The sequence below is a fragment of the Pseudomonas sp. NFACC24-1 genome (genome assembly GCF_900115235.1).
GTDB lineage: Bacteria > Pseudomonadota > Gammaproteobacteria > Pseudomonadales > Pseudomonadaceae > Aquipseudomonas > Aquipseudomonas fluorescens_AA.
The window spans coordinates 1-56,456 of the sequence record NZ_FOVS01000032.1 but is presented as its reverse complement, the minus strand read 5'-3'; the positions used below and the strand labels follow the sequence as shown (position 1 = coordinate 56,456).

Here is a 56,456-nt window from a genome sequence, read left to right as displayed (position 1 = left end):
CGCACTGCGGGTCAGCGATCATCCCACCGTGCGCGATTTGTGCTCGTTGGTCGGGCCGCTGGTGTCCACCTCGGCCAACCCCCAAGGGCGCCCGGCGGCGCGCACGCGGATTCGCGTCGAGCAATATTTCCGTGGGCAGATCGACCTGGTGCTCGGCGGCAACCTGGGCGGGCGCAAGAACCCCAGCGTGATTCGTGACCTGGCTACTGGCAAGGTCGTGCGCCCGGACTGAGCCCGGATACAAACTCTGCATGATCGTTCCCACGCTCTGCGTGGGAATGCCGCCAGGGACGCTCCGCGTTCCGCTTCTGGAAGGTGACGCGGAGCGTCACGGGATGCATTCCCACGCAGAGCGTGGGAACGATCAATTACAAACACCCTGTAATTCAAGGCAGGAGAATGGTCGACCCCGTCGTCCGCCGCGCCGACAGCTCGGTCTGGGCCTTGGCCGCTTCCGCCAGTGGATAACGCTGGTTGATGTCCACCGTGAGCTTGCCGCTACTGATCATCCCGAACAGTTCATCGGCCATGCGCTGCAGGTTTTCGGCATTGTTGGCGTACGTCGCCAGGGTCGGGCGGGTGACGTACAGCGAGCCCTTGGCCGCGAGAATCCCCAGGTTCACACCGTCCACCGCCCCCGAGGCATTGCCGAAGCTCACCACCAGGCCACGGGGGGCGACGCTGTCCAGGGAGGTCAACCAAGTGTCCTTGCCAACCCCGTCGTACACCACGGGCACCTTCTTGCCGTCAGTCAATTCCAGCACGCGCTGTGCGACGTTTTCCTTGCTGTAGTCGATGGTTTCCCAGGCGCCGTGGGATTTGGCGATGGCGGCTTTTTCCGGCGAGCTGACGGTACCGATCAGCTTCACGCCCAAGGCCTTGGCCCACTGGCAGGCCAAGGAGCCCACGCCACCGGCGGCGGCGTGGAACAGGATGGTTTCGCCCCCCTTGAGTTCGTAGGTCTGGCGCAACAGGTATTGCACGGTCAGGCCCTTGAGCATCACGCCGGCGGCCTGTTCGAAACTGATGGATTCGGGCAGATGCACCAGGTTGGCTTCGGGCAACACATGTACATCGCTGTAGGCCCCCAGCGGTCCGCTGCCGTACGCCACCCGGTCGCCGACCTTGAACCGCGTGACGCCTGGACCAATGGCCTCGACCACACCCGCGCCCTCGGCGCCCAGGCCCGAAGGCAGCGCCGGTGGCGGATAAAGACCGCTGCGGTAGTAGGTGTCGATGAAATTCAGGCCGATCGCCTTGTTGCTGACGCGTACCTGCTGCGGGCCCGGCTCGGCCGGCTGATAGTCGACATACTGGAGTACTTCGGGACCGCCGTGGGAACTGAACTGGATACGTTTGGCCATCTTCACTTTCTCCTTGTCGCAGACTTTTTACCAAGCCTGCTATCGGACTCCTAAGCTTGACCGTCGTCAACTGTGGCGTGGGCAAGTGCGGTGGTATCCTGTGCGCCCATTTGCCACCGGCCCGCTATACGCCGCGTAGCGTAGCCCTGATCAAGGTGACGTCATGTCCACTCGTACCGAGGCCGTGAAAGCCTATCTGCTCGACCTGCAAGACCGCATCTGCGCCGCCCTGGAAGCCGAGGACGGCGGCACGCGCTTCGTCGAAGATGCCTGGACCCGGCCGGCCGGGGGTGGCGGTCGCACGCGGGTGATCGAAAACGGCACGGTGATCGAAAAGGGCGGCGTCAACTTTTCCCACGTCTTCGGCAGCGGCCTGCCACCCTCGGCCAGCGCCCATCGGCCGGAACTGGCCGGACGCGGCTTCGAAGCCTTGGGCGTGTCGCTGGTGATCCACCCGCACAACCCACACGTGCCGACCTCCCACGCCAACGTGCGTTTCTTCATCGCCGAAAAGGAAGGCGAAGAGCCCGTCTGGTGGTTTGGCGGTGGCTTCGACCTGACCCCTTACTACGGCGTAGAAGAGGATTGCGTGCATTGGCACCGCGTCGCCGAGCAAGCCTGCGCGCCGTTCGGCCCCGAGGTGTACCCGCGCTACAAGGCCTGGTGCGACAGCTACTTCCACCTCAAGCATCGCAACGAGCCCCGGGGCATCGGCGGCCTGTTTTTCGACGACCTGAACGAGTGGGGTTTCGACACCTGCTTCGCCTTCATTCGCGCCATCGGCGACGCCTACATCGATGCCTACCTGCCCATCGTGCGTCGCCGCAAGCATGACGCGTTCACCGCCAAGCAACGGGAGTTCCAGGAGTTTCGCCGTGGACGCTACGTGGAATTCAACCTGGTCTACGACCGCGGCACCCTGTTCGGGCTGCAATCGGGCGGGCGTACCGAATCGATCCTGATGTCCCTGCCGCCGCAAGTGCGCTGGGGCTACGACTGGAAAGCCGAGCCGGGCAGCGAAGAGGCGCGGCTGACCGAGTACTTCCTGCAGGATCGCGATTGGCTGGCAACGGCCTGAACGGGGATATTCCATGGATCGCTACGTTGTAATGGGTAACCCGATCGGCCACAGCAAATCGCCGTTGATCCATCGCCTGTTTGCCGAGCAGACCGGGCAGGTGCTGGACTACACCACGCTGTTGGCGCCGTTGGAGGATTTCGCCGGTTGCGCCCGGGCATTTTTCCGCGAGGGCCGTGGGGCGAACGTCACCGTGCCGTTCAAGGAAGACGCCTTCCGCCTGGCCGACACCCTGACCGAGCGGGCTCAGCGGGCCGGGGCGGTCAATACGTTGAGCAAACTGGCCGACGGCCGCCTGTTGGGTGACAACACCGACGGCGCCGGGCTGGTCCGGGACCTGACCGTCAACGCCGGCTTCAGCCTCCAGGGCAAGCGCATCCTGTTGCTGGGGGCCGGCGGCGCGGTGCGCGGCGCCCTGGAGCCGCTGCTGGCCGAAGCGCCGGCCTCGGTGATCATCGCCAACCGCACGGTGGAAAAAGCCGAATGGCTGGCCGAGTCGTTCGCCGACCTGGGCCCGGTCTCGGCCAGTGGGTTCGATTGGCTGCAAGAGCCGGTGGACTTGATCATCAACGCCACCTCCGCGAGCCTGTCGGGGGAGGTACCGCCGATTGCCGCCAGCTTGATCGAGCCCGGCAAGACGGTCTGCTACGACATGATGTATGGCAAGGAACCGACCTCATTCTGCCGTTGGGCCAGTGAGCACGGGGCGGCGGTGTCGATGGATGGCCTGGGCATGTTGGCCGAGCAGGCGGGCGAAGCGTTCTACCTGTGGCGCGGGGTACGCCCGGACACCGCGCCGGTGCTGGCCGAGTTGCGCCGCCAATTGGCGCTGTAGGCTTCAGGCTGTTGTGGCGAGGGGATTTATCCCCGTTGGACTGCGAAGCAGTCCCAAAAAAGCGGGGCCGCTTCGCGTCCCAACGGGGATAAATCCCCTCGCCACAGATGTGCCTCAAGTCCCCCCAGTTTTTAATCCTCAAAGTGGATCGGGCAATGCTCCGGTCCTTCCAGCTTCAACAACTCCTCCACCACCTGGGGCCTGGCCTTGCGCAAGGTCAGGCTACGCCCCTGGGCGCGCAGGCGCCGGGCTTCCTGGTGGAGCATTTCCACCCCGGAGTAATCGATGAAGTTGATCTGCTGGGCATCGATGACCACCCGTTGCGCCTGCAACCGTTGCAGGCGTACTTGCAGGTAATGGCTGGCACCGAAAAAGATCGAGCCACCCACCCGCAGGATCTCCGCCTCCTCCTCGCGAAAGTGCTGCACCCGCGGCTGTGAAGTGCGCTTGAGGTAAAAGAACAACGAGGCTAGCACTCCGGCATAGATGGCGGTTTGCAGTTCCAGCAGCAACGTGGCCAGGCAGGTCAGGCTCATCACCATGAATTCGGCGCGGCTCACGCGGTACAACGCCCGGATACCACGGTGGTCCACCAGCCCCCAGGCGATCAACAGGATGCTGCCGGCCATGGCCGGGATCGGGATGTGCGCGATCAGTTTCGCCCCGGCGACCGCAAACAACGCCACCCACAAGGCCGAGAACACCCCGGCCAGGGGCGAGCAGGCCCCGGCTTCATAGCTGAGGCCGGAACGGGTAAAGGAGCCGGCCGACAAGGATCCGGAGAAAAATCCGCCAACGAGGTTGGAAAGCCCCTGCGCCCTCACCTCCTGATTCGCATCGAGCAATTGCCCGGAACGTACCGACAACGAACGGGCGATGGACAGGCTGGTGACCAGCCCGAGCATACCCACCGCGACGGCCCCAGGCAGCAAGCGCAGGATCAGCTCCAGGTCCAGCGGCAGCAGCGTCAGCGGTGGCAGGCGCCCGGCGAAGGCGCTGACCAGCGCCACATGCCCGAACATCGCCGGCCACCACCAGACCACCAGGCTGCTGATGACTAAAGTTATCAACAGGCTCGGCCAGCGCGGCAGCAGGCGCTTGAGCACCACGCCCAGCAGCAGCGTGCCCAACCCCAGCAGCAACGACGGCTTATCCACAGCCCCGATGTGCTCGACCAGCACCAGCAGGCCCCTCAGTGCCGTGGCTTCGTTCGGCAAGTCGAGGCCCAGCAGGTTCGGCAACTGCCCCAGGGCAATGACTACCGCCGCGCCCAGGGTGAAACCCAGCACCACCGAGTGGGAGACGAAATTCACCAGCGCACCGAAACGCAACAGTCCCAGCAGCCACTGGAAAATCCCCGCCAGCACCGTCAGCAGCAGGATCAAGGTGATGTAGTCCTGGCTGGCGGGCACGGCCAGCGGACTGACGGTGGCGTACAAGACGATGGAGATTGCCGCCGTAGGACCGCAGATCAAGTGCCAGGACGAACCCCACAGGCAGGCGATCAGCACCGGCACGATCGCTGCGTACAAGCCGTACTCGGGGGGCAAACCGGCAATCAGGGCGTAGGCAATGGATTGCGGCAACGCGAGAATCGCGCCGCTCAGGCCGACGATCAGGTCGCGGCCGACACTGGCGCGAGTCTGTCGAGGCAGCCAGCTCAGGAAGGGAAAGAGTGAATGGCGGGTGGGGATTGCCATGGGGCCTCAAGGATCGGGTTTGGCACAAGAGTATCAGGCGAGTGATCACCCGTGGCGAAGGCGCAAACGCTCATGGAACAAAGTGGTGAAGCGCGGACTGATCGTTCCCACGCTCTGCGTGGGAATGCATACCCTGACGCTCTGCGTCACCTGGCAGAAGCGGAACGCGGAGCGTCCCTGGCGGCGTTCCCACGCAGAGCGTGGGAACGATCTCAAATCTGAGACGGCACGACACCGTATCGGTTTAGGGAGGGCTTCGCCCTCCAGCGGGAGCAAGCTCCCTCGCCACAAGCGCAACTCACCGGCACATCGGCTTTACAGCTTGGCCTTCACCGCTGCCAACGCATCCTTGCCATCCAGGGTCTTCACACCGTCCAGCCACTTGTCCAGCACTGCCGGGTTGGCCTTGATCCAGGCCTTGGCCGCATCGGCGTTGCTGACTTTGTTGTTCACCACCTCGGCCATGATGCTGTTCTCCATTTCCTGGGTGAAGCTCAGGTTGGTCAGCAGCTTGCCGACGTTCGGGCAGGCCTGTGCATAACCCTTGCGGGTCAGGGTGTAGACGCTGCCGGTGTCGCCGAAGTATTTCTCGCCACCCTTGAGGTAGTGCATTTTCAACTGCACGTTCATCGGGTGCGGCGTCCAGCCGAGGAAGGTCACGAACTTCTGTTTCTTCACCGCCCGGGAGACTTCCGCCAGCATTGCCTGCTCGCTGGACTCCACCAGTTTCCACTCGCCCATGCCGAAGTCATTGGTCTTGATGATTTCTTTCAGGGAGAGGTTGGCCGGGGCGCCGGAACCGATGCCATAGATCTTCTTGTCGAACTTGTCGGCGAATTTGTTCAGGTCGGCAAAGTTATGCACACCGGCGTCCCAGACGTAGTCCGGGACCGCCAGGGTGAACTCGGTGCCGTCCAGGTTCTTGGCCAGTTGCGTGACGTCGCCAGTGGCCACGAACTTGTCATAGAAGCCCTGCTGCGCCGGCATCCAGTTACCCAGGAACACATCCACCTGGCCGTCCTTGAGGCCACCGAAGGTGATTGGCACCGCGAGGGTATCGACCTTGGCCTTGTAGCCCATGCCGTCCAACAGGAAACCGGTGATGGCGTTGGTCGCGGCGATGTCACTCCAACCCGGGTCAGCCATTTTCACGGTTTCGCAGCTCTGCTCGGCCCAGGCCGAAACACTGCTCAACGCCAACAGCCCAGCGGTCAGTACTGTGGATAACTTTTGCATGTGCTTCCCCTTACGTTATTGGTTTTGGCAGGGTTGTGGATAACGGGCCTTGCGCTCCAGATCGTCGAGATCGATGTGGTTACGCATGTACTGCTGGCTGGCGTCCACCAGCGGCTGGTGGTCCCAGCTCTTGAGTTTGCCCAGGGTCAGCGCCTGGGCGACAAAACGGCGACGGCGCTGGCTGGCGAGCACCTGTTGGTGAATAGCCGGAATATCCCACTTGGCCCGCGCCTCGGCGAGAAAATCGGCGAACAGGGTTTGATGCTCGGGAGATTGGCGGAGATCTTCCAGCTCCTTGGGATCGTTGCGCACGTCGAACAGCAGGCACGGGTCATCTTCGCTGTAGATGAATTTCCACGGGCCACGACGGATCATCATCAAGGGGCTGATGGTGCCTTCGGCCATGTATTCACCGAAGACTTCGTCATGCCCGCCCTGCCCTTGCAGATGCGATACCAGCGAACGACCATCCAGTGGCAAGCCGGGTTCCAGGGTACCGCCGGCCAGTTCCACCAGGGTCGGCAGCAGGTCGGCGGTGGACACCGCCGCGCCCACCCGGCTGCTGGCGAACTGTCCCGGTGCGCTGATGAGCAACGGTACACGGGCCGCCATTTCGAACCAGTGCATTTTGTACCACAGGCCCTTTTCGCCGAGCATGTCTCCATGATCGCCGGAGAAGACGATGATCGTGTCGTCCAGCAAACCGGTGTCTTCCAGGGTTTGCAGTAGCTTGCCGACGTTGCTGTCGATGTAGCTGCACGCGCCGAAATAGGCGCGGCGGGCATCACGGATCTTATCCACAGGCAGTGGTTTGTCCCACAGGTCATAGACCTTCAGCAGCCGCTGGGAATGTGGATCCAGGTCCGTTTGCGCCGGTGTCTGCGGCAACGGAATGTCGTTGTCGTCATACAAATCCCAGAATGCCTTGGGAATCGTGTACGGGTCGTGTGGGTGGGTCATCGACACGGTGAGGCAGAACGGTTGGTCACCGTCTTCGCGGATGTGGTCGAACAGGTACTGTTGGGCCTTGAACACCACTTCTTCATCGAAATCCAGCTGGTTGGTGCGCACGCAAGGGCCGGCCTGCAACACCGACGACATGTTGTGGTACCAGCTCGGCCGCACGTCCGGCTCGTCCCAGTTCACCGACCAGCCGTAGTCGGCCGGGTAAATGTCGCTGGTCAGGCGCTCTTCGTAGCCGTGCAGTTGGTCGGGACCGCAAAAGTGCATCTTGCCGGACAACGCCGTGCGATAGCCGAGGCGACGCAGGTAATGGGCGTAGGTCGGCACGTCCGCAGGAAAATCCGCCGCGTTGTCGTAGGCGCCGATCTTGCTGGGCAACTGGCCGCTCACCAACGTGAAACGCGACGGCGCGCACAGCGGGCTGTTGCAATAGGCGGCGTCGAACACCACGCCCTCGGCGGCCAGGCGCGACAGGTTCGGCAGCTTGATCGGCGAAGGACCGTAGATCGGCAACATTGGCGCGGCCATTTGATCGGCCATGATGAAAAGAATGTTCTTGCGCTTCATGTATTCGCGGCATTCCATAGTAGGCAGTTATGCGACATTGCTGCGATTGAGCATGTAGCCCCCGGGTTTTGGGGTAAAGCCCATGCAGGATAATGACTAGGATAAGCACAGCTTATGTATGAGGCCTTGGGTAACCTGTCCCTGGAATTGTTCCGTGCCTTTGAAGCCGCGGCCCGCCAACAAAGCTTTACGGCGGCGGCGATTGAGTTGGGCACTACGCAGCCGGCCATCAGCCAGCAGATCAAGCGTCTGGAAGAGCAACTGGGTACACGGTTGTTCGACCGGATCTACCGTGGCATCGAACTGACCGAGGCCGGGACAATCCTGTTCGAGCAGGTGCAGGCCGGTTTGCAAAGCATCGATGCCGGGCTGAGCGCGATCACCGCCCAACACCAGCATGAGGTGCTGCAGGTCGCCACGGATTTCGCCTTCGCCGCTTACTGGCTGATGCCGCGCCTGCATCGCTTTCACGCCGCCAACCCCCAAGTGGACGTGAGTCTGGTGACCAGCGAACGCAACCACAACATGTTGCGGACCGATATCGACGTTGCCGTGCTGTTCGGCGACGGTCGCTTCAAACAAGGCGAAAGTCGCTGGCTGTTCAGCGAAGAAGTCTTTCCGGTCTGTAGCCCGCTGCTGCTCAAGGATCGCCCCCTGCCCCTGCCCGCCCAGGCCTTGGCGGAATTTCCATTGCTGCACCTGCGCGCGAGCAACAGCAACAGCTGGTTCGACTGGAGCGGCGTATTCCGCGAGCTGGGCATCACCTCGCCGCCCGCCCCCGGGCAATTGCGCTTCGACAACTACACGCTCCTCATCCAGGCGGCGATTGGCGGCCAAGGCGTCGCCATCGGCTGGCGACACCTTGTGGATAACTTATTGGCCCAGGGGCTGCTGTGTCGTCCGATCGCCGAAACGGTGCTGTCGCGGCTGGGGTATTACGTGGTCTTGCCCCAGCGGAAACGACGCGGTGTGCTGATCAGGCAATTCGTCGATTGGCTGATGGAAGAACAAGCCAACAGTGCTGAATCGCTCACGGGGTTGCCGTTGCCTTCGATTGCGGTTTGAGGCCGTGGCGAGCGCCATGTTTTTGGGGCTGCTTCGCAGCCCAGCGGGAGCAAGCTTCCTCGCCACGAATGTGGATGTCGACAGCTAGCGAGCGGCCACAAAGCTGACATGCTCGCCCACATGCAGCTTCAGGTGCAGCTCATCGGCGATGCCGACCGCCACGCGGTTGAGCCGCTCCAGGGATTCGGCCAGGCCGGGTTCCAGGCTGGTACTGACCTGGCTGAAATGCTCGATGCCCAGGCCTGGCGCAGCGTAAGGGGCGTTGACCAAGGTCCATTGCAAGGTGCTGTTCTTCAGGGCGTCGAGCACTTCTTCGGCGGCATGGCGTTGCAAATCGTCGTCGGCCTGGTCTTCGTCGAGCACGGCGAAGTCGCCGATCAGGAACAACCGGGGCACGTTCACCGCTTGCATGCCGGCGATCAGTGCATCCACCGCCAGGACTTGCTCCACCGGGCCGGGAATCAAGGTGCGCTCCACTTGTTCGCTGTTCATCGGCAACCCCGGCGCGTTCAACAGGCACACCACGGCGCTGGCGCCGGCAACGCTTTGCTTGACCCGCTCCGGGTCGAAAAGATCGCCGGTCTTGGTCCGCAGGCCCGGGCGTGGAGCCAGGGCGGTAAGATCGTCGAGAATCGCAATGACCTCATGCTGGCGCCGCAGCATTTCAGCCATCAACGCACTGCCGAGGCTGCTCATGGCACCATAGAGCACCACTTTGATGACCGGGGTTTCGGCGTTTTTCATGGCTGTTTTCCTCTTTAACGCGCATGTAAAGGCTCTGACCCGCGGCAAACGGCGAGGGTTCGGCCTCTTTTCCAAGGAGTACAGATGCAGCGGATCAAGGGCTACCACGCCCATGTGTATTTCGACGCCAGCACCCTCGACCAGGCGCGGGCCCTGTGCGAGGAAGCGGCGCAGCTGTTCCCGCTGAAGATGGGCCGCGTCCACCAACGTCCGGTCGGCCCGCACCCGGACTGGAGCTGTCAGTTGGCGTTCGATCCGCAGTACATCGGCGTGGTCCTGCCGTGGCTGGCGCTGAATCGCAAGGGCCTGGTGATTTTCCTGCACCCGGAAACCGGCGACGACCTGACGGACCACACCGAGCATGCGATCTGGATGGGCGCGGTGCGGCCGTTGAATCTTTCGGTATTTGCCGCAAAACCTTGACTCGATCGTTCCCACGCTCCCGCGTGGGAATGCCGCCAGGGACGCTCCGCGTTCCGCTTCTGAAAGGTGACGCAGAGCGTCACGGGATGCATTCCCACGCAGAGCGTGGGAACGATCAACGCGGCTCGTCACCCATTTACCCTGCGAAAGCTTGCTGAAAGCTAGCGCGATTAGGATCACCTCACTTCCGGCAAAAGACCGGTCGGCCAAACGCGGAGTTTTCAAGACTCGTTCGGCCCTTTTAACAACAACAATGGTGATTCTGATGTCCGCTGCTACCCGTCCCGCTGCACCCACTCCATCCGTAACCCTCGTGCTTTGCATTTCGCGCTGACCTGTCCGGTTCGCCTTTCATAGCCGCGCCACGCCTGGAGTATTTCCCATGCTGACTTTCCTTGGCTTCGCCATGGTCATCACGTTCATGTTCCTGATCATGACCAAGCGCCTGTCCGCGCTTATCGCCCTGATCATCATCCCGATCCTGTTCGCCCTGTTCGGTGGTTTCGCGCCGAAAATCGGCCCGATGATGCTCGAAGGCATCACCAAGCTCGCCCCGACCGGGGTGATGCTGATGTTCGCGATTCTGTATTTTGCCCTGATGATCGACTCCGGCCTGTTCGACCCGGCCGTGCGCAAGATCCTCAAGCTGGTCAAGGGCGACCCGTTGAAAGTTTCGGTCGGTACCGCCGTTCTGGCGCTCGTCGTTTCCCTCGATGGTGACGGCGCGACCACTTACATGATCTGCGTGGCCGCGATGCTGCCGCTCTACAGCCGCATCGGCATGAGCCCACGCATCATGGCCGGCCTGATCATCCTCGCCGGTGGCGTGATGAACATGACCCCGTGGGGCGGCCCGACGGCCCGGGCAGCCAGTGCGCTGCATGTGGACCCGTCCGACATCTTCGTGCCGATGATTCCCGCCATGTTGGCCGGCGTCGTGGCGATCCTGGCGATCGCCTACATGTACGGCAAACGCGAGCGCGCACGCCTGGGTGAGTTGCACCTGGCGGGCGACGAGATCGACCACAGCGAAATCAGCGTGTCCCAGTTCCCCGACGCCCGTCGTCCGAAGTTGATCTGGTTCAACGGCGCACTGACCCTGGCCCTGATGTGCACCCTGATCACCGGCCTGTTGCCGCTGCCGGTGCTGTTCATGGTGGCCTTCAGTATCGCGATGATCGTCAACTACCCGTGCCTGCAACAGCAGAAAGACCGCGTCGCGGCCCACGCCGGCAGTGTGTTGGCGGTGGTCGGGCTGATTTTCGCGGCGGGGATCTTCACCGGTATCCTGTCCGGCACCGGCATGGTCGACGCCATGTCCAAGAGCCTGCTGGCAGTCATTCCGGAGTTCCTCGGTCCTTACCTGGCAGTCATCACTGCGCTGGTGAGCATGCCTTTCACCTTCTTCATGTCTAACGATGCATTTTATTACGGGGTGTTACCGGTTCTCGCCGAAGCCGCCAGCCATTACGGCATCACCGCCGTTGAAATGGCCCGTGCCTCCATCGTCGGCCAGCCCGTCCACCTGTTAAGCCCGCTGGTTCCGTCGACCTACCTGCTGGTAGCCTTGGCCGGGATCGAGTTCGGCGATCACCAGCGCTTCACCTTGAAGTGGGCAGTACTGGTTTGCCTGTGCATAATGTTTGCCGCCTTGCTGATGGGGATTTTTCCGCTGTTCAGCACTCTATAAAAGCAACGCTCGCTGTGCCGTGCCTATCCGACAAGAAGGCGCGGCTCGGCCTAACACTCGCTCAAAGGAACTCACATGGAATGGCTGACCAACCCGGAAATCTGGGTTGCCTTCTTTACCTTGACCGCCCTGGAAATCGTCCTGGGTATCGACAACATCATCATGATCTCGATCCTGGTCAGCCGCATGCCCAAGCACATGCAGGCGCGCACCCGGATCTTCGGCCTGGCGCTGGCCATGATCACGCGGATCCTGTTGCTGCTGTCCATCACCTGGGTCATGCGCCTGACGGCGGATTTGTTCGAAGTGTTCGGCCAGGGCATCTCCGGTCGTGACCTGATCCTGTTCTTCGGTGGCCTGTTCCTGCTGTGGAAAAGCTCCCAGGAGATGTACCACGCGCTGGAAGGCGAAGATGAAACCAACGACGAACCTTCGGGCAAGGGCGGCAACTTCATCTACACCATCATCCAGATCGCGATCATCGACATCGTGTTCTCCCTGGACTCGGTCATTACCGCGGTCGGCATGGTCTCCCATGTACCGGTGATGGTTGCCGCCATCGTCGTTGCCGTACTGGTGATGATGCTGGCTTCGGGCACCATCAGCACGTTCATCGACAAGCACCCGTCGTTGAAGATGCTGGCGCTGTCGTTCCTGCTGGTGGTGGGTACCGTGCTGATCGCCGAGTCGTTCGACGTGCACGTGCCAAAAGGCTACGTCTACTTCGCCATGGCGTTCTCCCTGGCGGTGGAAGCGGTCAACATCAAGATGCGCACCGCGATCGCACGCAAGCGCAAGCAGCAGGATCCGGTGAAACTGCGCAAGGATGTTCCCGGTCAGTAATGACATGGGGCAGTGAATAAAGGGGCTCTTTGGAGCCCCTTTTTCATGCTGGTATGAAAGTGGCCTAGTGCATGACCTGTGGAGCGGGCTTGCTCGCGAAGAGGCCAGAACAGTCAATCCTGTGTCGCCTGACAGAATGCATTCGCGAGCAAGCCCGCTCCCACAGGTCCGCGTTTGCCTGATCAATAGGAGGCTTCAAGATCGTCGGGGTGTTTTTTATGACAGTTTTGTTTCAATCGATTCTTTAGCTGTGCAATGCTGGCGCTCGAACCATTAGCCAACTACAGCTTAAGTACATACCTAAAAATGATGTGGCGCTGTCACTTTGTCCCTTTGGGACGCTAACAGGGGGCCTCTCATGCTGACCCTGCTGAATTTGCTCTCCGCCGTGGCCCTGCTGATCTGGGGCACGCATATCGTGCGTACCGGCATCTTGCGGGTCTATGGCTCGAACTTGCGCCATGTCATCGGCCAGAACATGTCCCGGCGCTGGCTGGCGTTTATCGCAGGGATCATGGTCACGGCCATGGTCCAGAGCAGTAACGCCACGGCCATGCTCGTCACCTCGTTCGTTGGCCAGGGCCTGATGGCGCTGACGCCGGCCCTGGCGACCATGCTGGGCGCCGATGTCGGCACCGCGCTGATGGCCCGGGTGCTGACCCTCGACCTGTCGTGGCTGTCGCCGCTGCTGATTTTCCTCGGGGTGATTTTTTTCCTTTCCCGCAAACAGACCCGCGTCGGGCAAATGGGCCGGGTCGGCATCGGTCTGGGGCTGATCATCCTGGCCCTGCAATTGATCGTCGAAGCCGCCGCACCCATCACCCATGCCCAAGGCGTGAAAGTGATCTTCGCCTCGCTGACCGGCGACATCCTGCTCGATGCGCTGGTCGGCGCGCTGTTCGCGATGATTTCCTATTCCAGCCTGGCCGCCGTACTGCTGACCGCGACACTGGCCGGTGCTGCGGTGATCAGCCTGCCGGTGGCTATCGGCCTGGTGATCGGCGCCAACATCGGCAGCGGCGTATTGGCGTTCCTCAGCACCAGCATGCAGAACACCGCCGGACGCCAGGTGGCGCTGGGCAGCCTGCTGTACAAACTGATCGGGCTGTTGTTGATCATTCCGGTGCTCGACCCGCTGGTGGGCTGGCTCGACAGCCTGGATTTCAGCCCCCAGGAAACGGTGATCGGTTTTCATCTGCTCTACAATGCCGTGCGGTGCCTGGTGCTGCTGCCCAGCGTCGGCCCGATGGCCAGGCTCTGTGCCTGGCTGCTGCCGGAACGGCCCGAGACCAACGGCACGGCCAAGCCCCGCCACCTGGACCCCACGGCCCTCGCCACCCCGAGCCTGGCGCTGGCGAATGCGGCCCGTGAAACCCTGCGCATTGGCGACCTGATCGAGAACATGCTCGAAGCCATGCTGGACGTGCTGCGCGGCCAGCAGACCGCGGTGACCCAGGACGTGCGGCGCATGAGCGATGACGTCGAGGCACTGTGCAGTGCAATCAAGTTGTACATGGCGCAAATGCCCCGTGAAGACCTCAGCGAACAGGACAGCCGCCGCTGGGCCGAGATCATCGAACTGGCGATCAACCTCAAGCTGGCCAGCGACCTGATCGAGCGCATGTTGCGCAAGGTCCAGCAGCAGAAGACCTCCCAGCGCCGCTCCTTTTCCGATGTGGGCCTGGAAGAGTTGGCGGGGCTGCACAGCCACTTGATCGCCAACCTGCGGCTGGGGTTGTCGGTCTTCCTGAGCGCCGACCGGGAAAGCGCCCGCCAGTTGCTGCGTGAGAAACGTCGTTTTCGGGCCCAGGAACGGCGCATGGCCCATGCCCATGTCAGCCGCCTGCAACGCAAAGTCGTCCAAAGCCTGGAGACCAGTTCCCTGCACCTGGAGCTGATTGCCGACATGCGGCGCCTCAATTCGCTGTTTTGCGGCAGCGCCTATGTGGTGCTGGAGACGGCCGAGATCGGTGCGCTGGCGGCGGATGAAATTAGCGACATTACCCATTCGCCTTGAACAACTGGCGCATTGGTCAGTCAGTAACAATGTCAGCCAGTAACAATGGCTCGGGCCTGAAACCGTTCACCGGCCCGCCTGCTCCTGTTGTCATGAATACCCCATAGATTCGATAGGGGGAGCGAGCCAACTCCGGGCGCGATCCGCCGATGACGGCCTGCCCCGGCACCATGGACCCTCACTCAGCCGCCAGGAAGCCCTTATGCGTTGTCTGTTGCTCGCCTTTCTTTTGCTCGGCTCGCTACCCGTGGTTGCCCTGGACCGGTTCCAGGTCGAAGGCTATACGCTGCCCAACGGCATGCAGCTGATGCTCAAGCCCGGCACCGAGCGCGGGCATGTGGCGATCCGGCTGGTGGTCGGCGTGGGCCTGGACGATTTCAGTTGCGCCGACAAGGAACTGCCGCACCTGCTCGAACACCTGCTGTTCAGCGGCGTCGATGACAGTGGTGAAGGCGGCCTGGAAGAGCGCATGCAGGCCTTGGGTGGCGAGTGGAATGCCTTCACCAGCAACGCCGACACCACGTTCGTCATCGAGGCGCCGGCGCGCAATCAACGCAAGGTGCTGGACCTGCTGCTGACGCTGTTGACCCGCACCCGTATCGACGAAAAAGCCCTGGAGGCGGCCAAGCGGGTGGTGGAGCGCGAGGACGGTGGTCACTACACCCACCTGCAACGCTGGCTCGATCACCAGGACCTGGGCCACAAGGCCAGCAACCAACTGGCGGTTGAGTTGGGCCTGCGCTGCGCGGAACGGGCCGAGGTCCAGCGCCATACCCTCGCCCGCCTCGAACAAGTGCGCAAGGCCTGGTACGCGCCGAACAACATGACGCTGATCGTGGTCGGGGATCTCGACCGACTGCTGCCCGCCTACCTGGAACGTGCCTTTGGCGAACTCGAGCCGGTGGAGCCCAGTGCCCACGAGGCGCTGCCGCAGATCCGCTACAAGGCGGTCACCAAGCGTAACCTGATCCGTGGCCTGGCCGGCGACAGTGCCAAGCTCCACTGGCTGTTCCCGGAACCGGTGCTGGACGAGCAGCATGACGAAACCTTCGACCTGCTCAAGGACTACCTGGATTGGGCACTTTATCGCCAACTGCGCCTGGCCCGCGGCCTGTCCTACGGGCCATGGACCGAGCGCGAAGTGTTCGGCGGCGTCGGCTTCTTCAGCCTGAATGCCGACCTGTCCCGCGAAGACTTGCCCGAAGCCGAACAGGCGCTGGAAGAACTGCGCAAGACCTTGCTCAAGGATGGCCTGGACCCCGCCAGTTTCGTGCGCATCAAACGCGCGGCCATCGCCCATCAGTCCTGGGCAGTCCAAGGTAACAGCGCACTGGCCGATTACTACTGGGGCGCCTTGGGCGACTACGAAGACGGTCGCTTCGCCAACCCGGCCGTGCGCCTGCAGGAGGTGAGCCTGGAACAGGCCAACGTGGCCCTGCGCGAACTGCTCAAGGACCCGGGTTACCTGCGCATCGAGAAGCCGTTGCTCAGTGACGATGAGCTCGTCTGGGGGCTGGGCGGCTTGCTGGGGTTGCTGCTGCTCGGCTTGGTGATGTGGCAGGTACGCCGACAACGTAGGAGCTGACGAGTGCAACGAGGCTGCGATCTTTCCCCTGGCATTTGAGGCGCAAGCGAAAGATCAGAAGATCGCAGCCTTCGGCAGCTCCTACAGGGTAGTGCGGCGTTTCGCTAAATTCCCTCACCACAAGAGTGCTCGTCACATCGATGTCCTGGCGATACTCTGTCAGGGATATTTCCTACGACTTACTGTGAAACTACCGAATGCAAAACCTGACGGTCTATATCCAGCGCCTCCTTGAATTGATGAAGCGCTATCCAGGGGTCATTGCGCTCGGTGGTTTCATCTCCGGGGTCGGCAGTTTCATGCTGGTGGACCGCCAGCAGGGCCTGGCCACCTGGATCGCCATCATGATGCTGGTGAGCTGGCTCTGGCTGATGGTCGAGAACAGCATGACCCGGCTGTTCACGCGGATTTTCAAACGGGAGATCCCCCAGCCGCTGTTGCGCTACGCCACGCAGATGATTCACCAGGAAAGCCTGTTTTTCGTCCTGCCGTTTTTCTTCATCACCACCACCTGGAACAGCAGCCAACTGATTTTCACCGGCCTGCTGACGGTCGCGGCGCTGATCTCGATCACCGATCCGCTGTATTACAAATGGCTGGCGCCACGGCGCTGGGCGTTCCTGGCGTTGCACACGCTGACCCTGTTCGCCGCCCTGCTCACCGCGTTGCCGGTCATCCTGCACCTGACCACCGACCAGAGCTTCAAGCTGGCCCTGGGCATTGCCATGCTGCTGTCGTTTCCCAGCCTAGCCTCGATCTTCCCGATCCGCACCGTACGCAACGCCGTGGCGATCCTGTGTATCACCGTGGGGATTGGCGCCGCCGGCTGGGTGCTGCGCTCCTGGGTACCGCCAGCGACATTGTGGATGACCGAGGTGGCGATCAGCACCCAACTGGAAGACCGCACCCCCGGGGCCAGCCTCAAGGAAGTCAGCGCCGCCCAGATCCGCGGCAACGGTCTGTACGCCTACACCGCGATCAACGCGCCACGTGGGCTCGACGAGCGGATCTATCACGTCTGGCAGTTCAACGGTAAGGAAGTGGATCGTATCGCCCTGGACATTCATGGCGGGCGCAAGGAAGGCTATCGCGCCTGGACGCACAAACAGAATTTCCCGGACGACCCGACCGGCAAATGGCAGGTGCGGGTGCTGACGGAAAATGGCCAGATGATCGGAGTGCTGCGTTTCAACGTGAACGCCGCTGTACCCGAAGCAAAATGATGGCGATTGTGCTATCAGGTAGCGCTGTTCAAGCCGAACGAGCATGGAGCTTATGACCCCCAGCCCCCACATGGGCAGCGCCCGACTCGACACGTCCGGCTCGCCGTCGCAGCTGTGGATCAGCGGCGACTGGACGCTGGCCCATTACCCACAGCTCAAGCGCCTGGGCGAATCGCTGCGCGGCCAGTACGACGAAAACACCCGGATCGACCTCAACGGCCTCGGGGCCCTCGACACCGCCGGGGCCTCGTTATTGGTGGAACTGCTGGGCTCCGAACGGCTGGGCAAGACCACCGAACACCCGGACTGCAGTTTGCCGACAGCCGAGCGCGCGTTGTTGCAGACGGTGTATTGCTCACTGACGGATTTCTGCGTACCGGACAAAGAACCGAAAGTCAGCGTCGTGACCCAGTTGCTGACGCGCATCGGCCGCGCCGTGGAGAAGGTCTGGCAGGACACCCTGCAATTGCTCGGTTTTGTCGGCCTGATCCTGGAAACCCTGGCCCGCGGGCTGTTTCACCCGCGGCGCTGGCGCATTACGCCAATGGTCGTACACATCGAGCAGACCGGCCTGGACGCGGCGCCCATCGTGGCCTTGCTGACGTTCCTGGTGGGCGCGGTAGTGGCCTTTCTCGGGGCGACGGTGCTGGCGGATTTCGGCGCCAGTATCTTTACCGTGGACCTGGTGGCGTTCTCGTTCCTGCGGGAATTCGGCGTGTTGCTGACGGCGATCCTCATGGCGGGCCGCACCGCCAGCGCGTTCACCGCGCAGATCGGCTCGATGAAGGCCAACGAAGAAATCGACGCGATCCGCACCCTTGGCCTCGACCCCGTCGAGCTGCTGGTGGTGCCACGGGTGCTGGCCCTGCTGGTGGCGCTGCCCATGCTGACGTTCGTGGCGATGCTCTCGGGCATTATTGGCGGCGGTGTCGTGTGTGCGCTGTCGCTGGGCATTTCCCCGGCGATGTTCCTGTCACTGCTGCAATCGGACATCGGCGTGCAGCATTTCGTGGTGGGGATGGTCAAGGCGCCGATCTTCGCCTTTCTGATCGCCGCCGTGGGTTGCCTGGAAGGCTTCAAGGTCAGCGGCAGCGCCGAATCGGTCGGGGCCCACACCACCTCCAGCGTGGTGCAGTCGATTTTCGTGGTGATTGTGCTGGATGCCGTGGCCGCGCTGTTTTTCATGGAGATGGGCTGGTGAGTCGACCTTCCAGAGCGCCCACTGAGGCGGTCATTCAGGTACGTGGCTTGTGCAACCGCTTTGGCCGCCAGAGCGTGCACGAAAACCTCGACCTGGACGTGTACAAAGGCGAGATCCTCGCCGTGGTCGGCGGTTCCGGCAGCGGCAAGTCGGTGCTGCTGCGCAGCATCGTCGGCTTGAACCAGCCCAGCGAGGGCTCGGTGCGGGTGTTCGGCCAGGACTTGCCAAGCCTGCCTCAGGAACAACGTTCACGGATTGAGCGGCGCTTTGGCGTGCTGTTCCAGAAAGGCGCGCTGTTTTCGTCCCTGACCGTGACAGAAAACGTCGCCCTGCCCCTGATCGAGCACGCTGGCCTCAGTCGGGCCGATGCCGAACACCTGGCGGCGGTGAAGCTGGCACTGGCCGGGCTGCCGCTCTCGGCGGCGGACAAATACCCCGCCTCGCTGTCCGGCGGCATGATCAAGCGGGCCGCCCTCGCCCGTGCGCTGGCCCTGGACCCGGACATCCTGTTTCTCGACGAACCCACCGCCGGCCTCGACCCCATCGGCGCCGCGGCGTTCGACCAGTTGATCCTGACGCTACGCGACGCCCTGGGCCTGAGTGTGTTTCTGGTCACCCATGACCTGGATACCCTCTACACCATCACCGACCGGGTGGCGGTGCTGGCGCAGAAAAAAGTGCTGGTGGCCGATGTCATCGACAAGGTGTCGGAAACCGACGACGCCTGGATTCATGAATACTTTCATGGCCCTCGCGGCCGCGCGGCTTTATCCGCCGCTACACCGTCCAACGAGGTTTGACATGGAAACCCGAGCCCATCATGTGCTGATCGGCCTGTTCACCGTCATTGTGGTGGTCAGCGCCCTGCTGTTCGGCCTCTGGCTGGCCAAGTCCAGCGTGGACAGCGAGTTCAAGGATTACGAAGTGGTGTTCAACGAGGCCGTCAGCGGCTTGTCCAGGGGCAGCTCGGTGGAATACAGCGGCATCAAGGTCGGCGACGTGGTGAACCTGCGCCTGGACCCGAACGATCCGCGCCGGGTGCTGGCGCGGGTGCGCTTGAGCGGTGAGACACCCATCAAGCAAGACACCCAGGCCAAGCTGGCGCTGACCGGCATCACCGGCACCTCGATCATCCAGCTCAGCGGCGGCACGCCCCAGAGCCCACCATTGACCGGGCACGACGGCGAACCGCCGGTGATCATCGCCGCGCCCTCGCCGATCGCCCGCCTGTTGAACAACAGCGATGACGTGATGACCAGCATCAACCTGCTGCTGCACAACGCCAACGAGGTGTTTTCCTCGGACAACGTCCAGCGCCTGAGCAATACCCTCGATCACCTGGAGCAAACCACCGGGGTCATCGCCGATCAACGTGGCGATATTCGCCAGGCCATGCAGCAATTGGCGGCCGTCGGCAAACAGGCCAGCGCCACGCTGGAACAGACCACGGCGTTGATGCGCAATGCCAATGGGCTGCTCAACGACCAGGGCAAACAGGCCTTCGGCAGTGCCGGCCAGGCCATGGACTCTCTGGCCCGCAGCACGGCGACCCTCGACAAACTGCTGAACGACAACCGCGACTCGCTGAACAACGGCATGCAGGGCCTCAACGCCCTGGCGCCAGCCGTGCGCGAGCTGCGCGAAACCCTGAGTGCCCTGCGCGGTATATCCCGACGCCTGGATGCCAACCCCAGCGGCTATTTGCTGGGCAATGACAAGGACAAGGAATTCACGCCATGAAACCGTTCCATCGATTCGTCTGTCCGGGCCTGGTGCTGGCGGGGTTTATCCTGTTGGCCGGTTGTTCGATCCTGCCCAAGGCCGAGCCTTCGGATATCTATCGCCTGCCCGCCGCCCAGGCACCGGCCTCCGCCGGCACGCCGGTGAGCTGGTCGTTGCGCCTGGCCAGCCCGCAGGCCAGCGAAGTGCTCAACAGCCCGAAAATCGCGGTCATTCCCCAAGGTAATCTGTTCAGCAGCTACGCCGCCTCGCGCTGGAGCGACCCCGCCCCGGTATTGGTGCGCAACCGCCTGCTCGACGGCTTTGCCCAGGACGGACGGGTCAAACTGCTGAGTGTCGCCGACAGCAACCTGCAAGCAGACCTGGAGCTGGGCGGACAATTGCAGGCCTTCCAGACCGAGTACCAGGGCAGCGCCGCCAGCGTGGTGGTCCGCCTGGACGCGTTGCTGGTGCGAGGGTTCGACCAGCGCATCCTGGCCAGCCGCCGTTTCGAAGTGCGCCAGCCATTGAACGATGTGAAGGTGCCGGCGGTGGTGGACGGCTTCGGCCGGGCCAGTGACCGGTTGACCGCCGAGGTGGTGAACTGGACGTTGGAGCAGGGCCAGCGTTTTGCAACGCCGGCCCCCTGAAGGCCTCAGCCAAAGAACCAGTAGCAGACCCCGATCGCCGACAGGACCCCCGCCAGTTCGGCCAACAGCGCGCAACCCACGGCGTGGCGCGCCCGCTGGATGCCGACGGCGCCGAAGTACACCGCCAGCACGTAGAACGTGGTCTCGGTGCTGCCCTGGATAGTCGCCGCCACCAGGGCCGGGAAGCTGTCCACGCCGGACGTCTTCATGGTCTCGATCAGCATCGCCCGGGCGGCGCTGCCGGAGAACGGCTTGACCATGGCGGTCGGCAAGGCATCGACGAACCGCGTATCCCAGCCGGCCCATTGCACCAGGTGGCGGATGCCGTCGAGGCCGAAATCCAGCGCCCCCGACGCCCGCAGCACGCCGACGGCGCAGAGCATCGCCACCAGGTACGGCAGCAGGTTCTTGGCAACGTCGAACCCTTCTTTCGCGCCTTCGACGAAGGCCTCGTAAACCTTGACCTTGCGCAGCGCGCCCACCACCAGGAACAGGATGATCAGGCCAAACAGGGTCAGGTTGCCCAGGATCGATGACAACCCCGCCAGGGCCGTGGCCGAGAGCGTCGCCAACAACGCCATGAAGCCGCCCAGCGCCAGCGCCCCCGGGATCAGATAGGCCAGCACCACCGGGTCCCAGAGGCGCAGGCGCTGCATGAAGGCCACGGACAACAACCCCATCAGGGTCGAGCCGCTGGTGGCGATCAGGATTGGCAGGAACACCAGGGTCGGGTCCGGCGCGCCTTGCTGGGCGCGGTACATGAAGATGGTCACCGGCAGCAGCGTCAGCGACGAGGCGTTGAGCACCAGGAACAGAATCTGCGCATTGCTGGCGATGGTCGGGCTGGGGTTGAGGTCTTGCAGGGCACGCATGGCCTTGAGGCCGATGGGGGTGGCCGCGTTGTCCAGCCCCAGGCCGTTGGCGGCGAAGTTGAGGGTGATCAGGCCGATCGCCGGATGGCCGGCGGGCACTTCCGGCATCAAGCGCAAGAACAGCGGGCCGAGGGCCTTGGCCAGCCAGTCGACGATGCCGGCCTTTTCGGCGATACGCAGGAAGCCCAGCCAGAGGGTCAGGGTGCCGAACAGCAGGACCATGACCTCCACCGACAGCTTGGCCATGGCGAAAATGCTTTCCACCATGGCCGCGAAGATTCCGGCATTGCCACCGATCAGCCACTGCGCCAGCGCCGACACGGCTGCCACGATAAAGAAGCCAAGCCACAGGCCATTGAGCATCGGTTAAATCCCCCGGAAGATGCCGCGAATGATAGCGGGGCTGGCAGAAACGACAAACCCCGGATTTCTCCGGGGTTTGGTAGTCACTGTGCAGGCCTCCTGTGGGAGCGAGCAAGCTCGCTCCCACAGAGGAGGTACGCATCAGCGGCTGGAGGTTTCTCCTACCGGCAACGGCTCCTTGCTGCGCCAGTGCGGCAGGGAGTTCCAGTAGCGCTGGCCCTTGGCATCGTCGTACATGCCTTCCCAGCGGGCGATGACCAGCACGGCCAGGGCGTTGCCGATGACGTTCAGCGCGGTACGGGCCATGTCCATGATCCGGTCGACACCGGCGATAAAGGCCAGGCCTTCCAGGGGAATGCCCACGCTGCCCAGGGTGGCCAGCAGCACCACGAACGACACACCCGGTACGCCGGCGATGCCTTTGGAGGTGACCATCAGGGTCAGCACCAGCAGCAATTGTTGGCTGATGGACAGGTCGATGCCGTACAACTGGGCGATGAAAATCGCCGCGATGCTCTGGTACAGGGTCGAGCCGTCAAGGTTGAACGAATAACCGGTGGGCACCACGAAACTGCAGATGGCCTTCGGCGCGCCGTAGGCTTCCATCTTCTCGATCACCCGCGGCAGCACGGTTTCGGAGCTGGCGGTGGAGTAGGCCAGCACCAGCTCATCCTTGAAGATGCGCATCAGCTTGAGCACCGAGAAGCCGAACAGGCGGGCGATCAGGCCCAGCACCACGAAGGCGAAGAAGGCGATGGCGACGTAAACCAGGATCACCAGTTTCGCCAACGGCAGCAGGGATGCGAAGCCGAAGTTGGCGACCGTCACCGCGATCAGGGCGAACACACCGATTGGCGCGTATTGCATGATCATGTGGGTGACCTTGAACATGCTTTCCGACACGCCCTGGAACATCTTCACCAGCGGTTCGCGCAGGTCCGATTGCAGACTGGACAGACCCAGGCCGAACAATACGGAGAAGAAGATGATCGGCAGCATCTCGCCACGGGCGACCGCTGCGAAAATGTTCGACGGAATCAGGTTGAGAATGGTCTCGATGAACGCATGCTCATGCTGGACTTCAGCGGCGGTGGCCTGGTACTTGGAAATATCCACCGTGCCCAGGGTGCTCATGTCGATGCCGCTGCCCGGCTGGAAGAAATTGGCCAGCAGCAGGCCGACGACGATGGCGATGGTGGTGACGATTTCGAAGTAAAGGATGGTCTTGAGGCCGATACGCCCGAGCTTCTTGGCATCACCGACCCCGGCAATGCCGACGATCAGCGAGGAAATCACGATCGGGATCACGATCATCTTGATCAGACGGATAAAGATGTCGCCCGCCGGTTGCAGCACATTGCTGATCCACCAGGCTTTTTCGGCACTGAAATGGTTGAGCAGCGCGCCCAATGCAATGCCGAGCACCAGACCGATGAGGATCTGCCAGGCGAGGCTTAGTCGTGCCTTCTTCATATCGTTACCCTTACTTCAGTTGGACTCGGGCAGTGGCGCGAGCAGGCTCGTCGATGACGAAAAACGTTCGCGCCCCTGCCCCCGTATAAGGTCACCCCGAGCGCATTAGCGGCTTACTGGCAGGCGAAAAAAGGCGCAACTATTGCGATGCCAGGGGGGCTCGTCTAATGCCGTAAACGCCTACCCCATGCCGAATCGGCATGAGATTTTCCAAACGAAAGCCGCGTTGCAAGCGGTTCGAATGCGACATTTTTGCAGGCATAAGTGCCGTGAGCCGGCCATTTCAGCGTAGCTGGGCTTTTTCTTCCAAGCGTGAGGAATAGTTGAAACGGCAACGGATCGAGACGGGACCTTCGAGAGAAATCGTCTCGCTATTCTCCGATATACGGTCAGGGAAAGGGCAATAAATTGGCCGGAGGAGACAAAATGCCGCATCGCGGCCTGCTTGCGACGCCAGAATCGAGTAACCGCTCTGGCCCACGCAAGGTGCGACACGAAGCTCTACGCAAGTTCGCCAAGCCGTGAAGGCTTTGCGAACTTGCGTCACAGCTTTTACCTGACCCGGCCCTTTCGCAGGCACCCCTTGTGCCCGTAGGTCACTCCGACGCTCATCCGCCAGAGCATCCCGGCCCCCTGGTCATGCACCGGCCCTCCTCGGGCTGTGCAGCAGAGAAAAGCAGGGCTGCTTTTCTCGTTTTCAGAATCAGTACCAGTTTGGATCTTTCTTGAGTTGTTCCATTAACAGCTTTTGCATACCTTCATCGGGATCACCGAGGAAACGGTAGTCGGCATGGCGGGTCGGCGACTTGTCGGCCGGCAGTCCGGCAGGGACTTCCACCAACATGGCGTAGGCCTCGTCCTTGTCGAAACTGAAGGCGACGATCAGGCGCTTGCTGCGACACGTGGCCTGGGTTTCACACAGCGGTCCCACCAGGTACTTGTCGCCGTCCTCCTCGACAGCATTCATCTGTTCCGAATCGCCTGACAGGTTCATCACCCATTCGGGCAGGCGTTCTTCTTTTTTGACGACATGCTGCCAAGTCTCGCGGTAGTGCGGGTCCGCCTCCAGCAACTGGTTGGCGCGCATCTGTCCGTCATTGGCAGCCATTGCCACGGCACTGCCGCCCAACAACAGGGCGGCGGCCAGTCCTTTGAATGAAACGCTCATGGTCAGCCTCGGCCACGACGGCCAAAGAAGAAGGAGGCGATGAACATCACCAGGAACACGACAAAGAGAATCTTGGCGATGCCCGTGGCGGTGCCTGCGATACCACCGAAGCCCAGTACGGCGGCGATGATGGCAATGATCAGGAAGGTAATTGCCCAGCTCAACATGGTGATTCTCCTTACGCTTTTCTATTTAGTGAGGGTCTCGCGGTGATGGTTCCGGCACAGTGGACGACCGGTACATCGGGTTAAAACACCCAGCGCTCTTCACGCGGCATGTCGGTCACTGGCTGAGCCTGATCGACATCCATCATGCGCATGGAAGCGGAAGCTTCTGCGACGCTGACGGCTTTGAAATGGGTTTGTGGGGCACGGGAAATGGACACCTGTGGCGCTTCTGGCTGTTGACGCTCGTGCCAGAGCAACCATTGCTGGCCGATCACGAGCGTGACCAGCAATGCCAGGGCAGCCCATAAGCCCTGCTGAATGTTCAAGGAAGAGAGTCGAAACTGCGCGGCACATTGACGATTCATCCTGAAATTCCTCCCACCCGGGTGTGGTGATCTGGTTGAGGCGCTCTTACGCCACGTTGACCAGATCATTGCAGCCGGCGTGCCAGGATTTTTTGAGAGTTAAATCTATTTAAAATCAATTAGTTAGTAAATGATTGCGAGACATGGGGAACGCATCCTGCACGATGACCCACGCGCACGTCGTGCGTATTGCACGAATGGGAAGGAAAAGGCGTAAGGTTGTTTTGGAATTTCCTGTCAGACGCAGCCGTCAGAATCAGCGATGCGAACCGTCCGACCCTTACGAACAAGAAAAAAAGGAACTCAAATCAGTCTTTTAGGAGTCAGACGTCCACAGAGGCAGGTTCGGTGGGTAATATCCCCTCAGAATCGACCATGCAACTTGCCCGATTTTTCTGACACTAACCAACATCATTCATTAAGGAGCGTAGGAAAAATGGAATCCGCCACTGAGCACCAAGGCCGCATTCTGCTGGTAGACGATGAGTCCGCCATCCTGCGTACGTTCCGTTACTGCCTGGAAGACGAAGGCTATACCGTCGCCACCGCCAACAGCGCCGCCCAGGCCGACACACTGCTGCAACGCCAGGTGTTTGACTTGTGTTTCCTCGACCTGCGCCTGGGGGAGGACAACGGCCTGGATGTCCTGGCACAAATGCGTATTCAGGCGCCCTGGATGCGGGTCGTCATCGTCACCGCTCACTCGGCCGTCGACACCGCAGTCGATGCGATCCAGGCCGGGGCCGCCGACTACCTGGTCAAGCCTTGCAGCCCGGATCAACTGCGCCTGGCCACCGCCAAGCAATTGGAGGTGCGCCAGCTGTCGGCAAGGCTCGAAGCCCTTGAAGGGGAAGTGCGCAAACCCAAGGACGGCCTCGATTCCCATAGCCCGGCGATGAAGGTCGTCCTGGAGACCGCCCGCCAGGTCGCCAGCACCGACGCCAATATCCTGATCCTCGGCGAATCCGGTACCGGTAAAGGTGAGCTGGCCCGGGCGATCCATGGCTGGAGCAAGCGGGCGAAAAAGTCCTGTGTCACCATCAATTGCCCGTCGCTGACCGCCGAATTGATGGAAAGCGAATTGTTTGGCCACAGCCGCGGAGCCTTCACCGGCGCCAGCGAAAGCACCCTGGGACGGGTCAACCAAGCCGACGGCGGTACGCTGTTTCTCGACGAGATCGGCGATTTTCCCCTGACGTTACAACCCAAGTTGTTGCGGTTCATCCAGGACAAGGAATATGAGCGGGTAGGGGACCCGGTCACCCGCCGCGCCGACGTGCGGATTCTCGCCGCCACCAACCTAAACCTCGAGGACATGGTGCGCGACGGGCGCTTTCGCGAAGACCTGCTGTATCGCCTGAATGTCATCACCCTGCATCTGCCACCGTTGCGTGAGCGCGCCGAAGACATCCTTACCCTGGCCGACCGCTTCCTGGCCCGCTTTGTCAAGGAGTACGCACGTCCGGCCCGGGGCTTCAGCGACGAGGCTCGCGAAGCGCTGCTAGGCTACCGATGGCCTGGCAACATTCGTGAACTGCGCAACGTGGTCGAGCGCGCCAGCATCATCTGCCCGCAGGAAAAAGTCGAAATCAGTCATCTGGGCATGGCCGAGCAGCCAGTCAACAATGCACCGCGCATCGGTGCCGCACTGAGCCTCGACGAGTTGGAAAAGGCCCACATCGGAGCAGTACTGGCCACGGCTGACACCCTCGACCAGGCGGCCAAGACCTTGGGTATCGATGCCTCCACGCTGTATCGCAAACGCAAGCAGTACAACCTGTGAGCGACACCTTATGAAACTGGCGATGAAGCTGCGCACACGGCTGTTTCTCAGTATCTCGGCCCTGATCACCGTGGCATTGCTGGGATTGGTGCTTGGCTTGGTCAGCGTCATGCAAATGGCCAACACCCAGGAACAATCGGTACGCGACAACTTCATCCTGCTGGACCTGGGCCTCAAGCTGCGCCAGACCCTCGGCGATCAGTTGATCATCATGCTCGACGACAAGCCCGACCTGGCCGCTCTGGAGGCATCCGAGCAGCAATACCTGGCGTTGATCGACCAAGGAATCGCCCACGAAAGAAAGCTGGACAACACGGCCGCCAGCTTCAGCAGGGCCAAAGCCGACTACGTTGAATTTCTCGAGGCCTTCACCGCGTCTCGCCAGCAACCGAGACAGCTCACGGGCATCAAGGACCTCACCGAAAAATTCAACGTGCTGCGCAATGGACTGATCGAAGGTTATCGCCAGGCCCTGACCAAGATCGGTGAAACCCAGGACCGCGCGCGCGAACGCGCCTTGTGGATTTCCGGGCTGCTGGGGCTGGTGGGGTTTGCGGTCCTGGTCATCGGTTTTATCACGGCCCATGGCCTTGCCCGGCGTTTCGGCGCACCGATCGAGGCGCTGGCCGCAGCGGCGGATGACATCGGCCAGGGCAATTTCGAGGTCACGCTGCCCGTTTCTTCCGCCGCCGAGTTGAATTTGCTGACCCGTCGTTTCGGGGTCATGGCCCAGGCACTGCGCGAACATCAGGCCACCAATGTCGATGAACTGCTCGCCGGCCAGCAGCGTTTGCAAGCGGTGCTCGACAGCATCGACGACGGCTTGCTGATGATCGATCGCCAAGGCCATCTGGAGCACCTCAATCCGGTGGCCCAGCGTCAACTGGGCTGGGATGAGGCGCGCCTGGGCCAGGGGCTCGGCGAGGCGCTGGGACGCCTGGAGCTGGATGAAGAATTGCACCTGGTACTGCGCGGTGGAACCCTTGAGCGGGCACCGGAAGACCTGAGCATCGAGGTCGACGGCGAGTCGCGGGTGCTGACCTACAGCCTCACGCCGGTCAGCCACACTCAGGGCCACATCCTTGGCGCGGTCATGGTGCTGCATGACGTCACCGAACAGCGCGCCTTCGAACGGGTGCGCAGCGAGTTCGTCTTGCGTGCTTCCCATGAGCTGCGCACGCCAGTGACGGGCATGCACATGGCATTCGGCCTGTTGCAGGAGCGGCTGCACTTCCCACCGGAGTCCCGCGAGGCGGACCTGCTCAACACCGTCACAGAAGAAATGCAGCGGCTGATGCAGCTGATCAATGACCTGCTGAATTTCTCTCGCTACCAGAATGGCCTGCAAAAGCTGACCCTGGCGCCTTGTTCCATCGACGACCTGTTGGAAGAGGCCCGCCTACGGTTCGCCGAACAGGCCCAAGCCAAGGGTATCGAGCTGCTCGTGGCGATCCAGGGCCCATTGCCACGGCTGCATGCCGACGCTGCGCAGTTGGAACGCGTGCTCGATAACCTGATCGACAACGCCATGCGCCACACCGGCGAAGACGGCCAGATCCGCTTGCAGGCCCGACGCCACGGCGAGCGGGTGATCATCAGTGTCGAAGACAACGGTGAAGGCATTGCCTACGGCCAACAGGGACGAATCTTCGAGCCTTTCGTCCAGGTCGGACGCAAGAAGGGCGGCGCCGGTCTCGGTCTGGCCCTGTGCAAGGAGATCGTCCAGCTCCACGGCGGACGCATGGGCGTTTACTCAAGGCCGGGGCAGGGCACGCAGTTCTACATGGCGCTGACGGTTTGAGCGCACGGCCTGGGGAGACCTAGGCTTCATCATCAAGACGACGTCCACGCAGGCGTCGGCCACGGGTAATCAATTCGATGAGCTGGACCGCGCTGAGGGCATGGGCGAACAGCCAGCCCTGGCCAAACCTCACCCCTTCGCTGCTCAAATAAGAGGCCTGGGCTTCATGCTCGATGCCTTCGGCGATCACCTTGAGCTGCAGCGCGTGGGCCATGCGGATGATGTGCGGGGCGACGCCGCTGCTAGCGGCATCGTGGCCCAAGGCGTCGATGAAGGCCTTGTCGATTTTCAGGCAGTCCACCGGCAGGGTTTGCAGGTAGGCCAGGCTGCAATAACCGGTTCCGAAATCGTCGATCAGCACCTGATGCCCCACGTCGCGCAGCGATTGCAGGTTATCCCGGGCAACCAACACGTCGATCAGCCCGCGCTCGGTCACTTCGAAGGCGATCTGGTGCGCCGAGACCCGATGCAACGCCAGCAGGCGAGCGATCACTTCGCCAATACGCGGCACCATCACATCGCAGGCCGCCAGGTTGACCGAGATGTACAGCTGCGGATTGGCTCGCAACAGCTGGCCCAATTGATCGAACAGCCGCTGCAGCACGAAGTCGGTGATCTGGCGGATCTGCCCGGTGTTCTCGGCCATCGGGATAAACAAGTCCGGGCTGGTCAGGGTGCCGTCCGGTCGGCGCCAACGCAGCAAGGCTTCGGCACCGACGCAGTTGCGGCTGTCCAGGTCGAAAATCGGCTGGTACAGCACCTGCAATTCACCGCGCCGGATGGCCCCGTGCAGTTCGGCGTCCATGGACTGGCGATGGCGCGCCAGCAGAAACACCTGGAAACCAATCCCCAGGCCCAGCACCAGGCTGATGGGCAGCATCCACCAGGCATTGGCCGGGATCTTGAAACCGTTGCGCTGGGCGATCAGCACCAGTTGATATTCCGGGCTGTCGGTGGGCATCCGATAAATCAGCCGGGTCTGCGTCACCTGCAAGGCATTCTGGCTTTTCGGTGGCCAAGGCTCTGTGGGCGGCCAGTATTGTTGGGTGCCCAACACGGGAATGGCCCGCGTGCCGTGGTCCAGGACCACCAGCAGGCTGCTGCCCGGTGGCAGGTCGACCACGTCGGCCAAGTGCCCCCGGGAGGTGGCGACTCGGAAATTGCCACGGCCCAGCATCAACGCAGCGCGGTCTTCGTTGGGTTCGGTGGTGGTATTGAGCCAATAGCTGTAGGTCGGGCCTCGAAGATCGGGCGGACGGGCCACCGACAACCCGCTTTGGCGCGGACGATTGGAACAGATGCCGCTGCCATCGATGTACACCGCTTCATAAACGAAACGGTAATTGAAGCTGACCTCTCGCAAGGTCGCGATCATGTCATCGTCGCAACCGCGCAACGGCTGGTTTTGCAGGTCGTCGAGGCTTTCCCGCAATTGCCCGAAAAGCTGTTCCAGCCGTTGCAGGAAGCGCTCGCCCTGGGCATTCATCTGATCACTTTCACGCTGCTGGATCTGCTGCACGACCACGAACAGACTGCCCGTCAGCAGTAGGAAGGTACTCAGGGCAGCCGCCATCATCGCCAGGAACAGGGGGCGATGGAGCCAGCTCTGTAAGGTTTCGCGGGCAGCCGTCATCATCGGTAATCCGAAAGTTACCAATGAGTTATAGCTTCTGATTTGAATTTGGCCCGATTCGTCGGACGGGCGTCATTATTTTGTCTGGTTGAGCACCTGCAGAATCGCCGCGCTTTGCGGGTCCGGCATGCCATCGAAGCGGGTCGGCCGGTAGTGCATCTGAAAAGCGGCCAGCACGTGGTGGGTGGCTACGTCCCATTCCCCGGTCTGGGGCGTCGGGTAGCCCAGGCGGGCCAGCTCGGCCTGGAACCAACTGGCAGGCGGTAGCTGCGTTGCGAAGAAAACCTGCTGGCGTGCGACGGCCTGCTCATCCGGCCACACCCCCAAGCCCGCTTGCGCCAGACGCTTCCAGGGGAACAGCGGCCCCGGATCGAGCTTGCGCAGGGGCGCGATGTCGCTGTGGCCGATGATGCTGCGCGGGCTGATCCCGTTGCGCTGGATGATGTCCTTGAGCAAGACGGTCAAGGCCTGGACCTGAGCTTCGCTGTAGGGATACCAGAGGCGCCCGGTGGGCGTGTCGACGAAACCCGGATTGACGATTTCGATACCGATGGAACTGGAATTGAGCCAGGTCCGGCCTTCCCATTCACTTTCCCCGGCGTGCCAGGCACGCCGGCTTTCGTCCACCAGCTTGTAGATGGTCGCGTCTTTATCGTCGCCAATCAGGTAATGGGCACTGACTTCGCCATGGGTCAGCAGGGCCAGTGAACGCTCCAGGGACGCCGAGGTGTAATGCACCACCACGAATTGGATGCGGTTGTCATGGTTGACGGAGGGGTGACTGGTGTCGAACCGAGGGCCGCTGGTGCAGCCGGCCAGGATAAATAAAGAAACAATGAGCGAGAAAAATTTCATGGCGGAGGGCATTACGCGCTGGAAGTAATGCAACAGTGTAACGTATCGCCCCGCGATGATCCGGTGCGCGGGACGATATTAAACAAATTGGAACAATTAGCCCTCAGCCCAGCTCTACCCGGTTGCGTCCGGCATTTTTGGCCCGGTAGAGCGCCTGATCGGCTCTTTTAAGCACCGAATCGCTGTGTTCGCCCGGCTTGAAAGCCGTCATGCCCACCGATACCGTTACCGTCACCGGTTCGCCCTTGAAATGAAACGGGCAGGCTTCGATAGCCAGACGCAGCGCCTCGGCCAGCTTGGCCCCAGCCGCCAGGGGGGTATCCGGCACCAGCAGGACAAACTCCTCGCCACCAAAACGCGCAATGAAATCGCCGCCACGCAGGCGTTTGCGCAGGACCGACGCGATCAGTTTCAACACCCGGTCACCGGCCAGATGGCCGTAGTTGTCATTGATGCGCTTGAAATGATCGAGATCGAGCATGGCCAGCAGCAAGCTGTTGCCGTGCTGTTGCCACTGGACGACTTCATGCTCCAGACGCTCGGACCAGGCGGCGCGATTGGGCAACCCGGTGAGCGGATCGACCAGTGCCTTTTGCCGCTGTTCCTCGAGATTTTCCCGCACGACCTGGGCGTCCTGCTCCATCAGCGCGACGCGATCGGCCAGGCTTTTGAGGCGCGCCGAGACCTCCTGCTCGCGTTGATCTCGTTGCCGGCGATGCTTGTCCATTGTCCCGAGCAAGCCTTCGAGGTGATTCTCGAGCACCTGCTTGAGGCCTTCCAAGTCATCGGCTTGTTGCACGCTGCTTTGCAGGCCGTCCACCTGTTCGCGAATCTGGGTGTCCATTTCCCGGGAGGCCGAGAGGTTGTCGGCGTGGTCTTCACTGGCGGCCTGCAGGCTGCTCTGGAAGGACTCGAGACGATCATTGAGGCGCTGCAGGTACGCTTCGAATTCATGCTGGCCGGTGTCGGTGATGGCCAGCATCAACACCGCCAGATCATCGAGGATCGGCAGCAATTCGTACCAGTTCAAGCCATTTCGCAGCCGCTCACCCATGGCTTCGGCTTGTGGCCGATGACGCTCGGGCAAGGTCAGGTCGCCCAACAGGCCCAGCAAAGTGTCTTCGATGTGCTTGGCGACCGAGCTGTAGGACGGTTCCGGCGAGTCGGGCAGGGCGTATTGGGCGTCAGCCAAGTCGGCGGCGGCCAAAGGCTCGTCTGGCTCGGCTTCAGCTGGAGGCGGCGAGGGGTCGGGGAGGGCCTTTGGCACCTCTTCGGACATCAGCTCATCGGGATTTTCCAGGGCGGGTGCCGCTACAGGGATTTCGTCGACGACCACCGCTTGCAAGGGGGCTGGCTCGGCGGCTTCGCCCGGCTCGCTGATCGGCTGAGCCACTTCGGCTGCTGGTGCCGGAGCGGGCGTCGGCGCGGGATCGGTCTGCGGTGTAATCTGGTCGACCGGTTCGGGCGTTGCCTCCAACGTGGGTGCTTGCTCCGCTACCGATGGTGCTGGTGCTGGTGCTGGTGCTGGTGCTGGTGCTGGTGCTGGTGCTGGTGCTGGTGCTGGTGCGACGGATGCTGTGTGGACTGCCGGCTCAACGACTACTGGCAAGGCCGTGTCTGCCGGGGGCGCCACGTTGGCCTGGGCTGGCTCGTGAGGCTGGGGCGGCACGCCCTCATGGCCTTGGCCACCAAACAGCCGTTGCAGCAATCCGGGGCGGCTCGGTTCGACAGGAGCGTCCAGGACCCTCAGTGCCTTGCCTTGCAAACCGCTCAATTCGCTGAGCAGCAGCGGAATCTCCCGGGCCTGGCCGACCCGCTCTTCCAACTGCTTGGAAAACTTCTTCAGGGGCCGGCTGACTTCTTTCGGCAGCGGCAGGCTTTGCAACTGGGCCACCAGGGCCGTCAATGCAGTGCTCATCTGCTCAATCCGGGTTTCGCGGCGCTGCTCGGAATCGAGTACGGCTTTCTCCAGGCGCGGCAGCAGGGCGGCGAGGCCGGCGTCAATGTCATCGGTGCGCACCACCTCGCGCATCTCTTTCATGCATTGGTCGACGACCCGATCAGTGCCCTCGGCGGCCAGGGTGCTGCGCACCAGGCCACGACGCAACAAGTCGAGCCGAGCATCCCAACGGCGCTCGAGCTTTTCCTGCTGTTCGATGCTCTTGAAGTATTTCTCTCTCCAGCGTTCGGCGTCGTCGCTCATTCATCGGATCCGCGAGGGGCAGTACTCAGCGTGGGGAGAGCATCGGCCGTGAGCGAACCCGGCAAACGAATTTCTACCGCGACCGGCAGGTGATCGGAAATGGGTTGGGCCAACACCTCGACGCGTTCGAGGGTCAGGGTCGGGCTCAACAGGATATGGTCCAGGCAGCGCTGGGGGCGCCAGCTGGGGAATGTCGCTTCCAGTTGTGGTGCGAGCAGACCGAGATCGCGCAGGGGCGAGGTCTGCAACAGGTCGGTGGCGTGGGTGTTCATGTCACCCATCAGTATCTGGTGCTTGTAGCCGCCGATCAGCTCGCGAATGTACGCCAGCTGCATCGTCCGGGTCCGCGCCCCGAGCGCCAGGTGCATCATGACCACGACCAGCGCTTCCGGACCTTCGCCGAAACGCGCAAGAATCGCCCCGCGCCCCTTGGGGCCCGGCAGCGGATGGTCCTCGATCGCCCAGGGACGCAAACGACTCAATACGCCATTGCTGTGCTGGCCGAGACGTCCGAGGTTGCGATTGAGTTGTTGGTACCAGTAGGGGAAGGCGCCCAATTGGGCCAGGTGTTCCACCTGATTGACGTAGCCTGACCGCAGGCTCCCGCCGTCGGCCTCTTGCAGGGCCACCAGGTCGAAGTCCTTGAGCAGGTCGCCGATTTTCTGCAGGTTGCCGGCACGCCCGGTATGCGGCAGCAGATGTTGCCAGCCGCGGGTCAGGTAATGCCGATAGCGTTCGGTGCTGATGCCCACCTGGATATTGAAGCTGAGCAGCCGCAAGCGGCTGTCGCCAGGCAGGCCCGTGGACGTGACATGATGCTCGTTGACCCGAGGTTCATGCAGGCCAACGATGCGTTCGGTACTCCAGCGGGCCATGGGCGTGGGCCGCGCTTAGTTGGCGGCAGCCTTGGTGGCCGCTCGCTCTTTGGCAATCAGTTGGTCGGCCAGTTGCAGCGCTTGTTCAGCACCGCCGGCAGAGCCGATGTCAAAGCGATACTTACCGTTGACGATCATGGTCGGTACGCCCGTGATCTCGTATTTCTTCGCCAGCTCACGGGCCTTCTTGATCTGGCCCTGGATGGCAAAGGAGTCGAAGGTGGCCAGGAACTTGTCCTTGTCTACGCCTTGGGTCGCCAGGAAGTCCGCCATGTCTTCTTTCTTGACCAGTTTCTTGCCTTCTTTCTGGATCGCGTTGAAAACGGCAGCGTGAACCTTGTGCTCGACGCCCATGGCTTCGAGGGTCAGGAACATCTGGCCGTGGGCGTCCCACGGGCCACCGAACATGGCGGGGATGCGCACGAAGTTGACGTCAGATGGCAGTTTCTCGACCCATGGGTTGATGACCGGCTCGAAAGCGTAGCAATGCGGGCAGCCGTACCAGAACAACTCCACGACTTCGATCTTGCCAGGCGCCGCCACCGCAACGGGGTTGGTCAATTCGACATAGGGTGCGGCGGGCTTTTCAGCCGCTTGGGCAGTCATGCCGAACAGGCTGGCGGCGACGAGCGCGGCGCTGATGATCAGATTACGCATGCTTTACTCCTGGACAATGAGGGGGCCTCGCAAGACCTGTTTCTAAGACAGACCGTGGCGGGTTCAAGTTCTCTAGTGTAACGGCAGCGGCCACAAAAAAGGGCGGCCAAAGCCACCCTTTTGATGCTCGCATCGACAGATTAATCGAGCGTTAACGTTGCAAGAGGTGTATCCCCCCCAACGGCCTTAGTGCAAGCCCTGGATGTAGGCGGAGACTGCCGCGATATCTTCGTCGCTCAGCTTCTTGGCAATGCTCTGCATGGGCTTGGTGTCGCCATCGTTGGTCCGGCCGCCTTCTTCTTTGCGGAAGTCGGCCAGTTGCTTGCCGACGTACTGGGCATGCTGGCCGCCCAGGTGTGGGAAACCGGCAGCGGCGTTGCCTTTGCCATCCGGGGAGTGGCAACCGGTGCAGGCTGGCAAGCCTTTGTCGAGGTTGCCGCCGCGGAACAGCGCTTCACCGCGAGCCACGAGTTTTGGATCGGCAGCGCCGACGCTACCCTTCTGGCTGGCGAAATAGGCCGCGATGTCCGCCAGGTCCTGATCGCTCAGGTTGGTCAGCAGGCCGGTCATTTCCAGCACCGTGCGCTTGCCGGACTTGATGTCGTGCAGTTGCTTGTTCAGGTAACGCTCGCCCTGGCCCGCCAGTTTCGGAAAGTTGGGCGCCATGCTATTGCCATCCGGGCCGTGGCAGGCCCCGCATACGGCGGCCTTCGCCTGACCGGCAGCGGCATCGCCAGCGGCGTGGGCTACGCCGGATATCCCCAAGGTCAACAGCAGACTCACGATCAGTTTGTTCATCAGCTAATCCAACTACGGCTAAGGGTTAAAGAGTTATGGACCGGGTTTACTCGCTCATCCACTGGATGATGGCTCGGTAATCCTCGGCACTGCAGTCCATGCACAAACCACGCGGCGGCATCGCCTTGAAACCCTGGGTCACGTGTTGCACCAGCGTCTCCATACCTTTCGCCAACCTCGGCGTCCAAGCTTCCTGATCGCCCTTGCGGGGCGCCATGGGGAGTTGGCCGGAATGACAGGCACCACAAACACGGTTGTACACAGCTTCCGGATCCTGTGTAGCCTGAGCGCTGTAAAGCGGCATCAAGACACCGGCAGCTAGCAGCCATTTCGTCATAAAACGACCTTTTCAGGGTTGGGAACGAGCTGCGTTCTAATGCGCAATTTCGGTCGGTCGCTCCCGTGAGCTTCATCCTACGCTGGGACAAAGCGCACACAAAATCTGCGGCATTATATACTGGCGTCACTGAAACGGAAACGACACAGCTTGCCGCGTCCATTCCCGACGCCGCCCACATCGGAAATCCCATGCAACTGAAGAACCCCATCCTTGGCCTGTGCCAACAGTCCACCTTCATGCTCAGCGCCGCCAAAGTCGATCAATGCCCAGACGACGAAGGCTTCGAAGTGGCTTTTGCCGGGCGTTCCAACGCCGGCAAATCCAGCGCGCTGAACACCTTGACCCATGCGAGCCTGGCACGCACCTCGAAAACCCCGGGTCGCACGCAGCTCTTGAACTTCTTCAAGCTAGACGATGAACGGCGTTTGGTCGACCTGCCCGGCTACGGCTACGCCAAGGTCCCGATCCCGCTCAAGCAACACTGGCAGCGCCACCTGGAAGCGTACCTGGGCAGCCGCGAGAGTTTGAAAGGCCTGATCCTGATGATGGACATCCGCCATCCGATGACCGACTTCGACCTGTTGATGCTCGATTGGGCGGTCGCCAGCGGCATGCCGATGCACATCCTGCTGACCAAGGCCGACAAGCTCACCTACGGCGCGGCGAAAAATACCTTGCTCAAAGTGCAGTCGGAAATTCGCAAGGGCTGGGGCGACGCGATCACCATCCAACTGTTCTCGGCACCCAAGCGCATGGGCCTGGAAGAAGCCTACACGGTGCTGGCCGACTGGATGGAATTGGCGGACAAGGGCAGCGAAGAGGCCGAATAAGCCAAATCGCAGGCAAAAAAAACCCCGGACTTCTTATGGGGAGGGGGAAGTTCGGGGTCCAAGTTCCGGACCGCTAGGGCGGGGTCCAGATATCTGCCAACACTTAACACAACATAGGAGCATTGAAGGGCTTCACCAGCCATTCAGAATCTCTGAGTGGCGATTCACGGGTTTAGTTCAGATTATTTTTGGAAATAGCCTTAGGAATTTTCCGAACTAACGAACCGGATGATCCGATGCGGCGAGGGAATTTATCCCCGTTGGGCTGCGCAGCAGCCCCAAAAAGGCTGAAAGCAATCAGCCTGACACACCACGGCCACGGGTCTTAGGGCCGCTGCGCAGCCCAGCGGGGATAAATCCCCTCGCCACAGGGTTCAACCTGTCCCCGCTCCAAACAGGTCCGTTCAATTCCAGTTGTTACGACTCAGTGCGCCTCATCCCAGTTATTGCCCACGCCCACTTCCACCAACAGCGGCACGTCCAGCGTGGCCGCGGTGCTCATGTGCTGGCGGATTTCTTCGCGTACCTGATCGACCAGGTCTTCACGTACTTCCAGCACCAGTTCGTCGTGGACCTGCAGGATGACCTTCGCATCCAGCCCGGACGTCGTCAGCCAACGATCCACAGCCACCATGGCTTTCTTGATGATGTCAGCCGCCGTGCCCTGCATCGGCGCGTTGATGGCGGTGCGCTCGGCGCCTTTGCGCAGGGCCGGGTTTTTCGCGTTGATGTCCGGCAGGTACAACCGGCGACCGAAAATGGTTTCGACAAAACCTTGCTCGGCCGCCTGGGCGCGGGTGCGCTCCATGTACGCCAGCACACCCGGGTAGCGAGTGAAGTAGCGGTCGATGTAGGCCTGGGACTGCTTGCGATCGACGCCGATCTGCTTGGCCAGGCCGAACGCGCTCATGCCGTAGATCAAACCGAAGTTGATCGCCTTGGCGCTGCGGCGCTGGTCATGGGTAACCGCGTCCAAATCGACGCCGAACACCTCGGCCGCCGTGGCCCGGTGCACGTCCAGGTCATTACGAAACGCATGAAGCAGCCCTTCGTCCTTGGCCAGGTGCGCCATGATCCGCAGTTCGATTTGCGAATAGTCCGCCGCCAGCAGCTTGTAGCCTTTCGGCGCGACGAACGCCTGGCGGATGCGTCGGCCTTCGGCCGTGCGAATCGGGATGTTCTGCAGGTTCGGGTCGATGGATGACAGGCGCCCGGTCGCGGCGACGGCCTGCTGGTAATTGGTGTGGACGCGGCCGGTGCGGCTGTTGATCTGTTCCGGCAGGCGATCGGTGTAGGTGCTCTTGAGCTTGCTCAGGGAGCGATACTGCATCAATACCTTGGGCAGCGGGTAATCCTGCTCCGCCAGCTCGGCAAGCACCGCTTCGGCGGTGGACGCCTGGCCCTTGGCGGTTTTGCTGAGCACCGGCAAGCCGAGCTTTTCGTACAGGATCACGCCCAATTGCTTCGGCGAACCCAGGTTGAACTCCTCGCCGGCGATGGCAAACGCCTCACGCTCCAGCGCCACCAGTTTTTCCCCCAGCTCGACACTCTGTATGCCCAGCAGGTTGGCATCGACCAACGCCCCCTGGCGCTCGATGCGCGCCAGGACCGGCATCAGCGGCATTTCGATGTCGTTGAGCACCGTGCCCAGGCTTGGCGTGGCCGCCAGTTTTTCCTGCAGGGCCTGGTGCAGGCGGAAGGTCACGTCGGCGTCTTCGGCGGCGTAAGGGCCGGCCAGTTCCAGGGAGATCTGGTCGAAGGTCAGTTGCTTGACCCCTTTGCCAGCGATGTCCTGGAAATCGGTCTTGCTCTGGCCCAGGTACTTGAGCGCCAGGCTGTCCATGTCGTGGCGGGTCGCGGTGGAGTCCAGCACGTAGGATTCGAGCATGGTGTCGAAGGCGATGCCCTGGACCAGGATGCCGTTATTCTGATCGCCACCGATGGCGCAGTTGGCCAGGATGTTGGTTTCGAACTTGGCGTGCTGGCCGATCTTGAGCTTGTTCGGGTTTTCCAACAGCGGTTTGAGCGCCGTGAGCACCGTGTCGCGGTCCAGTTGTTCCGGCACGCCCATGTAGGAGTGGGTCAGCGGGATGTAGGCCGCTTCAAACGGGGCAACGGCGAACGACAAGCCCACCAGTTGCGAATGCTGGGCATCGCCGCCGTTGGTTTCGGTGACGAAGGCAAACAGCGGTGCCTTGTCCAGTTTCGCCAGCAACGCCTCGAAGCGCGCCTGATCGAGGATGACCTCGTACTTGGCCTCGGCCGCGCCAGGCTGTTCTTCGGCCACTTCGACGATCTCCTGGCCGGCACGCTTGGCGTCCCGCTGGTTTTCCTCGAACCAGCTCTTGAACTCCAGCAGGGTGTACAGCTCGGCGAGTTTCTCGTGATCCGGCGCGCCCATCTGCAGGTCGTCGAGACCGACATCCAACGGCACGTCGGTCTTGATGGTCGCCAGCTCGTAGGAAAGAAACGCCATTTCCTTGTGCTCTTCAAGCTTGGCGGCCAGGGTCTTGGCGCCACGGATCGGCAAGGTGGCGACGATGTCCAGTTGCGCGTACAGCTCGGTCAGGCCGCCATTGACGCCCACCAGCAGGCCGGAAGCGGTCTTCGGTCCGATACCCGGAACACCCGGGATGTTGTCGGACGAATCGCCCATCAGCGCCAGATAATCGATGATCTGCTCTGGAGCGACGCCAAACTTCTCCTTCACGCCAGCCACGTCCAGGGCGCTACCGGTCATGGTATTGACCAAGGTAATGTGCCCATCGACCAACTGCGCCATGTCCTTGTCACCGGTGGAAATCACCACCGGACGGTCGGCCGCCGCGCTGCTGCGGGCCAGAGTGCCGATCACGTCATCGGCTTCGACGTTGTCCACGCACAGCAGCGGGAAGCCCAGGGCCTTGACGCTGGCATGCAGCGGCTCGATCTGCACGCGCATGTCATCGGGCATGCTCGGGCGGTTGGCCTTGTATTCAGCGTACAGCGCATCGCGAAATGTCCCACCCTTGGCGTCGAACACCACGGCGAACGGACTGTCCGGATACTGCTTGCGCAGGCTCTTGAGCATGTTCAACACGCCTTTGACCGCACCGGTCGGCAGGCCTTTGGACGTGGTCAGCGGTGGCAGCGCGTGGAAGGCGCGGTACAGATAAGAAGAACCGTCCACCAGGACGAGGGGGGCTTGGCTCATGAGCAGGATCAACCTTTTCGGCGGGTCCGGGGCTAGAATAGCGGGACCGTTGACGACAAAGGGACAAGGTTATCATGCGTACACTAAATCGCCTGTTACTGGCTGGCTTGTTTGCAATCACCCCGTTGGCCGTCATGGCGGCGGACGACGCACCCTCGGCGGACCCGGATGTCACCATCCGCACCGAAGGCGATAAAACCATTCAGGAGTACCGGCAAAACGGATTTTTGTACGCGATCAAGGTCACGCCCAAGAACGGCAAGCCTTATTTCCTGGTACGCGCCGATGGCACTGATGCAAACTTCATCCGCTCGGACCAGCCGGATATGCTGATCCCTTCGTGGAAAATCTTTGAGTGGTAGCCCCACTCTGCACTTCAACCGGCGCCCGCTGAAGGGCGCCCGTACTGGCAGTTTTAACCATGTCTGTGTTCACGCCCCTGGCTCGGCCCGAGCTGGAAACCTTTCTCGCCCCTTACGGGCTTGGCCGTCTGCTTGATTTCCAGGGGATCGCCGCCGGCAGCGAAAACACCAATTTCTTCATCAGCCTGGAGCAGGGCGAATTCGTCCTGACCCTGGTCGAGCGCGGCCCGGTGCAGGAAATGCCGTTCTTCATCGAACTGCTGGACGTGCTGCATGACGCCGACCTGCCGGTGCCTTACGCCTTGCGCACCACCGACGGCGTCGCGCTGCGGGAGCTGGCGGGCAAGCCGGCGCTGCTGCAACCGCGCCTGGCGGGCAAGCACATCAAGCAGGCCAACGCGCAGCATTGCGCCCAGGTCGGGGAGCTGCTGGCGCATCTGCACTTGGCGACCCGCGACAATATGATCAAACGCAAGACCGATCGTGGCCTGGACTGGATGCAGGAGGAGGGCGCCAAGCTGCTCTCGCACCTCGACGCCGAGCCGCGTCGGCTGCTCGAAACGGCGCTGGATGAAATCGCGCAGCAGAAGGTTGGCATCCTGGCGCTGCCGCGCGCCAACATCCATGCCGATCTGTTCCGCGACAATGCGATGTTCGAAGGCACGCACCTGACCGGGCTGATCGACTTCTACAACGCCTGCTCCGGGCCGATGCTGTATGACGTCGCCATTGCCTTGAACGACTGGTGTTCGGAGGACGACGGTGTGCTCGATGGTCCGAGAGCGCGGGCATTGCTGGGTGCCTATGCGGCGCTGCGGCCGTTCACCGCCGCCGAGGCCCAGCTGTGGCCAACCATGCTGCGCGTGGCGTGCGTGCGGTTCTGGCTGTCGCGGTTGATCGCCGCCGAGTCGTTCGCCGGGCAGGATGTGTTGATTCACGATCCGATGGAGTTCCAGCAGCGCTTGGCGCAGCGGCAGACGGTTCACGCGTTGTTGCCGTTCGCCCTGTAACAGCAGGCAAGCGCGAAGCGGCTGCTCTTGTGGCGAGGGGATTGATCCCCGTTGGGCTGCGAAGCAGCCCCATGCTTTGGATCTGACGGACCGCGGCGGAAGTTGCTTCTTGGGGGCCGCTGCGCGCCCCAGCGGGGATCAATCCCCTCGCCACAAGCTTGTGCATCGACGGGGTTATAGCGACTCCAGGCATCCCGCCAGATCATTGCCCAACTTCTCCAACAACTGCTCATACCCTTGCGCCGTCGCCGAGGTATAGCCGCCCAGTGCATCCAGCTCCGCCAGTTTCACCGGCAACCCGGCCACCAGGGTTTCGGCCAGGCGCGGGCGCAACGGCGGTTCGCTGAAGACGCAGGTCTTGCCCACCGCTTGCAAGCGCGTGCGCATCGCCGCCACATGCTGGGCGCCGGGCTGGACTTCGGCGGCCACGGCGAACACCCCGGCGTGCTTGAGGCCGTAGTTGTCTTCGAAATAGTCGAACGCTTCGTGGAACACGAAATACGGTTTGCCCGCCACCCCGGCCAGACGCGTCTTGAGGCGCGCGTCCAAGGCGTCGAGACGCTGGTTGAAACCCGTGAGGTTGCTCTGGTAGCGGGCCGCATTCGTCGGATCCGCCGCGCTCAGGTCAGCCGCCATTTTCGCGGCGATCACCCGCGCATTGTGCGGCGATAGCCACAGGTGGGCATCCACGGAGCCGGGGCGGTGGTCGTGATCGTGCTCATCGCCGTCATGGTCATGGTCCTCGTGGGACGCGCTGTCCTGGGCGAAGTGACGCAACTTGAGCCCCGGCAGTGCCTGCACCGCGACCGACGGCAGCGTACGACCGTTCAACACGCGCGGCAGGAAACCTTCCATGTCCGGCCCAATCCAGTACAGCAGGTCCACCGACTGCACCTTGCGCACGTCCGATGGGCGCAACGCATAGTGATGCGGCGAAGCCCCTGGCGGCAGCAACACCTCCGGAACGGCCACGCCGTCCTGCACGGCGGCGGCAATCAACTGCAACGGCTTGATGCTGGTGAGGACCTTGACCTCGGCCTGGGCCGGGCCAATCAGTAGAAAACTTGCGATAAAAGCGACAAAGAGCGAAAAAAATCGGGACACGATGACCACTCGAAGAGGCGAGAACGGGTAACATAATAACGTCTCTCACTAAACTCGTCGCTGCCCATGCCTATTACACCCCTTGCCAGTCGTCCCCACGATCACTCCCACTGCGTGCACACCGCGCTGTCCGAGGCCGACGCCATCTGCGCGCGCCAAGGGTTGCGCCTGACCGCGCTGCGTCGGCGTGTGCTGGAATTGGTCTGGCAGAGCCACAAGCCGCTGGGCGCCTACGACATCCTGGCCGTGCTCAGCGAACAGGACGGCCGCCGTGCCGCGCCGCCAACGGTCTATCGGGCGCTGGATTTCCTCTTGGAAAATGGCCTGGTGCATCGCATTTCGTCGCTGAACGCCTTCGTCGGCTGCAACCATCCAGAGCACGCCCACCAAGGCCAGTTCCTGATCTGCCGCGAATGCCACGCCGCCATCGAGCTGGAACAGAAGTCCATCAGCGATGCCATCATCGCCAGCGCCAAGGAAGTCGGCTTCGTGGTCGACACCCAGACCGTCGAGGTGGTCGGTCTCTGCTCCGGCTGCCAGGGGGCCTGATGAGCAATGCGTTGATCCGCCTCGAGCAGGTGGCCGTGACGTTCGCCGGGCAGAACGTGCTGGACAACATTCACCTGAGCGTCGAGCCGGGGCAGATCGTGACCCTGATCGGCCCCAACGGCGCCGGCAAGACCACCCTGGTGCGCGCCGTGTTGGGTTTGCTCAAGCCCGACAGCGGCAGCGTCTGGCGCAAGCCCAGGTTGCGCGTCGGCTATATGCCGCAAAAACTTCACGTCGATCCGACGCTGCCACTGTCCGTGCTGCGCTTCCTGCGCCTGGTGCCGGGCGTGGACCGCGCACGGGCCTTGGCCGCGCTCAACGAAGTCGGCGCCGAACAGGTGATCGACAGCCCGGTGCAAAGTGTCTCCGGGGGCGAGATGCAACGCGTGCTGCTGGCCCGCGCCCTGCTGCGCGAGCCTGAATTGTTGGTGCTCGACGAGCCGGTTCAAGGGGTCGATGTGGCGGGGCAGGCCGAGCTGTACAGCCTGATCACGCGCCTGCGCGACCGCCATGGCTGCGGCGTGCTGATGGTGTCCCACGACTTGCACCTGGTAATGAGCACCACCGATCAGGTGGTCTGCCTCAACCGCCACGTCTGCTGTTCCGGGCATCCCGAGCAGGTCAGCGGCGATCCGGCCTTTGTCGAGCTGTTCGGAAAAAACGCACAAAGCCTGGCGATTTATCACCACCACCATGACCACGCCCATGACCTGCATGGCTCGGTGGTCAGCGCCCCTTCCGCTTCCAATCATGTTCATGGAGATGGCTGCAAGCATGGCTGATTTTCTGTTGTACGCCCTGCTCGCAGGCCTGGCACTCGCCCTGGTCGCCGGCCCCCTGGGTTCGTTCGTGGTCTGGCGGCGCATGGCCTATTTCGGCGATACCTTGTCCCACGCCGCCTTGCTCGGCGTGGCCCTGGGGTTTCTGCTGGATGTCAGCCCGGCGGTAGCAGTGACCGTTGGTTGCCTGTTACTGGCGGTGGTCCTGGTGACCCTGCAACACCGCCAGCCACTGGCGTCCGACACGTTGTTGGGCATCCTCGCGCCGAGCACCTTGTCCCTCGGACTGGTGGTGCTGAGCTTCATGCATGACGTGCGCATCGACCTGATGGCCTATCTGTTCGGCGACCTGCTGGCGATCAGTCCGACGGACCTGTCGTGGATCCTGGGCGGTAGCGCGGCGGTGCTGCTGTTGCTGGTGGCGCTCTGGCGACCATTGCTGGCCGTCACCGTGCACGAAGAGCTGGCCCGGGTCGAAGGCTTGCCTGTGCTGGGTTTGCGACTGGCGCTGATGCTGCTGATTGCGGTGGTCATCGCCGTGGCGATGAAAATCGTCGGTGTGTTGCTGATTACGTCATTGCTGATCATCCCAGCGGCTGCGGCACAGCGTCACGCCCGCTCGCCCGAGCAGATGGCGCTCGGCGCGAGCGTGCTGGGCATGCTCGCGGTGTGTGGCGGCTTGGCACTTTCCTGGTTCAAGGACACCCCGGCCGGCCCGTCGATCGTGGTCAGCGCCGCCGCGTTGTTTCTGCTGAGTTTTGTCCTGCCTCGTCGAGGGGTGTAGACTTGCTCGCTTTTTGCGCAAATAGAGAGTCGCAGGAATGAAGCCGTTCGCCTCCCGTTATCTGCTCCTTGTCGCATTTTCCCTGCTGCTGGGCGCTTGCCAGAGTACACCGCCGGTCACCCAGGCTCCCGATACACGGGGCCCGGCCATCGCGCAGCTCGAGCAAAGCCTGGCCAGCAATGAACTGGCCACCGCTGAAGACCAGCTGGCGACCTTGCAAGCCCAGTCGCCCGAAGACCGGTCGCTGGAACCCTACCAGCGGCAATTGGCCGAGGCGTATTTGCGCCGCAGCCAGATCGACTTGCAAAAAGGCGACGTAAACGCCGCCGCCACCGCCCTGAGCCGTGCCCGGGCGTTGATGCCCAAGGCCCCGGCCCTTACCGGCGAGGTCAACAGCGCCATCGCCGAAGCCCGCAAGGCCGACCTGGAAAAAGCCGAGGCCGACCTCAAGGCCGCCGAAGCCAAACCGGTCGCCAAAGTCATCGACCCGAGCGCCGCGAGCACCACCGTTGCGCTTAATATCGGCGATATCCAGAAAATGCGGCGCCAACTGGACGCCATTGCCGCTGATGTGGTGAATTATCAGTGTGATGTCAGCATCCAGGCGCCGCGCACCGATGATTATCCTTGGCTGGCGACTTTGCTGACCAAGCGGGTTAAAAAGCTTGATCCGGGGTTTGAACTGAATCTACGCAAGCAGACCCTGCGCAATGTGCCGGCGCAGATGGTGCTGACACCGCGCAAGCCTTAACAGCATCGTCGGAACGCCGCCCGGAGCAAGCTCGCTCCCACATTGGATCTAGGTTTAGTGATCGACACCTAACCCTGTGGGAGCGAGCTCGCTCGCGATAGCGCTCTACCAGACAACAAGTCTCTTTCAGACACTCATCAAGCCGGAATCGCCTTCGCCTTAGGTTCCCGCGCCCACACCCGATGCTGGGCAATCGCATCGAAGAACGCCTGGAACTTGCCAGCATCCGCGTCAGGAATCAGCCCCGCATCCGCCTCCAGCTTCAACAACACCAACAATTGCCGGGCTTCGCCATTCAGCGCGATGGCCTTCAGGTGCTTGTAGGCTTCCAGCAGGTAATGCAACGCCACACCATCGCCGCTCAAGGCCTTGATCGACTCCGCGCCACCCGGCACGAACACCGCATCAAAGGCAATAGACGGCAACCCTTCCATGGACGCATCCACCGGTAGTGTTTTCCCATCAGCGGTGGTCACTGGCGCAGAAGTCGGCCCCAGCACCTTGGCGTGGGCGCCCTTCGCTTTCAAAGCCTTCTTGAGCGCATCGATGATCGCCCCATCGACACCGTTGGCCACCAATACCGCCACTTTGCGCGTCTTGATGTCGCCGGACAGCAGGTTCGCCTGGCTCAAGGCCGGGGACTCCTCCAACGATGGCGTCGGAACATCGACAGTGCCCGCGGTCGGTGCTGGCAAGCCGAGGTTTTTCGCTACCCGCCCGGCCAGTTCCAAGTCGATGTTGGCGAGAATCTCATTGACCTGCCGCGCCCGGATGAACTCCCGCTCCACCTTGCCCAGCTCGAAGCTGTAGGCCGCGATGATGTGCTCTTTTTCGTGGGGGCTCATGCTCTTGTAGAACAACCGCGCCTGGGAGAAATGGTCGGCGAACGAATCGCTGCGTTGGCGGATCTTGTAGGCATCGATACGCTCTGGATAACTTTCGAAGCCGCCGTCTTCCGGGCCGGGCGGGGTTTCCTTCGGCCAACCGCCGTCGATGGAGTTCGGCTCGTAGGACGCACGCCCCTTATCGATGGTGGTGCGGTGCATGGCATCGCGCTGACCGTTGTGCACCGGGGTGATCGCCCGGTTGATCGGCAGCTCATGAAAATTCGGCCCACCGAGTCGACTGATCTGCGTATCGGTGTAGGAAAACAGCCGACCTTGCAGCAATGGGTCGTTGGAAAAGTCGATGCCCGGCACGATATGCCCGGGGCAGAACGCAACCTGTTCGACCTCGGCGAAGAAGTTGTCCGGGTTACGGTTGAGCACCATCTTGCCCAGGGGCGTGATGGGCACCAGCTCTTCAGGGATGATCTTGGTCGGGTCGAGCAGGTCGAAGTCGAACTTATGCTCGTCTTCCTCGGCGACGATCTGCACGCCGAACTCCCATTCCGGGTAGTCGCCCATCTCGATCGACTCCCAGAGATCGCGACGGTGGTAGTCGGTATCTTTACCCGCCAGTTTCTGGGCTTCGTCCCACACCAATGAACACGTCCCGGCTGTAGGGCGCCAGTGGAATTTGACGAAGCTGCTTTTGCCTTCGGCGTTGATCATGCGGAAGGTGTGCACCCCAAAACCCTGCATGGTGCGTAGGCTTTTTGGAATGGCCCGATCAGACATCGCCCAGATCACCATGTGCGCCGATTCCGGCACCAGCGAGACAAAATCCCAGAACGTGTCGTGGGCCGAGCCGCCTGTAGGAATTTCGTTATGGGGCTCGGGTTTTACCGCGTGGACAAAGTCCGGAAACTTCACCGCGTCCTGAATGAAAAACACCGGCATGTTGTTGCCCACCAGGTCGAAGTTGCCTTCGTCGGTGAAGAACTTCACCGCGAAGCCGCGCACGTCCCGCACGGTGTCGCCGGAACCCCGTGGACCTTGCACGGTGGAAAAGCGCACGAACACCGGGGTTTTCTTGCTCGGGTCCTGTAGGAAACCAGCCTTGGTCAGCGCCGAATGCGCTTCATAGCTCTGGAAGTAGCCATGGGCGCCGGTCCCACGGGCGTGAACGATGCGTTCCGGGATGCGTTCATGGTCAAAATGCGTGATTTTTTCACGCATGATGAAGTCTTCCAGCAGCGACGGCCCCCGGGCGCCGGCCCGGAGGGTGTTCTGGTTATCGGCGATCTTCACGCCCTGGTTGGTGCGCAACGCCTGTTCAGTGGCGTCGGAGCGAAACTGTTCCAGGCTCTCGAGCTTGGCGTTGGTGTTGCCGCGATCCAGGGTGTCGGTCCCGGCCAGTTGGCTCTTGTTGACCGTGGGCTTTTTGGTACTCATCAGGCATAACTCCTCTTTGCGATCCCGGAGGCCAGGACTCTTGAGTTCGATACCGCAGGTTCCGTACCCGGGCATTTTCGAGTGGCTTAATGAGTGACCGATGCCGTTTGGCCGTGTTCCTTTTTTATGGCCTTTGATCGCGTTATTGCCAAATGACTGGTCCGATCGCAAATAAATGCTAAGAACCTCTATACGGACAGGCTAAAATGCGCGCCCGGCTAACCGCTGATCCTTTTCCAACGCGCCCCACAAGGTTCGCTACGTGATCGAGTTTCAAGACGTCCATAAAACCTACCGGGTCGCCGGTAGGGATATCCCCGCCCTGCATCCGACCAGTCTGACGATTGAGAACGGTCAGGTCTTCGGCCTGATTGGCCATTCCGGTGCGGGAAAAAGTACCCTGCTGCGCCTGATCAATCGCCTGGAAGATTCCACTGGCGGCAAGATCATCGTCGACGGCGAGGAAGTCACCGCCCTGGACGCCAGCGGTCTGCGCCGCTTCCGCCAGCAAGTCGGGATGATCTTCCAGCACTTCAACCTGCTGGCGTCCAAGACCGTGGCCGACAACGTGGCGCTGCCGCTGACGCTGGCGGGTGAATTGTCCCGCAGCGAAATCGACCAGCGCGTCGCCGAGCTGCTCGCCCGCGTCGGCTTGTCCGACCACGCCAAGAAGTACCCGGCGCAGTTGTCCGGCGGCCAGAAGCAGCGCGTCGGCATCGCTCGCGCCCTGGCGACCAAACCCAAGATCCTGCTGTGCGACGAGGCCACCAGCGCCCTCGACCCGCAGACCACCGCCTCGGTCCTGCAACTGCTGGCGGAAATCAACCGCGAGCTGAAGCTGACCATCGTGCTGATCACCCATGAAATGGACGTGATCCGCCGGGTTTGCGATCAAGTGGCGGTGATGGACGCCGGCGTGATCGTCGAGCAAGGCCCGGTGGCCGAGGTGTTCCTGCACCCCAAGCACTCGACCACCAAGCGTTTTGTCCAGGAGGACGAGCAGATCGACGAAAGCGAACAGCGCGACGATTTTGCCCACGTGCCCGGACGCATCGTGCGTCTGACATTCCAGGGCGACGCGACCTACGCGCCATTGCTCGGCACCGTAGCCCGGGAAACCGGTGTGGACTACAGCATCCTGGCCGGTCGCATCGACCGCATCAAAGACACCCCCTACGGACAACTGACCCTCGCCATCACCGGCGGTGACATGGAGGCGGCGTTCGCCCGCTTCACCGCGGCCGATGTCCACATGGAGGTGCTGCGCTAATGGAACTGTTGAGTTCGTTCTTCTCCAACATCGACTGGCTGGAAATCTGGCTGGCCACCGGCGACACCTTCCTGATGCTGTTCGGTTCGCTGTTGTTCACCGTGCTGCTCGGCCTGCCCCTGGGGGTGTTGCTGTTCCTCTGCAGCCCGCGCCAGTTGCTCGAAGCCCGGGGTGTGTATGCGCTGCTGTCGCTGATCGTGAACATCCTGCGTTCGCTGCCGTTCATCATCCTGTTGATCGTGATGATCCCGTTCACGGTATTGATCACCGGCACCTCCCTGGGCGTGGCAGGCGCGATCCCACCGCTGGTGGTCGGCGCCACACCGTTCTTCGCCCGCCTGGTGGAAACGGCCCTGCGCGAAGTCGACCGCGGCATCATTGAAGCGACCCAGGCCATGGGCGCCACCACGCGGCAGATCATCGTCAATGCCTTGCTGCCGGAGGCCCGTCCAGGCATTTTTGCCGCGATTACGGTGACAGCGATTACGCTGGTGTCTTACACGGCCATGGCCGGTGTGGTGGGTGCCGGTGGCTTGGGCGACCTGGCGATCCGTTTCGGTTACCAGCGTTTCCAGACCGACGTCATGGTGGTCACGGTGGTGTTGCTGCTGGTGCTGGTCCAGGTGCTGCAAACCGTGGGCGACAAACTGGTTGTGCATTTTTCTAGAAAATAAGGCCTCGCGGCCAATAAACCATGAGCCGGCCATTCGCTGGCAGGCGCCAAGAGCAGGCGCCTCACAAGGAGTTAGCTGAATGAAGAAACTACTGGTTGCCTTCGCTGCCGCCGCAGCGTTTTCCGCCCACGCCGCCGACACCCTGACCGTCGCCGCAACGCCGGTGCCGCACGCGGAAATCCTCGAATTCGTCAAACCGGCCCTGGCCAAAGAAGGCGTCGACCTGAAGGTCAAAGTCTTCACCGACTACATCCAGCCGAACGTACAGGTCGCGGAAAAGCGCCTGGACGCCAACTTCTTCCAGCACCAGCCGTACCTGGATGAGTTCAACAAGGCCAAGGGCACGCACCTGGTGAGCGTGGCCGGTGTGCACCTGGAACCCCTGGGCGCGTACTCCAGCAAGTACAAGAAGCTCGACGAACTGCCAGGCGGCGCCAACGTGGTAATCCCGAACGACGCCACCAACGGCGGCCGTGCGCTGTTGCTGCTGGCGAAGGCTGGGGTGATCAAGTTGAAGGATTCGAACAACATCCTGTCGACCACCAAAGACATCACCGAGAACACCAAGGATCTGAAATTCCGTGAGCTGGAAGCGGCGACCATTCCGCGGGTGCTGACCCAGGTGGATCTGGCGTTGATCAATACCAACTATGCGTTGGAGGCGAAGCTGGATCCTTCCAAGGATGCGTTGGTTATCGAAGGTAACGACTCGCCGTATGTGAACATCCTGGTGGCTCGTGAGGATGACAAGGACAGTGAGGCGATGAAGAAGCTGGTTGCGGCGTTGCATACGCCGGAAGTGAAGGCTTTTATTCTTGAGAAGTACAAAGGCGCGGTTTTGCCGGCGTTTTGATCTGATCGGCGGTGAAAAAACGGGGCTGCGTGGGAATGCAGGCCCGTTTTTTTTGCTCGGAAGTATGCGGCGTTAAGGAAAGGCCCTCAAGATCATGGGCATCCATCACCGTGATTGACATAGCGATTGTTCCGCAATAATGATTGTCCCAACGCATGAGGGTGTGACTCTCGTGCCTACCTTCCGAGGCCCGCTTGAGAGAAATCTCTGCGGGCTTTCGTGTTTCTATGACAAGGAATCTGGTCGCTATGACGCATTACGTCGCGTACCTGGACAAATTCGGGCACCTCGGCCAGTACGTCTCACGCCACCATCCAAGGTACAAAACGCCTCCCGCTTTCGGGTTTGCGGGCCTGATTCTGCCGGCTACCGAAGTCCGCAAGTTCGCAATCTACTAATGCCCCTCATGATTTTTGTTCCCTTGAAACGAGCACAAATAAAGCACACCCAACATAGGATGCCGGGTGTGCTTTTTGAGAGGACGTTTATCTGCTATCGCGGATCAACGTTATCCAACACCCGATTCGCCAACAATGAACTCAATTCGATCAATTGCTGGATACCGAGAGCAATATGACGGCGGGGGCCTTCCAGGTCGAAGGCTAGGTTGCTGACCATCGCGTCGGCTGCCGCCAAGGTTTCGCTGAGGTTGGCGAGGAGGGATTCGTTGTCGGCGTTTTTGGCGACGGTGAAGAGCTGGCCCGGTTGGGACGCATCTTCTGATTTTTCCGGTTTTGGTAGCAGGTAGTAATCCAAGGCGCGATTGGTGGCTTCGTCGTGCTTTTTGGCCTTGGATTTGGTGTGCGGGGAAGTGCGGTCCGCCTCTGGCGGATTCGGTGTAGGTTTGAACATGTACTAAGTCCTATAGGTGAAGCCGCAGCCCTCTAGCTACTAAACAAGGGGAGGCAGCTGTACGCAGGTTAGTAGACCGGGGACTTAGCAAGCCGGCGCGCCCGAGGGCGCCCTGCGCACAGCCGCCATCAAATACAGGCATGGAGACACCTGTCTGACGGAGCTAATGCACCTACTAAGTACCTCGGGCTACTAAACCCGACCACTGATGGGCAGTGGCAGGAAAACGATAGAACCCGGGGACAAGGCGCACAAGCGGGCGGATTCTGGCGTAGTTGTAGGTAATGGCGCAAGGATGTGTAGCTTGATGGAGGGATCACGCCAGCGGAATAAACAGGGCTTGGTTTTGGCCCGTAAATTGGGGCTAGACGGGTTTGCGGTTGGGGTTTGAAGTGGTGATGCGGTTTTGTCTGTAGGCGTTTTTCGGGGTGGAGATGCCCGCTTGCTCGATACGTGAATGGTTGCTTGTCTTTCGGTCCGAAAAGGTGGGAACGACGACGCAGCCTTTTTCAGCAATCACTTGCTCCCGAACCCTGTCAGGATTCGCCCATTGTCCGGGCCGAATGAACCATAGGATCTGCTTCATTGTTCAACAACCCTCATGATAAATTCCCCGCCGCGACCTCTAATCAATAGAGGGCATTCAGGGAGAGAAGTAAGTGATCAAGTCTTTGTTGGTTGGGGCATTGCTGGCAATGGCATCAGCATCGGCATCTGCGATGAGTTGCGATAATCCTAGAAACGCCTATGACAGGACCTATTGCGCGTCGCTGAAAATGGTTCAGTCGGATCAGGAAATCAACGAGCAGTACAAGAAGACCATGAGTGCCCTGAACCCGGATCAAAAGAAAAAAGTGAAAGCTGCTCAGATCCAGTGGATCAAAAATCGTGACAGCGCCTGTTCCAACGATGGCCTGCTCTACCTGGACTGTGCCAATGAGAAGACCGAGGCGCGTATCGTCATACTCAAGGCTGTCGAGCGCGAGTGCCGTGCTGCCGGTTGCGACGACGCCAAGCTGTCGCAAGTCGAGTAACCCGTAAACAACGTCGGGCTTGCAGTCGTATCCCACGAAAAACCCGACGTAAAGCGTCGGGTTTTTCTTTGGTGGGTTCATCTGCTATCGCGGCTCAACTCGCCCTTGCTCCTTCTTTCATGCCTGACGCAGGCTGGTCATGATCAGTGCTACGCAGCACCGCGCTCGACCATGGCACGCCATGCCTGGACGCTGGAGCGTTCCTCCATCCCGGCATGCCATGCTCGAAGCGCCACGCACTCTTCAGGCACGGCGAGTTGCACCAACGAGGCGAAGATCATGCCGCCCAGTACCGCAATGTCGGCCATCGAAAACTTGTCGCCCGCCACAAAGGGCCGGTCTTTGAGAAGGTTGTCGAAATAGCGCATGCCCCTGATCGCCTTATCGCCCATCCGGGCGCCCCACTCGGCATTCTGGTACAACTCGACATCGGGGCCGAGGCCAGGCGTGGCATGGTGGAAGTACGTGCTGACGGCGTCGAGAAACTCGATCTCGGCACGTTTGGTCATCATATGGATGATGCCTTTTTCAACAGGCGTTTCGCCCGTCAGCGTCGGATGACCGTCCAGGCTATCCAGGTACTGGGTGATCGCCGTGCACTCGGCGATCCGCGTCCCATCGTCCAGCTCCAGCACGGGCAGTGTCCCGGAGTAATTGATGGCCAGGAACTCGGCTTTCTTGTGCTCACCGGCCCAGAGATTCACCGGTACGAATTCGATGTTCGGCAGCAATCCTTTTTCCGCCAGCGCAATGCGGACTCGGGCGGGGTAGGGGCCGTTGAACCAATCGTAGATTTTCATCGTAGGAACAGTGGAAACATCAACGCGCTGTTGTGGGGAAGTCATGATTCGAGCACCTGCCTGTCAATTGGTAGGCAAAGATTGAGCCGCCGATTCAGCGCTGTCAATCCCCTACCTGACAATTGGCAGGTAAACAGATCTGCGCGTAGAATTGCGGTTACCTGAGTGAGTCGAATCTCGAAACGAGGCTGCAACGTGAACGAAAATGCTCGAGAAGCCATCTTGGCGGCCGCGAAAGCCGCTGCCCAACTGCACGGTTACAGCGGTATCAATTTCCGTAGCATTGCCGACCAGGTGGGCATCAAGAACGCCAGCATTTACTACCACTTTCCGAGCAAGGCAGGCCTGGCTGCGGCGGTTGCTGAACGCTATTGGCAGGACGCGCTGCGCATGCTCGGAGAGATACGCGCCGCCAATACCGATCCGAAGGCGTGCGTGCGGCTGTATCCCTCCATTTTTCGAAAGTCGCTCGAGGACGGCAACAGGCTTTGTCTGTCCAGCTTCATGGCAGCCGAATACGAAGACCTTCCCGATGAAGTGTCGCGAGAGATCAGGGCTTTTGCGGACGTCAACGTGGCGTGGCTCGCCCAGGTACTGGCAGATGCTGGAACAGGTAGCGCAGAAGAATGTGAACGCCGAGCCCGCGCCATTTACACCGCTGTTGCGGGTGCCCAGTTAATCGCACGGACGCGGGCGGATGTCGGCCTGTTCGATGATCTGATTTTGAGCTACCGGCAAGCAGGGTTGATTCCAGCCTGATCCTGTAAAGCGGATGATGCCGTTTGGCTGTAGGAATGGTGGGCGCTACTTCGCAGCCCAGCGGGAGCAAGCTCCCTCGCCACGGGGTTTTGTTCAATCGGGGCCGTGGGTGTAATTCAGTTGTTTGCATTGGTGGCCGGGTGCCACAATCGCCATTTTAGTTGCATCACGATCAGGTGGATCAAATGGATGGCCCAAGATCTCGGAACGGCCAAGCTTTTTTCATAGCCGAACAGGTGCGAACTGACCGATTGCAGCAACTGTTTCGCCAATCCGTTTCTGCGGTTTTTGGCAGTTACCTGGCTGCCATCATGTTGAGCTGGCTGTGTTGGGATCGGTTTGAGCACAGCGCTATTCTTTGGTGGCTGGGCATCCTGACCGCATCGACGCTGTTGCGTATCGCGATGTTCGTCGCCTATTTTCGCAGCCCCGAAAGTGAGCGTACGCCTCAACGCTGGGAGCGCCGATACTGGATCACGCTGGTGTTATCCGCCAGCATCTGGGGCGGTGGGGCGTTTGTGGTCATGCCGGCAGACGATCTGTTGTCCCAGGCGTTGGTCATGCTCTTTACCGTCGGCATGACCGTCAGCGCGGTGTCCTGCTATTCGGCCTACCGCGATATGACGCTGGTCTCCATTGGCCTGGTGCTGTTTCCATGCACCGTCTGGCTGCTGTTTCAACCGTCCCCGATCCAAGTCGGCATGGCCCTTTCGATCGTGGTGTTCGCGGCATTTGCGGCCCGCGCCACGCACAAAATGTCCCAGGCACTGGAAATCGCCTTTCGTCTTACCCGTGAAATGGAACAGGCGAACAGCATTTCAACCCGCGCCGCACAAACCGATGAACTGACCGGCCTGAAGAGTCGGCGGGCTTTTTTCGAGCATGCCCAGCAGCTTTATGACGAATGCAAGACCAACCGGTTAGGGTTGTGCGCCGTCATGTTGGACATGGATCACTTCAAGCACATCAACGACACCTACGGCCATCAGGTCGGGGATCAGGTTTTGCGCGAGATGGGGCTGGTCATCAGTTCGTCGTTTCGGGCGACGGACATTCACGGCCGGCTGGGTGGGGAAGAGTTCGCCATTCTGCTTCCGGACACGTCCATCGAAGTCGCCACTCAGATTGCGGAGCAGCTCATCGATACGATTGCGAGGTTGATGATCGAGCCTGTTCACTGCATAACCGCCAGCCTTGGCGTCGCGTCGGCGGAGGCCTGTAACAAGGATCTGCACAGCTTGATGAACGATGCGGATAAGGCCCTGTACCGGGCGAAGGCGTTGGGGCGCAATCGGGTCGCTGTTGCTTAGTCGGGTTGGCTTTGCATCATTAGCCGGAATTTGATCGCCCCACGCTACATCACATTCCAGAAGCGGAACGCTGAGCGTCCCTGGCGGCGTTCCCACGCGGGAGCGTGGGAATGATCGAGAACCCCTGAACGCCCTCTCTTCAAAGGCCTGCAACTACGCAGGCACTCACCCCTGGCACATCCTTCTCCTTGGCTCACCTCGCGGCGGGTGAAACTGCGCGGCCCCGAAAATAAATTCCTTTTTAGATCAATTGGTTAATTCAAAATTGATAATTTTTTGAAAATTTATCTTGCGCGCAAAGTATTTGAGCGTTAACTTTATCCCAACTGGTTAGCGCACAAACATTTAGCGCAGGCCAAACCCGAACTCGATCAGCCCATTCAGTAAGAGGAAACACCATGAACGTTCTCTATACCGCAGTCGCAACCTCCACCGGTGGCCGTGATGGCCGCGCTGTTTCCAGCGACAAGATTCTCGACGTGAAACTGGCCACGCCAAAAGCCTTGGGTGGTGCCGGTGGTGAAGCCACCAACCCTGAGCAACTGTTCGCAGCCGGCTACTCGGCCTGCTTCATCGGCGCACTGAAGTTTGTCGCCAGCCAGAGCAAACGCAGCATTCCTGCCGACGCCTCGATCACGGCACACGTTGGCATCGGCCAGATCCCTGGTGGTTTCGGTCTGGACATCGACCTGCACATCAACCTGCCAGGTCTGGATCAAGCCGACGCCCAAGCGTTGGTCGACGCGGCTCACCAGGTTTGCCCGTACTCCAACGCGACACGCGGCAACGTCGACGTCCGTTTGCACGTCACCGTCTAACTCACTCACATACGAATAAAAGGATCAGGACATGAACACTTTCCACAAAACTCTCGTTGGCTCGCTTCTGGCACTGTCCCTCGGCAATGCGTTCGCGACTTCTTTTGTTCAACCTACGTTCGCTGAGGGTGGCTCGGATCGACTGATCGAAAAACGTGTAGCTGAAGGCGGCTCGGATCGTCTGATCGAAAA

At 61.4% G+C, this 56,456-nt stretch carries 53 protein-coding genes (1 of these 53 running past the window's edge); 30 read left to right on the top strand and 23 right to left on the bottom strand.

From position 1 onward, the window contains the following. Positions 1-232, top strand: the final stretch of a protein-coding gene (locus tag BM317_RS24120) for an L-threonylcarbamoyladenylate synthase type 1 TsaC (protein ID WP_014335849.1). It extends 326 nt beyond the left edge of the window; only the last 232 of its 558 coding nucleotides appear in the window; its start codon lies beyond the left edge, outside the window; the stop codon is at positions 230-232. Positions 233-386: 154 nt separating this feature from the next. Here BM317_RS24120 and BM317_RS24115 read toward each other — a convergent pair whose 3' ends face one another. Next, positions 387-1,364 carry an NADPH:quinone reductase gene (locus BM317_RS24115; RefSeq protein WP_092476530.1) on the bottom strand — a complete coding sequence of 326 codons (978 nt, stop codon included), beginning with the start codon at positions 1,362-1,364 and terminating at the stop codon, positions 387-389. A gap of 163 nt (positions 1,365-1,527) precedes the next feature. Between BM317_RS24115 and hemF the strand changes: the two genes are divergently transcribed. Next, complete coding sequence (gene hemF / locus BM317_RS24110; RefSeq protein ID WP_092167769.1) at positions 1,528-2,442, top strand: oxygen-dependent coproporphyrinogen oxidase; 915 nt, start codon at positions 1,528-1,530, stop codon at positions 2,440-2,442. Between the two features lie 13 nt (positions 2,443-2,455). Further along, positions 2,456-3,277, top strand: coding sequence for a shikimate dehydrogenase (gene aroE, locus BM317_RS24105; RefSeq protein WP_092167772.1), 822 nt, complete (start codon positions 2,456-2,458; stop codon positions 3,275-3,277). Between the two features lie 131 nt (positions 3,278-3,408). Here the strand turns inward: aroE and BM317_RS24100 are convergent, their stop codons facing one another. From BM317_RS24100 to betC, 3 genes are all read right to left on the bottom strand, one after another. Continuing rightward, positions 3,409-4,977 (bottom strand): SulP family inorganic anion transporter, encoded by a 1,569-nt coding sequence (locus BM317_RS24100; RefSeq protein ID WP_092167775.1) that lies wholly within the window; start codon positions 4,975-4,977, stop codon positions 3,409-3,411. Positions 4,978-5,292: 315 nt separating this feature from the next. After that, complete coding sequence (choX, locus tag BM317_RS24095) at positions 5,293-6,213, bottom strand: choline ABC transporter substrate-binding protein (protein WP_092167778.1); 921 nt, start codon at positions 6,211-6,213, stop codon at positions 5,293-5,295. A 15-nt stretch (positions 6,214-6,228) separates the two neighbouring features. Beyond that, entirely contained in the window at positions 6,229-7,743 is a 1,515-nt protein-coding gene (gene betC / locus BM317_RS24090) for a choline-sulfatase (RefSeq protein WP_092167781.1), read from the bottom strand. Between the two features lie 114 nt (positions 7,744-7,857). On the opposite strand from betC, the gene BM317_RS24085 reads away from it, so the two are divergent. Then, entirely contained in the window at positions 7,858-8,808 is a 951-nt protein-coding gene (locus tag BM317_RS24085) for a choline sulfate utilization transcriptional regulator (RefSeq protein WP_092476529.1), read from the top strand. Positions 8,809-8,892: 84 nt separating this feature from the next. Here the strand turns inward: BM317_RS24085 and BM317_RS24080 are convergent, their stop codons facing one another. Further along, positions 8,893-9,552 carry an NAD(P)-dependent oxidoreductase gene (locus tag BM317_RS24080; protein ID WP_092167788.1) on the bottom strand — a complete coding sequence of 220 codons (660 nt, stop codon included), beginning with the start codon at positions 9,550-9,552 and terminating at the stop codon, positions 8,893-8,895. An 84-nt stretch (positions 9,553-9,636) separates the two neighbouring features. On the opposite strand from BM317_RS24080, the gene BM317_RS24075 reads away from it, so the two are divergent. The 10 genes from BM317_RS24075 to BM317_RS24030 all read left to right on the top strand — a co-directional run bounded on the left by BM317_RS24075 (position 9,637) and on the right by BM317_RS24030 (position 20,903). Next, positions 9,637-9,975 carry a DOPA 4,5-dioxygenase family protein gene (locus BM317_RS24075; protein ID WP_092167792.1) on the top strand — a complete coding sequence of 113 codons (339 nt, stop codon included), beginning with the start codon at positions 9,637-9,639 and terminating at the stop codon, positions 9,973-9,975. Between the two features lie 382 nt (positions 9,976-10,357). After that, the gene (locus tag BM317_RS24070) at positions 10,358-11,665 is read left to right on the top strand and encodes a CitMHS family transporter (RefSeq protein WP_092476527.1); all 1,308 of its coding nucleotides are present in this window, start codon (positions 10,358-10,360) and stop codon (positions 11,663-11,665) included. Between the two features lie 75 nt (positions 11,666-11,740). Beyond that, positions 11,741-12,508, top strand: a complete 768-nt coding sequence (locus BM317_RS24065) for a TerC family protein (protein ID WP_060739863.1) — start codon at positions 11,741-11,743, stop codon at positions 12,506-12,508. Between the two features lie 358 nt (positions 12,509-12,866). Then, positions 12,867-14,525, top strand: coding sequence for a Na/Pi cotransporter family protein (locus BM317_RS24060; RefSeq protein WP_092167802.1), 1,659 nt, complete (start codon positions 12,867-12,869; stop codon positions 14,523-14,525). Positions 14,526-14,727: 202 nt separating this feature from the next. Continuing rightward, positions 14,728-16,110 (top strand): M16 family metallopeptidase, encoded by a 1,383-nt coding sequence (locus BM317_RS24055; RefSeq protein ID WP_092167807.1) that lies wholly within the window; start codon positions 14,728-14,730, stop codon positions 16,108-16,110. Positions 16,111-16,307: 197 nt separating this feature from the next. Next, complete coding sequence (locus BM317_RS24050) at positions 16,308-17,333, top strand: DUF5924 family protein (RefSeq protein WP_092476524.1); 1,026 nt, start codon at positions 16,308-16,310, stop codon at positions 17,331-17,333. A 52-nt stretch (positions 17,334-17,385) separates the two neighbouring features. Further along, entirely contained in the window at positions 17,386-18,534 is a 1,149-nt protein-coding gene (locus BM317_RS24045; RefSeq protein ID WP_092476523.1) for an ABC transporter permease, read from the top strand. After that, on the top strand, positions 18,531-19,334 hold the full coding sequence (locus BM317_RS24040) for an ABC transporter ATP-binding protein (RefSeq protein ID WP_092167820.1): 804 nt from the start codon (positions 18,531-18,533) through the stop codon (positions 19,332-19,334). Before BM317_RS24045 ends, BM317_RS24040 begins: the two co-directional genes overlap by 4 nt. 1 nt (position 19,335) lies before the next feature. Further along, positions 19,336-20,274: an MlaD family protein gene (locus BM317_RS24035; protein ID WP_092167824.1), complete on the top strand. Its 939-nt coding sequence runs from the start codon at positions 19,336-19,338 to the stop codon at positions 20,272-20,274. Then, positions 20,271-20,903: an ABC-type transport auxiliary lipoprotein family protein gene (locus BM317_RS24030; RefSeq protein ID WP_092476521.1), complete on the top strand. Its 633-nt coding sequence runs from the start codon at positions 20,271-20,273 to the stop codon at positions 20,901-20,903. Before BM317_RS24035 ends, BM317_RS24030 begins: the two co-directional genes overlap by 4 nt. Before the next feature lie 5 nt (positions 20,904-20,908). Here the strand turns inward: BM317_RS24030 and BM317_RS24025 are convergent, their stop codons facing one another. The 5 genes from BM317_RS24025 to BM317_RS24005 all read right to left on the bottom strand — a co-directional run bounded on the left by BM317_RS24025 (position 20,909) and on the right by BM317_RS24005 (position 25,311). Continuing rightward, positions 20,909-22,138: a nucleoside recognition domain-containing protein gene (locus tag BM317_RS24025; RefSeq protein ID WP_092167832.1), complete on the bottom strand. Its 1,230-nt coding sequence runs from the start codon at positions 22,136-22,138 to the stop codon at positions 20,909-20,911. 141 nt (positions 22,139-22,279) lie between these two features. Continuing rightward, complete coding sequence (gene gltP / locus BM317_RS24020; protein ID WP_092167836.1) at positions 22,280-23,611, bottom strand: glutamate/aspartate:proton symporter GltP; 1,332 nt, start codon at positions 23,609-23,611, stop codon at positions 22,280-22,282. Positions 23,612-24,314: 703 nt separating this feature from the next. Beyond that, entirely contained in the window at positions 24,315-24,779 is a 465-nt protein-coding gene (locus BM317_RS24015) for an inhibitor of vertebrate lysozyme family protein (RefSeq protein WP_092476519.1), read from the bottom strand. 2 nt (positions 24,780-24,781) lie between these two features. Further along, positions 24,782-24,946: a DUF1328 domain-containing protein gene (locus BM317_RS24010; protein WP_003177151.1), complete on the bottom strand. Its 165-nt coding sequence runs from the start codon at positions 24,944-24,946 to the stop codon at positions 24,782-24,784. A gap of 80 nt (positions 24,947-25,026) precedes the next feature. Beyond that, positions 25,027-25,311 (bottom strand): hypothetical protein, encoded by a 285-nt coding sequence (locus BM317_RS24005; RefSeq protein WP_092167844.1) that lies wholly within the window; start codon positions 25,309-25,311, stop codon positions 25,027-25,029. Positions 25,312-25,747: 436 nt separating this feature from the next. On the opposite strand from BM317_RS24005, the gene algB reads away from it, so the two are divergent. Both algB and BM317_RS23995 read left to right on the top strand, forming a co-directional pair. Then, on the top strand, positions 25,748-27,094 hold the full coding sequence (gene algB / locus BM317_RS24000) for a sigma-54-dependent response regulator transcription factor AlgB (protein WP_053126909.1): 1,347 nt from the start codon (positions 25,748-25,750) through the stop codon (positions 27,092-27,094). 10 nt (positions 27,095-27,104) lie between these two features. Then, complete coding sequence (locus BM317_RS23995) at positions 27,105-28,895, top strand: ATP-binding protein (RefSeq protein ID WP_092167849.1); 1,791 nt, start codon at positions 27,105-27,107, stop codon at positions 28,893-28,895. A gap of 19 nt (positions 28,896-28,914) precedes the next feature. Here the strand turns inward: BM317_RS23995 and BM317_RS23990 are convergent, their stop codons facing one another. The 7 genes from BM317_RS23990 to BM317_RS23960 form a co-directional block, all read right to left on the bottom strand. Beyond that, complete coding sequence (locus tag BM317_RS23990) at positions 28,915-30,528, bottom strand: EAL domain-containing protein (protein ID WP_092168011.1); 1,614 nt, start codon at positions 30,526-30,528, stop codon at positions 28,915-28,917. Between the two features lie 75 nt (positions 30,529-30,603). Further along, positions 30,604-31,383: an N-acetylmuramoyl-L-alanine amidase gene (locus BM317_RS23985; RefSeq protein WP_092167853.1), complete on the bottom strand. Its 780-nt coding sequence runs from the start codon at positions 31,381-31,383 to the stop codon at positions 30,604-30,606. Between the two features lie 103 nt (positions 31,384-31,486). After that, positions 31,487-33,586 carry a GGDEF domain-containing protein gene (locus tag BM317_RS23980; protein ID WP_092476518.1) on the bottom strand — a complete coding sequence of 700 codons (2,100 nt, stop codon included), beginning with the start codon at positions 33,584-33,586 and terminating at the stop codon, positions 31,487-31,489. Further along, the gene (locus BM317_RS23975) at positions 33,583-34,461 is read right to left on the bottom strand and encodes an endonuclease/exonuclease/phosphatase family protein (RefSeq protein WP_092167863.1); all 879 of its coding nucleotides are present in this window, start codon (positions 34,459-34,461) and stop codon (positions 33,583-33,585) included. The genes BM317_RS23980 and BM317_RS23975 overlap by 4 nt, the downstream gene beginning before the upstream one ends. A 15-nt stretch (positions 34,462-34,476) precedes the next feature. Continuing rightward, on the bottom strand, positions 34,477-35,118 hold the full coding sequence (locus BM317_RS23970; protein WP_092167867.1) for a thiol:disulfide interchange protein DsbA/DsbL: 642 nt from the start codon (positions 35,116-35,118) through the stop codon (positions 34,477-34,479). 186 nt (positions 35,119-35,304) lie between these two features. Next, complete coding sequence (locus BM317_RS23965) at positions 35,305-35,916, bottom strand: c-type cytochrome (protein ID WP_060739880.1); 612 nt, start codon at positions 35,914-35,916, stop codon at positions 35,305-35,307. Positions 35,917-35,962: 46 nt separating this feature from the next. Further along, positions 35,963-36,253, bottom strand: a complete 291-nt coding sequence (locus BM317_RS23960) for a c-type cytochrome (RefSeq protein ID WP_003196231.1) — start codon at positions 36,251-36,253, stop codon at positions 35,963-35,965. A 191-nt stretch (positions 36,254-36,444) separates the two neighbouring features. Between BM317_RS23960 and yihA the strand changes: the two genes are divergently transcribed. After that, positions 36,445-37,086: a ribosome biogenesis GTP-binding protein YihA/YsxC gene (yihA, locus tag BM317_RS23955; protein WP_003196227.1), complete on the top strand. Its 642-nt coding sequence runs from the start codon at positions 36,445-36,447 to the stop codon at positions 37,084-37,086. Positions 37,087-37,510: 424 nt separating this feature from the next. Here yihA and polA read toward each other — a convergent pair whose 3' ends face one another. After that, complete coding sequence (gene polA / locus BM317_RS23950) at positions 37,511-40,279, bottom strand: DNA polymerase I (protein WP_092476515.1); 2,769 nt, start codon at positions 40,277-40,279, stop codon at positions 37,511-37,513. A gap of 74 nt (positions 40,280-40,353) precedes the next feature. Between polA and BM317_RS23945 the strand changes: the two genes are divergently transcribed. Together BM317_RS23945 and BM317_RS23940 are read left to right on the top strand one after the other, a co-directional pair. Next, entirely contained in the window at positions 40,354-40,641 is a 288-nt protein-coding gene (locus BM317_RS23945) for a DUF2782 domain-containing protein (protein WP_018602771.1), read from the top strand. 59 nt (positions 40,642-40,700) lie between these two features. Further along, positions 40,701-41,651 (top strand): homoserine kinase, encoded by a 951-nt coding sequence (locus tag BM317_RS23940; protein WP_092476513.1) that lies wholly within the window; start codon positions 40,701-40,703, stop codon positions 41,649-41,651. Between the two features lie 174 nt (positions 41,652-41,825). On the opposite strand, the gene znuA is transcribed toward BM317_RS23940, so the two are convergent. Beyond that, positions 41,826-42,755 (bottom strand): zinc ABC transporter substrate-binding protein ZnuA, encoded by a 930-nt coding sequence (znuA, locus tag BM317_RS23935; RefSeq protein ID WP_092167880.1) that lies wholly within the window; start codon positions 42,753-42,755, stop codon positions 41,826-41,828. Positions 42,756-42,821: 66 nt separating this feature from the next. Between znuA and zur the strand changes: the two genes are divergently transcribed. From zur to BM317_RS23915, 4 genes are read left to right on the top strand one after another with little or no spacing between them, the layout of a single operon-like run. Further along, a complete protein-coding gene (gene zur / locus BM317_RS23930; protein WP_058544822.1) occupies positions 42,822-43,304 on the top strand; it encodes a zinc uptake transcriptional repressor Zur in 483 nt (160 codons plus the stop codon). Then, positions 43,304-44,086 carry a zinc ABC transporter ATP-binding protein ZnuC gene (znuC, locus tag BM317_RS23925; protein WP_060739886.1) on the top strand — a complete coding sequence of 261 codons (783 nt, stop codon included), beginning with the start codon at positions 43,304-43,306 and terminating at the stop codon, positions 44,084-44,086. Before zur ends, znuC begins: the two co-directional genes overlap by 1 nt. Then, positions 44,079-44,867 carry a zinc ABC transporter permease subunit ZnuB gene (znuB, locus tag BM317_RS23920; protein ID WP_092200121.1) on the top strand — a complete coding sequence of 263 codons (789 nt, stop codon included), beginning with the start codon at positions 44,079-44,081 and terminating at the stop codon, positions 44,865-44,867. Before znuC ends, znuB begins: the two co-directional genes overlap by 8 nt. A gap of 37 nt (positions 44,868-44,904) precedes the next feature. Beyond that, positions 44,905-45,618, top strand: a complete 714-nt coding sequence (locus BM317_RS23915; protein WP_092167889.1) for a PA5502 family lipoprotein — start codon at positions 44,905-44,907, stop codon at positions 45,616-45,618. A gap of 137 nt (positions 45,619-45,755) precedes the next feature. On the opposite strand, the gene katE is transcribed toward BM317_RS23915, so the two are convergent. Next, the gene (gene katE / locus BM317_RS23910; RefSeq protein ID WP_092167893.1) at positions 45,756-47,894 is read right to left on the bottom strand and encodes a catalase HPII; all 2,139 of its coding nucleotides are present in this window, start codon (positions 47,892-47,894) and stop codon (positions 45,756-45,758) included. A gap of 262 nt (positions 47,895-48,156) precedes the next feature. On the opposite strand from katE, the gene BM317_RS23905 reads away from it, so the two are divergent. The 3 genes from BM317_RS23905 to BM317_RS23895 all read left to right on the top strand — a co-directional run bounded on the left by BM317_RS23905 (position 48,157) and on the right by BM317_RS23895 (position 50,691). Then, positions 48,157-49,164, top strand: coding sequence for a methionine ABC transporter ATP-binding protein (locus BM317_RS23905; RefSeq protein ID WP_092167897.1), 1,008 nt, complete (start codon positions 48,157-48,159; stop codon positions 49,162-49,164). Further along, positions 49,164-49,838, top strand: coding sequence for a methionine ABC transporter permease (locus BM317_RS23900; RefSeq protein WP_003196204.1), 675 nt, complete (start codon positions 49,164-49,166; stop codon positions 49,836-49,838). The genes BM317_RS23905 and BM317_RS23900 overlap by 1 nt, the downstream gene beginning before the upstream one ends. A gap of 79 nt (positions 49,839-49,917) precedes the next feature. Further along, entirely contained in the window at positions 49,918-50,691 is a 774-nt protein-coding gene (locus BM317_RS23895; protein ID WP_092167902.1) for a MetQ/NlpA family ABC transporter substrate-binding protein, read from the top strand. Between the two features lie 492 nt (positions 50,692-51,183). Here the strand turns inward: BM317_RS23895 and BM317_RS23890 are convergent, their stop codons facing one another. After that, on the bottom strand, positions 51,184-51,543 hold the full coding sequence (locus BM317_RS23890; RefSeq protein ID WP_092167907.1) for a DUF6124 family protein: 360 nt from the start codon (positions 51,541-51,543) through the stop codon (positions 51,184-51,186). Positions 51,544-51,907: 364 nt separating this feature from the next. Further along, on the bottom strand, positions 51,908-52,129 hold the full coding sequence (locus BM317_RS30415; RefSeq protein ID WP_139236061.1) for a hypothetical protein: 222 nt from the start codon (positions 52,127-52,129) through the stop codon (positions 51,908-51,910). 73 nt (positions 52,130-52,202) lie between these two features. Between BM317_RS30415 and BM317_RS23885 the strand changes: the two genes are divergently transcribed. After that, entirely contained in the window at positions 52,203-52,577 is a 375-nt protein-coding gene (locus BM317_RS23885) for a lysozyme inhibitor LprI family protein (RefSeq protein WP_092148941.1), read from the top strand. A gap of 149 nt (positions 52,578-52,726) precedes the next feature. Here BM317_RS23885 and BM317_RS23880 read toward each other — a convergent pair whose 3' ends face one another. Next, positions 52,727-53,422 carry a glutathione S-transferase gene (locus tag BM317_RS23880; RefSeq protein WP_092476511.1) on the bottom strand — a complete coding sequence of 232 codons (696 nt, stop codon included), beginning with the start codon at positions 53,420-53,422 and terminating at the stop codon, positions 52,727-52,729. 150 nt (positions 53,423-53,572) lie between these two features. Here BM317_RS23880 and BM317_RS23875 point away from each other — a divergent pair, with 150 nt between their 5' ends. The 3 genes from BM317_RS23875 to BM317_RS23865 all read left to right on the top strand — a co-directional run bounded on the left by BM317_RS23875 (position 53,573) and on the right by BM317_RS23865 (position 56,264). Beyond that, entirely contained in the window at positions 53,573-54,136 is a 564-nt protein-coding gene (locus tag BM317_RS23875; RefSeq protein ID WP_092476509.1) for a TetR/AcrR family transcriptional regulator, read from the top strand. 185 nt (positions 54,137-54,321) lie between these two features. Then, on the top strand, positions 54,322-55,446 hold the full coding sequence (locus BM317_RS23870) for a GGDEF domain-containing protein (RefSeq protein ID WP_092167917.1): 1,125 nt from the start codon (positions 54,322-54,324) through the stop codon (positions 55,444-55,446). 398 nt (positions 55,447-55,844) lie between these two features. Further along, complete coding sequence (locus tag BM317_RS23865; RefSeq protein WP_003196182.1) at positions 55,845-56,264, top strand: organic hydroperoxide resistance protein; 420 nt, start codon at positions 55,845-55,847, stop codon at positions 56,262-56,264. The last annotated feature ends 192 nt before the right edge of the window (positions 56,265-56,456 follow it).

Bases quoted from the DNA above. Each gene is read 5' to 3' on its own strand.
- BM317_RS23880 (WP_092476511.1), bottom strand. From the start codon at position 53,422: ATGACTTCCCCACAACAGCGCGTTGATGTTTCCACTGTTCCTACGATG.
- BM317_RS24055 (WP_092167807.1), top strand. From the start codon at position 14,728: ATGCGTTGTCTGTTGCTCGCCTTTCTTTTGCTCGGCTCGCTACCCGTG.
- BM317_RS24035 (WP_092167824.1), top strand. From the start codon at position 19,336: ATGGAAACCCGAGCCCATCATGTGCTGATCGGCCTGTTCACCGTCATT.
- BM317_RS23960 (WP_003196231.1), bottom strand. From the start codon at position 36,253: ATGACGAAATGGCTGCTAGCTGCCGGTGTCTTGATGCCGCTTTACAGC.
- BM317_RS23870 (WP_092167917.1), top strand. From the start codon at position 54,322: ATGGATGGCCCAAGATCTCGGAACGGCCAAGCTTTTTTCATAGCCGAA.
- BM317_RS24015 (WP_092476519.1), bottom strand. From the start codon at position 24,779: ATGAGCGTTTCATTCAAAGGACTGGCCGCCGCCCTGTTGTTGGGCGGC.
- BM317_RS24070 (WP_092476527.1), top strand. From the start codon at position 10,358: ATGCTGACTTTCCTTGGCTTCGCCATGGTCATCACGTTCATGTTCCTG.
- BM317_RS23940 (WP_092476513.1), top strand. From the start codon at position 40,701: ATGTCTGTGTTCACGCCCCTGGCTCGGCCCGAGCTGGAAACCTTTCTC.
- BM317_RS24025 (WP_092167832.1), bottom strand. From the start codon at position 22,138: ATGCTCAATGGCCTGTGGCTTGGCTTCTTTATCGTGGCAGCCGTGTCG.
- BM317_RS23915 (WP_092167889.1), top strand. From the start codon at position 44,905: ATGAAGCCGTTCGCCTCCCGTTATCTGCTCCTTGTCGCATTTTCCCTG.
- BM317_RS24030 (WP_092476521.1), top strand. From the start codon at position 20,271: ATGAAACCGTTCCATCGATTCGTCTGTCCGGGCCTGGTGCTGGCGGGG.
- BM317_RS23945 (WP_018602771.1), top strand. From the start codon at position 40,354: ATGCGTACACTAAATCGCCTGTTACTGGCTGGCTTGTTTGCAATCACC.
- BM317_RS24115 (WP_092476530.1), bottom strand. From the start codon at position 1,364: ATGGCCAAACGTATCCAGTTCAGTTCCCACGGCGGTCCCGAAGTACTC.
- BM317_RS23965 (WP_060739880.1), bottom strand. From the start codon at position 35,916: ATGAACAAACTGATCGTGAGTCTGCTGTTGACCTTGGGGATATCCGGC.
- znuB (WP_092200121.1), top strand. From the start codon at position 44,079: ATGGCTGATTTTCTGTTGTACGCCCTGCTCGCAGGCCTGGCACTCGCC.
- BM317_RS24010 (WP_003177151.1), bottom strand. From the start codon at position 24,946: ATGTTGAGCTGGGCAATTACCTTCCTGATCATTGCCATCATCGCCGCC.
- choX (WP_092167778.1), bottom strand. From the start codon at position 6,213: ATGCAAAAGTTATCCACAGTACTGACCGCTGGGCTGTTGGCGTTGAGC.
- BM317_RS23970 (WP_092167867.1), bottom strand. From the start codon at position 35,118: ATGCGTAATCTGATCATCAGCGCCGCGCTCGTCGCCGCCAGCCTGTTC.
- BM317_RS23895 (WP_092167902.1), top strand. From the start codon at position 49,918: ATGAAGAAACTACTGGTTGCCTTCGCTGCCGCCGCAGCGTTTTCCGCC.
- gltP (WP_092167836.1), bottom strand. From the start codon at position 23,611: ATGAAGAAGGCACGACTAAGCCTCGCCTGGCAGATCCTCATCGGTCTG.
- znuC (WP_060739886.1), top strand. From the start codon at position 43,304: ATGAGCAATGCGTTGATCCGCCTCGAGCAGGTGGCCGTGACGTTCGCC.
- algB (WP_053126909.1), top strand. From the start codon at position 25,748: ATGGAATCCGCCACTGAGCACCAAGGCCGCATTCTGCTGGTAGACGAT.
- katE (WP_092167893.1), bottom strand. From the start codon at position 47,894: ATGAGTACCAAAAAGCCCACGGTCAACAAGAGCCAACTGGCCGGGACC.
- BM317_RS24060 (WP_092167802.1), top strand. From the start codon at position 12,867: ATGCTGACCCTGCTGAATTTGCTCTCCGCCGTGGCCCTGCTGATCTGG.
- BM317_RS24005 (WP_092167844.1), bottom strand. From the start codon at position 25,311: ATGAATCGTCAATGTGCCGCGCAGTTTCGACTCTCTTCCTTGAACATT.
- zur (WP_058544822.1), top strand. From the start codon at position 42,822: ATGCCTATTACACCCCTTGCCAGTCGTCCCCACGATCACTCCCACTGC.
- betC (WP_092167781.1), bottom strand. From the start codon at position 7,743: ATGAAGCGCAAGAACATTCTTTTCATCATGGCCGATCAAATGGCCGCG.
- BM317_RS23990 (WP_092168011.1), bottom strand. From the start codon at position 30,528: ATGACGGCTGCCCGCGAAACCTTACAGAGCTGGCTCCATCGCCCCCTG.
- BM317_RS24065 (WP_060739863.1), top strand. From the start codon at position 11,741: ATGGAATGGCTGACCAACCCGGAAATCTGGGTTGCCTTCTTTACCTTG.
- BM317_RS23975 (WP_092167863.1), bottom strand. From the start codon at position 34,461: ATGGCCCGCTGGAGTACCGAACGCATCGTTGGCCTGCATGAACCTCGG.
- BM317_RS24045 (WP_092476523.1), top strand. From the start codon at position 17,386: ATGACCCCCAGCCCCCACATGGGCAGCGCCCGACTCGACACGTCCGGC.
- BM317_RS24085 (WP_092476529.1), top strand. From the start codon at position 7,858: ATGTATGAGGCCTTGGGTAACCTGTCCCTGGAATTGTTCCGTGCCTTT.
- BM317_RS24050 (WP_092476524.1), top strand. From the start codon at position 16,308: ATGCAAAACCTGACGGTCTATATCCAGCGCCTCCTTGAATTGATGAAG.
- BM317_RS23865 (WP_003196182.1), top strand. From the start codon at position 55,845: ATGAACGTTCTCTATACCGCAGTCGCAACCTCCACCGGTGGCCGTGAT.
- BM317_RS24075 (WP_092167792.1), top strand. From the start codon at position 9,637: ATGCAGCGGATCAAGGGCTACCACGCCCATGTGTATTTCGACGCCAGC.
- aroE (WP_092167772.1), top strand. From the start codon at position 2,456: ATGGATCGCTACGTTGTAATGGGTAACCCGATCGGCCACAGCAAATCG.
- polA (WP_092476515.1), bottom strand. From the start codon at position 40,279: ATGAGCCAAGCCCCCCTCGTCCTGGTGGACGGTTCTTCTTATCTGTAC.
- BM317_RS30415 (WP_139236061.1), bottom strand. From the start codon at position 52,129: ATGAAGCAGATCCTATGGTTCATTCGGCCCGGACAATGGGCGAATCCT.
- BM317_RS23980 (WP_092476518.1), bottom strand. From the start codon at position 33,586: ATGAGCGACGACGCCGAACGCTGGAGAGAGAAATACTTCAAGAGCATC.
- BM317_RS23900 (WP_003196204.1), top strand. From the start codon at position 49,164: ATGGAACTGTTGAGTTCGTTCTTCTCCAACATCGACTGGCTGGAAATC.
- BM317_RS23985 (WP_092167853.1), bottom strand. From the start codon at position 31,383: ATGAAATTTTTCTCGCTCATTGTTTCTTTATTTATCCTGGCCGGCTGC.
- BM317_RS24100 (WP_092167775.1), bottom strand. From the start codon at position 4,977: ATGGCAATCCCCACCCGCCATTCACTCTTTCCCTTCCTGAGCTGGCTG.
- BM317_RS24080 (WP_092167788.1), bottom strand. From the start codon at position 9,552: ATGAAAAACGCCGAAACCCCGGTCATCAAAGTGGTGCTCTATGGTGCC.
- yihA (WP_003196227.1), top strand. From the start codon at position 36,445: ATGCAACTGAAGAACCCCATCCTTGGCCTGTGCCAACAGTCCACCTTC.
- BM317_RS23890 (WP_092167907.1), bottom strand. From the start codon at position 51,543: ATGTTCAAACCTACACCGAATCCGCCAGAGGCGGACCGCACTTCCCCG.
- BM317_RS23995 (WP_092167849.1), top strand. From the start codon at position 27,105: ATGAAACTGGCGATGAAGCTGCGCACACGGCTGTTTCTCAGTATCTCG.
- hemF (WP_092167769.1), top strand. From the start codon at position 1,528: ATGTCCACTCGTACCGAGGCCGTGAAAGCCTATCTGCTCGACCTGCAA.